This window comes from Asaia lannensis NBRC 102526, assembly GCF_024054035.1.
GTDB classification, from domain to species: domain Bacteria; phylum Pseudomonadota; class Alphaproteobacteria; order Acetobacterales; family Acetobacteraceae; genus Asaia; species Asaia lannensis.
This window is the reverse complement of the sequence record NZ_JAMXQU010000015.1, coordinates 1-54230: the sequence shown is the minus strand read 5'-3', so window position 1 is coordinate 54230 and position 54230 is coordinate 1. Positions and strand designations below refer to the sequence as shown.

52 protein-coding genes, 1 tRNA gene, 1 other RNA gene and 1 pseudogene are annotated in these 54230 nt (G+C 60.0%); 28 read left to right on the top strand and 27 right to left on the bottom strand.

Features of this window, described 5'->3' with window-relative positions; translation table 11 throughout:
- The 6 genes and pseudogenes from NF685_RS14050 to NF685_RS14025 form a co-directional block, all read right to left on the bottom strand.
- Positions 1 to 385: pseudogene (locus tag NF685_RS14050) on the bottom strand (hypothetical protein); the annotation flags it as partial.
- Positions 386 to 542: 157 nt separating this feature from the next.
- Positions 543 to 2081 (bottom strand): tyrosine-type recombinase/integrase, encoded by a 1539-nt coding sequence (locus NF685_RS14045; protein ID WP_252850107.1) that lies wholly within the window; start codon positions 2079 to 2081, stop codon positions 543 to 545.
- Between the two features lie 90 nt (positions 2082 to 2171).
- Positions 2172 to 2262, bottom strand: a tRNA-Ser gene (locus NF685_RS14040).
- A gap of 17 nt (positions 2263 to 2279) precedes the next feature.
- The gene (locus tag NF685_RS14035) at positions 2280 to 2975 is read right to left on the bottom strand and encodes a phosphoribosylanthranilate isomerase (RefSeq protein WP_252850112.1); all 696 of its coding nucleotides are present in this window, start codon (positions 2973 to 2975) and stop codon (positions 2280 to 2282) included.
- The gene (pyrF, locus tag NF685_RS14030) at positions 2975 to 3682 is read right to left on the bottom strand and encodes an orotidine-5'-phosphate decarboxylase (RefSeq protein ID WP_252850106.1); all 708 of its coding nucleotides are present in this window, start codon (positions 3680 to 3682) and stop codon (positions 2975 to 2977) included. Before pyrF ends, NF685_RS14035 begins: the two co-directional genes overlap by 1 nt.
- A gap of 46 nt (positions 3683 to 3728) precedes the next feature.
- Positions 3729 to 4073, bottom strand: coding sequence for a LapA family protein (locus tag NF685_RS14025; protein WP_222546121.1), 345 nt, complete (start codon positions 4071 to 4073; stop codon positions 3729 to 3731).
- 179 nt (positions 4074 to 4252) lie between these two features.
- Here NF685_RS14025 and NF685_RS14020 point away from each other — a divergent pair, with 179 nt between their 5' ends.
- From NF685_RS14020 to NF685_RS13995, 6 genes are all read left to right on the top strand, one after another.
- The gene (locus NF685_RS14020) at positions 4253 to 4543 is read left to right on the top strand and encodes a hypothetical protein (RefSeq protein ID WP_252850105.1); all 291 of its coding nucleotides are present in this window, start codon (positions 4253 to 4255) and stop codon (positions 4541 to 4543) included.
- 154 nt (positions 4544 to 4697) lie between these two features.
- Positions 4698 to 5198, top strand: a complete 501-nt coding sequence (locus NF685_RS14015; RefSeq protein WP_222546119.1) for a protein-export chaperone SecB — start codon at positions 4698 to 4700, stop codon at positions 5196 to 5198.
- Between the two features lie 78 nt (positions 5199 to 5276).
- Entirely contained in the window at positions 5277 to 8288 is a 3012-nt protein-coding gene (locus NF685_RS14010) for a glycosyltransferase (protein ID WP_252850104.1), read from the top strand.
- Complete coding sequence (locus NF685_RS14005; RefSeq protein ID WP_252850103.1) at positions 8281 to 9672, top strand: dipeptidase; 1392 nt, start codon at positions 8281 to 8283, stop codon at positions 9670 to 9672. The genes NF685_RS14010 and NF685_RS14005 overlap by 8 nt, the downstream gene beginning before the upstream one ends.
- Before the next feature lie 18 nt (positions 9673 to 9690).
- The gene (gene pdxA / locus NF685_RS14000) at positions 9691 to 10674 is read left to right on the top strand and encodes a 4-hydroxythreonine-4-phosphate dehydrogenase PdxA (protein ID WP_252850102.1); all 984 of its coding nucleotides are present in this window, start codon (positions 9691 to 9693) and stop codon (positions 10672 to 10674) included.
- The gene (locus tag NF685_RS13995; RefSeq protein WP_252850101.1) at positions 10671 to 11402 is read left to right on the top strand and encodes a pyridoxine 5'-phosphate synthase; all 732 of its coding nucleotides are present in this window, start codon (positions 10671 to 10673) and stop codon (positions 11400 to 11402) included. Before pdxA ends, NF685_RS13995 begins: the two co-directional genes overlap by 4 nt.
- On the opposite strand, the gene NF685_RS13990 is transcribed toward NF685_RS13995, so the two are convergent.
- Together NF685_RS13990 and NF685_RS13985 are read right to left on the bottom strand one after the other, a co-directional pair.
- Positions 11383 to 11973 carry a hypothetical protein gene (locus NF685_RS13990; RefSeq protein WP_222546114.1) on the bottom strand — a complete coding sequence of 197 codons (591 nt, stop codon included), beginning with the start codon at positions 11971 to 11973 and terminating at the stop codon, positions 11383 to 11385. The genes NF685_RS13995 and NF685_RS13990 overlap by 20 nt on opposite strands.
- A gap of 104 nt (positions 11974 to 12077) precedes the next feature.
- Positions 12078 to 12563 carry a hypothetical protein gene (locus NF685_RS13985; protein WP_252850100.1) on the bottom strand — a complete coding sequence of 162 codons (486 nt, stop codon included), beginning with the start codon at positions 12561 to 12563 and terminating at the stop codon, positions 12078 to 12080.
- A 154-nt stretch (positions 12564 to 12717) separates the two neighbouring features.
- Between NF685_RS13985 and NF685_RS13980 the strand changes: the two genes are divergently transcribed.
- Positions 12718 to 12942 (top strand): DUF3126 family protein, encoded by a 225-nt coding sequence (locus NF685_RS13980; RefSeq protein WP_222546112.1) that lies wholly within the window; start codon positions 12718 to 12720, stop codon positions 12940 to 12942.
- A 356-nt stretch (positions 12943 to 13298) separates the two neighbouring features.
- Positions 13299 to 14360, top strand: coding sequence for a glycosyltransferase family 2 protein (locus NF685_RS13975; protein WP_252850099.1), 1062 nt, complete (start codon positions 13299 to 13301; stop codon positions 14358 to 14360).
- A 19-nt stretch (positions 14361 to 14379) separates the two neighbouring features.
- Here the strand turns inward: NF685_RS13975 and NF685_RS13970 are convergent, their stop codons facing one another.
- Positions 14380 to 14955, bottom strand: coding sequence for a DUF2939 domain-containing protein (locus NF685_RS13970; protein WP_252850098.1), 576 nt, complete (start codon positions 14953 to 14955; stop codon positions 14380 to 14382).
- Positions 14956 to 15163: 208 nt separating this feature from the next.
- On the opposite strand from NF685_RS13970, the gene NF685_RS13965 reads away from it, so the two are divergent.
- From NF685_RS13965 to pyk, 4 genes are read left to right on the top strand one after another with little or no spacing between them, the layout of a single operon-like run.
- On the top strand, positions 15164 to 15955 hold the full coding sequence (locus NF685_RS13965; RefSeq protein ID WP_252850097.1) for a HesA/MoeB/ThiF family protein: 792 nt from the start codon (positions 15164 to 15166) through the stop codon (positions 15953 to 15955).
- Positions 15952 to 16329 (top strand): DsrE family protein, encoded by a 378-nt coding sequence (locus NF685_RS13960; RefSeq protein WP_252850096.1) that lies wholly within the window; start codon positions 15952 to 15954, stop codon positions 16327 to 16329. Before NF685_RS13965 ends, NF685_RS13960 begins: the two co-directional genes overlap by 4 nt.
- 49 nt (positions 16330 to 16378) lie before the next feature.
- Positions 16379 to 17419, top strand: coding sequence for an SH3 domain-containing protein (locus tag NF685_RS13955; RefSeq protein ID WP_252850095.1), 1041 nt, complete (start codon positions 16379 to 16381; stop codon positions 17417 to 17419).
- A gap of 42 nt (positions 17420 to 17461) precedes the next feature.
- Positions 17462 to 18949, top strand: a complete 1488-nt coding sequence (pyk, locus tag NF685_RS13950; protein ID WP_222546106.1) for a pyruvate kinase — start codon at positions 17462 to 17464, stop codon at positions 18947 to 18949.
- 340 nt (positions 18950 to 19289) lie between these two features.
- Here the strand turns inward: pyk and NF685_RS13945 are convergent, their stop codons facing one another.
- Positions 19290 to 20177 carry a prephenate dehydrogenase/arogenate dehydrogenase family protein gene (locus NF685_RS13945; protein ID WP_252850094.1) on the bottom strand — a complete coding sequence of 296 codons (888 nt, stop codon included), beginning with the start codon at positions 20175 to 20177 and terminating at the stop codon, positions 19290 to 19292.
- Entirely contained in the window at positions 20174 to 21232 is a 1059-nt protein-coding gene (locus tag NF685_RS13940) for a lysylphosphatidylglycerol synthase domain-containing protein (RefSeq protein ID WP_252850093.1), read from the bottom strand. The genes NF685_RS13945 and NF685_RS13940 overlap by 4 nt, the downstream gene beginning before the upstream one ends.
- Before the next feature lie 271 nt (positions 21233 to 21503).
- On the opposite strand from NF685_RS13940, the gene hpnA reads away from it, so the two are divergent.
- Genes hpnA through hpnC form a run of 3 tightly spaced genes read left to right on the top strand, consistent with a single transcriptional unit; the run spans position 21504 to position 24546 of the window.
- Positions 21504 to 22505, top strand: a complete 1002-nt coding sequence (hpnA, locus tag NF685_RS13935) for a hopanoid-associated sugar epimerase (protein ID WP_252850092.1) — start codon at positions 21504 to 21506, stop codon at positions 22503 to 22505.
- A gap of 11 nt (positions 22506 to 22516) precedes the next feature.
- Positions 22517 to 23668 carry a glycosyltransferase gene (locus tag NF685_RS13930; protein ID WP_373317841.1) on the top strand — a complete coding sequence of 384 codons (1152 nt, stop codon included), beginning with the start codon at positions 22517 to 22519 and terminating at the stop codon, positions 23666 to 23668.
- A 17-nt stretch (positions 23669 to 23685) separates the two neighbouring features.
- Positions 23686 to 24546: a squalene synthase HpnC gene (gene hpnC / locus NF685_RS13925; protein ID WP_252850111.1), complete on the top strand. Its 861-nt coding sequence runs from the start codon at positions 23686 to 23688 to the stop codon at positions 24544 to 24546.
- Between the two features lie 66 nt (positions 24547 to 24612).
- Here the strand turns inward: hpnC and NF685_RS13920 are convergent, their stop codons facing one another.
- Both NF685_RS13920 and NF685_RS13915 read right to left on the bottom strand, forming a co-directional pair.
- Complete coding sequence (locus tag NF685_RS13920; RefSeq protein WP_252850090.1) at positions 24613 to 25794, bottom strand: pyridoxal phosphate-dependent aminotransferase; 1182 nt, start codon at positions 25792 to 25794, stop codon at positions 24613 to 24615.
- A 91-nt stretch (positions 25795 to 25885) separates the two neighbouring features.
- Entirely contained in the window at positions 25886 to 26338 is a 453-nt protein-coding gene (locus NF685_RS13915; protein WP_373317840.1) for a cupin domain-containing protein, read from the bottom strand.
- A gap of 145 nt (positions 26339 to 26483) precedes the next feature.
- On the opposite strand from NF685_RS13915, the gene hpnD reads away from it, so the two are divergent.
- The 4 genes from hpnD (at position 26484) to NF685_RS13895 (ending at position 31288) form a co-directional block, all read left to right on the top strand.
- Positions 26484 to 27353, top strand: a complete 870-nt coding sequence (gene hpnD, locus NF685_RS13910) for a presqualene diphosphate synthase HpnD (protein ID WP_252850089.1) — start codon at positions 26484 to 26486, stop codon at positions 27351 to 27353.
- 3 nt (positions 27354 to 27356) lie between these two features.
- Positions 27357 to 28643 carry a hydroxysqualene dehydroxylase HpnE gene (hpnE, locus tag NF685_RS13905; RefSeq protein ID WP_222548440.1) on the top strand — a complete coding sequence of 429 codons (1287 nt, stop codon included), beginning with the start codon at positions 27357 to 27359 and terminating at the stop codon, positions 28641 to 28643.
- A gap of 91 nt (positions 28644 to 28734) precedes the next feature.
- Entirely contained in the window at positions 28735 to 30657 is a 1923-nt protein-coding gene (shc, locus tag NF685_RS13900) for a squalene--hopene cyclase (protein WP_252850109.1), read from the top strand.
- 1 nt (position 30658) lies between these two features.
- Positions 30659 to 31288: a nucleoside phosphorylase-I family protein gene (locus NF685_RS13895; protein WP_222548438.1), complete on the top strand. Its 630-nt coding sequence runs from the start codon at positions 30659 to 30661 to the stop codon at positions 31286 to 31288.
- Between the two features lie 349 nt (positions 31289 to 31637).
- Here NF685_RS13895 and NF685_RS13890 read toward each other — a convergent pair whose 3' ends face one another.
- The 11 genes from NF685_RS13890 to efp form a co-directional block, all read right to left on the bottom strand.
- A complete protein-coding gene (locus tag NF685_RS13890) occupies positions 31638 to 32822 on the bottom strand; it encodes a M20 aminoacylase family protein (protein ID WP_222548437.1) in 1185 nt (394 codons plus the stop codon).
- Positions 32823 to 33056: 234 nt separating this feature from the next.
- The gene (locus NF685_RS13885; protein WP_252850088.1) at positions 33057 to 34415 is read right to left on the bottom strand and encodes an NCS2 family permease; all 1359 of its coding nucleotides are present in this window, start codon (positions 34413 to 34415) and stop codon (positions 33057 to 33059) included.
- 135 nt (positions 34416 to 34550) lie between these two features.
- Positions 34551 to 35792: an alkaline phosphatase family protein gene (locus NF685_RS13880; RefSeq protein WP_252850087.1), complete on the bottom strand. Its 1242-nt coding sequence runs from the start codon at positions 35790 to 35792 to the stop codon at positions 34551 to 34553.
- Between the two features lie 60 nt (positions 35793 to 35852).
- Positions 35853 to 37949: an AsmA family protein gene (locus NF685_RS13875; protein ID WP_252850086.1), complete on the bottom strand. Its 2097-nt coding sequence runs from the start codon at positions 37947 to 37949 to the stop codon at positions 35853 to 35855.
- A 192-nt stretch (positions 37950 to 38141) separates the two neighbouring features.
- The gene (locus NF685_RS13870; RefSeq protein WP_252850085.1) at positions 38142 to 39662 is read right to left on the bottom strand and encodes a glycosyltransferase family 2 protein; all 1521 of its coding nucleotides are present in this window, start codon (positions 39660 to 39662) and stop codon (positions 38142 to 38144) included.
- Between the two features lie 44 nt (positions 39663 to 39706).
- Positions 39707 to 41509, bottom strand: a complete 1803-nt coding sequence (lepA, locus tag NF685_RS13865; RefSeq protein ID WP_222548600.1) for a translation elongation factor 4 — start codon at positions 41507 to 41509, stop codon at positions 39707 to 39709.
- Between the two features lie 105 nt (positions 41510 to 41614).
- The gene (locus NF685_RS13860; RefSeq protein WP_222548432.1) at positions 41615 to 42622 is read right to left on the bottom strand and encodes a peptidoglycan -binding protein; all 1008 of its coding nucleotides are present in this window, start codon (positions 42620 to 42622) and stop codon (positions 41615 to 41617) included.
- A 15-nt stretch (positions 42623 to 42637) separates the two neighbouring features.
- The gene (locus tag NF685_RS13855) at positions 42638 to 43810 is read right to left on the bottom strand and encodes a flagellar motor protein MotA (protein ID WP_252850084.1); all 1173 of its coding nucleotides are present in this window, start codon (positions 43808 to 43810) and stop codon (positions 42638 to 42640) included.
- Positions 43807 to 44634, bottom strand: a complete 828-nt coding sequence (locus NF685_RS13850; protein WP_252850083.1) for an OmpA family protein — start codon at positions 44632 to 44634, stop codon at positions 43807 to 43809. Before NF685_RS13850 ends, NF685_RS13855 begins: the two co-directional genes overlap by 4 nt.
- A gap of 292 nt (positions 44635 to 44926) precedes the next feature.
- A complete protein-coding gene (locus tag NF685_RS13845) occupies positions 44927 to 45757 on the bottom strand; it encodes an inositol monophosphatase family protein (protein ID WP_252850082.1) in 831 nt (276 codons plus the stop codon).
- 128 nt (positions 45758 to 45885) lie between these two features.
- Positions 45886 to 46452 (bottom strand): elongation factor P, encoded by a 567-nt coding sequence (efp, locus tag NF685_RS13840; protein WP_252850081.1) that lies wholly within the window; start codon positions 46450 to 46452, stop codon positions 45886 to 45888.
- A 197-nt stretch (positions 46453 to 46649) separates the two neighbouring features.
- On the opposite strand from efp, the gene NF685_RS13835 reads away from it, so the two are divergent.
- On the top strand, positions 46650 to 47597 hold the full coding sequence (locus NF685_RS13835) for a DNA/RNA non-specific endonuclease (protein WP_252850080.1): 948 nt from the start codon (positions 46650 to 46652) through the stop codon (positions 47595 to 47597).
- Here the strand turns inward: NF685_RS13835 and NF685_RS13830 are convergent.
- The gene (locus NF685_RS13830) at positions 47586 to 48731 is read right to left on the bottom strand and encodes a lysine-2,3-aminomutase-like protein (protein ID WP_373317843.1); all 1146 of its coding nucleotides are present in this window, start codon (positions 48729 to 48731) and stop codon (positions 47586 to 47588) included. The two genes, NF685_RS13835 and NF685_RS13830, sit on opposite strands and share 12 nt — an antisense overlap.
- A gap of 52 nt (positions 48732 to 48783) precedes the next feature.
- On the opposite strand from NF685_RS13830, the gene epmA reads away from it, so the two are divergent.
- From epmA to NF685_RS13815, 3 genes are all read left to right on the top strand, one after another.
- Positions 48784 to 49767, top strand: coding sequence for an EF-P lysine aminoacylase EpmA (epmA, locus tag NF685_RS13825; protein WP_252850078.1), 984 nt, complete (start codon positions 48784 to 48786; stop codon positions 49765 to 49767).
- 113 nt (positions 49768 to 49880) lie between these two features.
- Complete coding sequence (locus NF685_RS13820) at positions 49881 to 50306, top strand: hypothetical protein (RefSeq protein ID WP_373317842.1); 426 nt, start codon at positions 49881 to 49883, stop codon at positions 50304 to 50306.
- A 5-nt stretch (positions 50307 to 50311) separates the two neighbouring features.
- Complete coding sequence (locus tag NF685_RS13815) at positions 50312 to 51004, top strand: fasciclin domain-containing protein (RefSeq protein WP_252850077.1); 693 nt, start codon at positions 50312 to 50314, stop codon at positions 51002 to 51004.
- Here NF685_RS13815 and NF685_RS13810 read toward each other — a convergent pair.
- The gene (locus NF685_RS13810; protein WP_222548424.1) at positions 50973 to 51563 is read right to left on the bottom strand and encodes a thiamine phosphate synthase; all 591 of its coding nucleotides are present in this window, start codon (positions 51561 to 51563) and stop codon (positions 50973 to 50975) included. The genes NF685_RS13815 and NF685_RS13810 overlap by 32 nt on opposite strands.
- Before the next feature lie 25 nt (positions 51564 to 51588).
- Entirely contained in the window at positions 51589 to 51999 is a 411-nt protein-coding gene (locus NF685_RS13805; protein ID WP_252850076.1) for a hypothetical protein, read from the bottom strand.
- 70 nt (positions 52000 to 52069) lie between these two features.
- Here NF685_RS13805 and NF685_RS13800 point away from each other — a divergent pair, with 70 nt between their 5' ends.
- The 5 genes from NF685_RS13800 (at position 52070) to NF685_RS13780 (ending at position 54182) form a co-directional block, all read left to right on the top strand.
- Positions 52070 to 52282 (top strand): hypothetical protein, encoded by a 213-nt coding sequence (locus tag NF685_RS13800; protein WP_222548422.1) that lies wholly within the window; start codon positions 52070 to 52072, stop codon positions 52280 to 52282.
- 2 nt (positions 52283 to 52284) lie between these two features.
- Positions 52285 to 52626 (top strand): cell division protein ZapA, encoded by a 342-nt coding sequence (locus NF685_RS13795; protein ID WP_222548421.1) that lies wholly within the window; start codon positions 52285 to 52287, stop codon positions 52624 to 52626.
- 10 nt (positions 52627 to 52636) lie between these two features.
- A non-coding RNA gene (gene ssrS, locus NF685_RS13790) (6S RNA) lies at positions 52637 to 52793 on the top strand.
- Positions 52780 to 53370, top strand: coding sequence for a 5-formyltetrahydrofolate cyclo-ligase (locus tag NF685_RS13785; protein WP_252850075.1), 591 nt, complete (start codon positions 52780 to 52782; stop codon positions 53368 to 53370). The genes ssrS and NF685_RS13785 overlap by 14 nt, the downstream gene beginning before the upstream one ends.
- On the top strand, positions 53367 to 54182 hold the full coding sequence (locus NF685_RS13780; RefSeq protein WP_222548419.1) for a TIGR00282 family metallophosphoesterase: 816 nt from the start codon (positions 53367 to 53369) through the stop codon (positions 54180 to 54182). Before NF685_RS13785 ends, NF685_RS13780 begins: the two co-directional genes overlap by 4 nt.
- Positions 54183 to 54230 lie beyond the last annotated feature (48 nt).

The following is a 54230-nucleotide window of genomic DNA, read 5'->3' as shown; positions in this document are numbered from 1 at the left end:
TGGCGCTTGCGGTTCTGGCGTAATCGAAGTCCTGTTGAACCTCGTCGTCTTCTGGATGTAGACCAATGACCCTGCGGAGATTGCGCCGTAACCTGTTGGCCTTGCGTGTAAAGACACGCCCGGTGATTCGTCTGAGTTCTTTCAGCTCGGCGTGAGATTGGGAGAGAAGGTCGAAGCCTGAAACCAGGTCGTCTGGTTGTGTCTCAACCCATGCGATGACCTCACGGGCGACCTGTTCAGCCTCTTCGTAACAGGCAAGAAAGACGCAGTTTTCTGCGGTTATTTGTGTGATTTGGTCTTTGTAGAACCCATGCAGGGGATACAGCCTGCGCCAGATATCTGGCCTGTCGGTTTTTATATAACTCTCTATCTCTTCATATTGCACATCATCCTACGCATTCCCCACGCAAAGCCCGGAGATGCGATAAATGATGTATACTGTCTGTCAGTGGTGCAAATCATCCTGATACTCCTTCCTACAGCCGGTCTGGGTCAATTTCTGGCTGTAAGAGGGAGTATATCACCCGGACAGGCATGTTTGTTTATATGGTGAATATTTCCATCGGGTACCGGATGTTTTCCACGACCTCGTGGAGATTCTCGATGTCGATGCCTGAAAGGTAGTTCAATGTACCCATGGATTTATGGGAGGCTTCATGCCCCAGCAGAGCATCAATCCACACCTCTCGGATGTCTGCTCTGACATTTCGTAAACGTGTCGAGACTGTATGGCGGAAGCCGTGAAACGTTACGGCTAGAGGCAGGCCAAGACTGGTTTTGTGTTTCGAAAACTCATTGGCAAATGTTTGGCCACGAGAGCGAACATCTGACCCTCTCAGTTCGGAGAAGAGATATTTCTCACCCTTCTTCATGTAATCCATTATGCCGAATCTCATCAGCTCTGAATGAACCGGGACGACCCGTATGCCTGCCGGAGTCTTGGGCTTCCATCCATCGTCATGCGGGCCAATCACAAAGCAGAGGGTGCCATCTTTTTCGATAATATCCTCGTTGCGGAGGTTGGCGATTTCTCCGAGTCGCATGCCGGTGTATAGAGCCATCGTCACCATGCCCCGAAACGTTCTTTCGCTGATGGCGGTTCGTTCCCATCGCGTTGTTATGAGGGTCGTCAGTTCCTGCTCTGTCCAGGCGCGCCGGATAACCTTCTGGGTTGTATCGAAGTCCCAACCTTGCCACGGGTTGCGTGAAACAACCTCACGACGAACCAAATCTGCCCATGCCGGAGAGATACGGGAGAAGTGATTTTTCACTGTTTTGGGAGCAATGGTTTCCAGCTCTTCGCTTAGAACCCTGTCAATCTCCTCCTGAATGGAGAGACCTTTGCGCCCTCTGCCATGAACGGTGGGGAGGGAGAGAAGCGCATCCCTGAAATCACCCACGGTGCTTCCGTTGATGTCTCTGACATCCATATCACCAAAGCAGGATATGAAGAGTTGCAGGGTCTTCTTCGCGTTTTTGATGGTATGACTGCTGACTTTCTTACCCTCAAGATGTTTGGTCACGACCGTTGAGATGGGAAGCTTGGCTTTGCGAATCCCTTTGGGACGCGTTTCTGGCTTTTCCTCGGGTAAGGCGGAAGGCAGAGGCTGTGCGGTTGGTCTGGCAATCTCGGAGATGATACTCTTGAGGTCATCAATCCGCTCTTGAAGCATGTTTTCACGAAGGCTCACACGGATAGCGTGAAGGTCCAGTATCTTCGATAGCTCCTCATAGGCAGAGACCATCTTGTCTATCTGGCTTTTGGATCTCGTGTGGTCCTGAAGTCTTTGAAGCAGATGCTCGGCGCGAGCAAGTTCGGCTTCCTTACGCTCTGCGAGAAGTATGGCCTCATAGGCTTCTGCCTGTTCTTTCAGGAGCTGAGCGACTTCAGCGGGAGTCATAAAGAGGGCTCTCTGGAACAGGATTGATGTCTGCCCATAAAGGTAAGACGCACGTCCTTTGGCTGTAAACCTCTCGGCGGTATGAAGGCTGAACCAAAGCTCACGCTTGCCCACCACGTCGCGTATTGCGACCGGGACCACCCTGCGAAAATGGTAGTGGCTTTTCACAAGACGAAGCAAACACGCTTCTCCAGAATGGAGAAGAGTTTTGGAGAAAACCCGCTCTCGCATATGCGAGTGGTATAATTTTCTTGTTTTTCAAGGGGTTGGTGGCGGAGAGAGTGGGATTCGAACCCACGGTACGCTATTAACGTACACACGCTTTCCAAGCGTGCGCCTTAAGCCGCTCGGCCATCTCTCCAGCGCGGGCGGACCATATCATCTTTTATTCGCGGCGCAATAGCCCCTGACGTTTTTGATGAAGTTTCGCACCAGTTCCGGTGATTTCTCTCCGGGCGCGGTTTCCACACCGGATGATACATCGACCGCAGGTGCGTGGCTCATTGCCAGTGCCCGAGCGACATTGTCAGGCGTCAGCCCGCCTGCCAGCATCCAGGGGCTCGGGGCCTGCCAGTGTCGCAGAAGGCTCCAGTCCAGTGTGATGCCGTTCCCACCGGGCAGCGCCGCATCTGCCGGGGCACGCGGCTCGATGACATATCCATCGAGCATTGTATTTTCGGGCAGATCGATCGGGGTCGTCACGGCACAGGAGAGCCAGACGGGACGTTTGAACTTCTGCCTGATTTCAAGGGCGCGGGCAGGTGTATCGTAAATCTGCAGGATATCGAGATCGGCAACGGATAATGTCCGCTCGATCGTGCTGTCATCGGCTTTGACGAAAAGACCTACAGTTTGCGGACGCGCCTTTTTCTCACTTCGGAGAAGCGTCGCCACGGTCTGAGGCGTTACGCAGCGGGGCGATCTGGCGAAGAAAACGAAGCCGATCCAATCGGCACCCGCTTCGCAGGCCGCGTCGAAAGCAGAACGTTCCCTGATGCCGCAGATCTTGACCCCTATGGGCGATCCGGCAGGTCGGCGATGCGCTCCTTCGGATCGATCTGCGTTGGTGGGCATCATGCCGAAGCGAGTTCGATCTGAATCGCTTTTGCGGCTTCTGCCGGATCGGCGGCCTGGGTAATCGGACGCCCGACGACGATCCAGTCTGCGCCAGCCTGTGCAGCCTGTCTCGGCGTCATGATGCGCTTCTGGTCGTTTGCTTCGGATCCCGCAGGACGTATACCCGGTACGACCAGAACAGGTGCACTGCCCAACGCATCGCGCAACGGTGCGATTTCTTCAGCGGAGCAGACAAGACCGTCTGCGCCCGAAGTCATGGCCAGCCGACCCAGACGCACGACCTGTTCCCTTGGCGTGGCATTGACACCGATCTCGTGCAGGGCGTTTTCGTCCAGACTGGTGAGCACTGTGACCGCCAGCAGAATGGGGCGATGCAGAGGCGGATAGGCTGCATCGATCGCCTGACGTGCCGCAGCAATCATGGCCGCGCCACCGCTGGCGTGAATTGTCAGCAGGGAAGCGCCAACCGGTGCAAGGCTGGCAAGCCCCTTTGCAACCGTGTTCGGAATGTCGTGCAGTTTGAGGTCGAGGAAAAGCGTCCGTTGCCCCGCGACATCGCGCAGCGCTTTGAGACCCTGAGCGTAAGTGAATTCCATGCCCAGCTTGATTGCATCGACATGGCCGTCGAGCGTCTCGGCCCAGTCACGCGCCTGATCGAGGCTTTGCGTGTCGAGGGCGGCAATCAGGCGGGTCCGTTTCATCATGGGGTCTCGGTACAGATTTTGAAAGACAGGGCTGACGGGCGTGGAGTCAGGGAGCGGAGGGCGTGGTAGCCGGCTGGGTTTCGTAAGGCGCGCGGCTGGGGTCTGTTGCCAGTGTCAGGCGATCGATGCGCTGATGCAGGTCGAGCACCTGGGTTTCGAGGGCACGAACCTGCTGCTCGGCCTTGCGTGCACGCGAACGCTGCTTGATTTCGCCAATGAATGCGACGAATGCACCGATCAGGAAGCTGGCTACGCCGACGCCTAGAACGAGCATACCGACAGAGAACTGCCAGCCATAGGACACGATCCACAGAGGCTGGGCATCCGGGTTGCTCAAAGCAAAGGTAATGAGGACGACAAGAAAAACGACGATAACGAGCAAGCGAACCATGGGAAAGACCACCTTCTTAACGGGTTATCGGCGCAGGATATCATGCCGGGTATTGATCGTATCGCCTTACCTCGGGTTCCACCCAGCGGCAAGGTTTGTTGCTTTTTCTTGACCGGCCCGTCGGGAACATGGTCGCGTGACGGTATGGCTGCCATGGATCGTAAGGAGATGCCGCAAGAATGTCACAGCTTCTGGTGTTCCAGCCCCCTTTGCCAAAGGCCGACCGGTTATGGGCGGTTATTGCATGGAAGGGGCAACGTAGCCGTATCGCAAATGTCCACCTGACCCAGGAGGCGGCACGGGCTGATTGTGACTGGCGCAGTCGCCAGGTACGCGAATACAGGCATTTTCTCGCGGCCGAACAAAAAGCGTCGCTGCGCTACGATATACGCCAGATCGGCCGCGCAGAGCTGCCCCGGCGCTGGGTGCCTATGCCTGCTCTGGGATTTCTGCGCGGACAGGATTTCTGAACGCAGGATTGCCATTCTGTTTAAAAGCATGACGAAAGGACTGTTTTCGCGGCTTCGTCTGGCTTTGGTCGTCAAGTCATGACAGAAGCACAGGCGTTGAATGCTTGTTGTCAACAAGCATAGCTATGGAAAGTTATCAGAGGAACGGCACGCCATGTCGCAAAACGAAGGTACGGAGAAGTCTGTGCGCCACGATCAGGTCGCACCCGAGACATTGCTCGTTTCCGGTATCCAGTACCTGAAATCCTCATCCATTGCTTCGGTCGGCGCGCCAGAAGTCTTTTTCAATCTTCCGCCTCGTCCGCATATCGGGTTGCGTATCGACGTAAATGCCCGGCAACTCTCCGAAGACCAGCCGAATTTCGAGGTAAGTCTCTCGCTGCAGGGGATCGGCTATCGCACACCTCCGACGCCGGATATGCCGGAGCCTGAGGCACTTTACCGGATCGAGATGGTCTATTCGGGCATCTTCACGGTGCAGAATGCACGGGCCGACATGCTGGAGCCCCTGCTTCTGGTCGAGGCACCGCGTCAGCTTTTCCCTTCCGCGCGCCATGTCCTGCTCAGTCTCATCCGTGAATCCGGTTTTCCGGTCGCGAATATCCAGCCGGTGGATTTTCATGCGCTCATGCTCAGCCGGCGTGCCCAGGCATGATCGTTCCCCTCTGAGCGCGTCGAGCTGAACGCCTTTCCCTGTGCCCATGAATTGCCCTGACAAGCCCGGACCGGAACGATGACACTGACACCTGAAATACTGACTGCGTTTGGTCCCGGCGATGCCCCGAGACCCAATACGCCGCTCTGGGCCATTTTCGACCCGGACTGGTATCGCGAGCGGTATCGTCAGGCTGTGATCGAGATGACCGGCAGTTTGCCCGATGACCGGGGATTGTATGAGTTCTGGCTGAGGGATGGGGCACGTTATGCGCATTCTCCCAATCGATATTTCGACGAGATATGGTACCGGCGTGCGCATTTCGATGTCGAAAACGGGATACGGATGGGGGTATTCGATTCCGGATTCCAGCATTACTGCGAGACGGGTCATCGCGGTCGCTCGTGCCACTGGATGTTCTCGGAGAGCAATTATTTTGCCCTGAACACCGATCTCACGCCGTCTCAGGTGCGTGAACTGGGTTATGCCAACGGCTATGACCATTATCTGGCCGTAGGGCAGGTGGAACGCCGTGTCAGCACGGCTTTTCTCGTTCCGGATATGTTGCGTGCAGAGCTGTTGCAGCATCGCTTGCCTTACGATCCGCAGATCGGCGAGTTTTCCCGTTTCGTGCTGAATGCGGATTGCGCCGCGATGCGGACCTCGTGGTATTTCGACCCGGAATGGTATCTCGACCGGTACAGGGATGTTGCGCCGCAGATTGCTTCAGGGGTGTATGACTCCCCCCTTCATCATTATCTGTCGAACGAAAATCCCGCCGCCTATAATCCGAATGCGTTTTTCGACGAAGCCTATTATCTTGCGACTTACGAAGATGTGGGCGGCCAGGTAACGGCGCGTGTTCTCAGGAACGGTTACGATCATTTCGTGCGGTTCGGGCTGTTCGAAGGACGTAGTCCGGCAGAGGGCGTGGAATTGCCTCCGACAGTCTATGACGGGGACGTGCCGGGCTGGGCTGCGATCTGCGATAACCCGTTCATCGCGCATATCAGGCGCGACGGAGCCCTCGAGACGAAAGAGCCGGTTGATTCACCATCCCTGCGTCAGCTCGACACTCTTCAGGCCCTGCGAACGGAGAGTCTGATCCCGCTCCTGGCGCGCTATCCGCTCGATTTCCGTTATGTGGGGCAACCGGCACTTGGTGTTGTCATCGCGACGCCAGAGCTTTTTACCGATCTGATCCAGACGCTTGTCTCGCTCCATGACGCGAACAAGGGGGACATGCAGATCGTCCTGCTCACTGGCGCGCATAAGGACGATACCGCCAGTATCGCCCGCTACGCCTATGGGATCGAGTCGGTTGAGGCTACGGGGCTGAGTGTTCAGGAGGGCCTGCAGCGTGCCGTCGCGCAGGTCGCGGCGCCTCGGGTGCTGGTTGTCCAGTCGGGTGTTACGCTGTTCTCGGGTGCGCTTGAAGCGGCGAAAGCCTGCCTGGAAGGTCCCGGCGTGGTTGCGGTGGCGCCGCAGAGTCTCGGGTTCGATCTGACCGTCGTTGAAGCAGGGCTTTGCGTTGCGCGTGACGGGAGTTGCACGTCTTACGGAGCAGGTGAGGACGCCTTTGCGGCCGGACTGGATTTCGTGCGTGCCTGCGACGGGTGCAGCAGGGGAGCCCTGCTATGCGACACAGACGCATTGCGAGCGGTCACCGTGCCTGATGAGGCCGGAGCCCTGCTGCGTGTCGAGGCGCATATCTGGGCCTCTCTTGCCCTGGCTCTTCGACAGTCCTCGGATGACGGGCGTGTTTTGTATGCCCCTGATTTCGTCATCCGCGTTCCTGAGCGCGAACGCGCTCAGGACGGGCTGATCATGCGCGAGCAGCGCATTCTGCGTCAGGTGTTCGCCCAGACATTGCGTGGCAACCCGCCGGGCAGGGGCGGGCAGGGCGGCGCCATGTACAGGCCAGCCCGTTGGGGGCGGCGTGTCCTTCTGCTGGCCAGCCAGGACGTATCGCTTCCTGTTGCCCAGGACATGCGTCTGCATGCTCTGGCGCGGTCCATGGTCGGGCTTGGCCTGCAGGTGACGCAGTTCGTACTGGATGAGGGCAGACCCGGTGACACGGGCAGGGATGCAGCAGATGCAAACCTGTACGACAGAGCACGCTCTTGCCGGAATCTGTCGGGCGAAGTGGAGTCCCGGTCCGGCACGCTCGACGCGCTTGCGCGGCTTATCGAGCAGAGACGGCGCGGGTTCGACCAGATCTGGGTTATGGGTGGACGCACGCTCAATCGCGTAATCGAGTTGTTCAGCGAGAAGGCCGAGTGTCTGCCGGATGAAGGGTTCATTCTCGACCTTCGCATCCTGGAGTCTCTGGAGAGGGACTGGGAGAATGTCTCATCCGATCAGATGCCGCGTCCCGTGGAAACGCCTGCAATCAGGCAGGCCCTGCTGGATGAAACGGCGAATGCCTGGTTCTGTCAGGATATCGTGGTCCAGAACGCCCAGCAGGCCGAAAGGCTGGAAGAGGCGGGTTTGCGTGGACTGACAATACTTGGCGACGATCTTCCCGCGCATGAGGGCGAGGATTTCGACAGGCGTCACGATCTGGTTTTTGCGGTGCCGTCACAAAAGGATGGTTACGACCTGTCTTTCCTCAAATGGTTTGCCCGGTCGGTTCTGGTGCGTCTTGATGGACATCTGCCCGAGACGGCGAGATTGATCCTGGCCTATGAGGGCGCGCCGACACGCGATCTGATGATGATCGTCCATTATGCACATGTGGCCTCGCTGGATGAGGGCAAGGTTCCCTTAGCCGAGCTTGCAGCGCGTTGCCGCCTGATGATTGCCCCGGAAGAGAGAGACGGAAACGTATCGCTTCAGCGTCTCGTTGCAGGGGCGTCGGGATTGCCAGCCGTTATAGGCGGCGACGTGTCATCGCCCGGTGCCATGTGCACGAGTTCCAGCGCTGCCCGGTTTGCAGAGGCGATCATCACCCTATATCAGGATCGGGAGACATGGCAGCGTCTGTCCGATGAAGCAAAAGAGCAGGCGGGCGCGATGACAGGACGCTATCGCGAGACGCTTGCAGGCTTGCTGGGACAGAGCTTGGTAAAGGAAGAATTCTGTGACTGACAGCACGGCAGCGATATTGCAGCAGGTCGACCGGGATCTGGAGAAAAGTCTGGAGCGCCTGTTCGATTTTCTGCGCATACCCAGCGTTTCGGCCCAGCCGAAACACGCTGCCGATTGCAGGCGGGCTGCCGAGTGGTTGCGTGACGAGCTATCAAGCCTTGGTTTCGATGCCAGCGTGCGTGAGACGGCCGGGCACCCCATGGTGGTCGGACATGACGCTGTCGCAGAAGCCGGCCCGCATGTGCTCTTCTATGGTCATTACGACGTTCAGCCCACGGATCCGCTCGATCTGTGGAAGAGCGATCCGTTTGCACCGGCAATCGTATCGGAACCCGATGGGCGCAAGATAATCGTTGCGCGCGGTGCATCGGACGACAAGGGTCAGCTGATGACCTTTATCGAGGCCTGTCGCGCCTGGAAGGCGATCAAGGGGACTCTGCCGCTCAAGGTGTCTATCCTGATCGAAGGGGAGGAAGAGAGTGGCGGAGCCAATCTCATGCCGTTCCTCAAGGCCAATGCTGATGAGCTCAAGGCCGACGTGGCCCTGATCTGCGATACCGGCATGCCGGATCGCCGGACGCCGGCCATTACGACAGGACTGCGTGGTCTGGTAGGCGATGAAGTGGTGATCGATTGCGCAACGCACGATCTGCATTCAGGCATGTTCGGCAATGCAGCGCGCAACCCGATCGAGCTGCTGTGCAAGGCGCTGGGCAGCGTGCGTGACGACAAGGGACGCGTGACGCTTCCGGGTTTCTACGATGGCGTGGCTGTGCCTTCCGATACGGTCAGGGCACAGTGGCAGGCGATCTTCCCCGATGACGCCGTTACCCTCAAGCCGGTCGGTCTTTCGAAAGCTGCGGGTGAAGACGGGTTTACCGCCATCGAGCAGATCTGGGCACGCCCGAGCTATGAGATCAATGGCATTTCCGGCGGCTATGAGGGCGACGGTTTCAAGACCGTTCTGCCTGCGCGGGCGATGGCCAAGGTATCGTTCCGTCTGGTGCCGGGGCAGAATCCCGATGCCGTACGGGACGCTTTTCGCGCCCATATACGCTCGGTTCTGCCGGAAGACGCTAAAGTCAGCTTCACCGAACATGGCGCCTCCAGTGGTTTTGCTGTGCCGGAGGACGGCCCCTATCTGAAAACGGCCCTGAACGCGCTGGGCGAGGAATGGGGTGTGCCTGCCGTATCTATCGGATGCGGTGGCTCGATTCCGGTTGTGGCCGAGGTGAAGGAGGCGCTGGATATGGACTCGCTCCTGGTCGGTTTTGCGCAGGACGATGACCGCATTCATTCCCCCAATGAACAATATGGCGTGGAGTCCTTTCACAAGGGCATACGTTCATGGGTTCGTATCCTGGATGCATTCTCGGTTCACTGATCCCTCAAGAGGCACCTCATGCTGCCTGCACTGACAATGGGCGATCCTGCAGGGATCGGGCCTGAACTGACTATCGATGCCTGGAAGCATCTACGCGAGCACGATGAGGGGTTCGTGTGGATTGGCGATCCGCGTCTGATTGCAGGTATTCCGGTGCAGGTTGTGGCGGGTCCCGAAGAGGCAGGATCGGTTTTTGCGCAGGCCTTGCCTGTGATGCCGGTCCATCTCCCTGCAAAAGTGACGCCGGGTCAGCCCGATCCAGCACTGGCATCCGGCGTGATCGAGTCCATAGAGCGGGCAACCGCGCTGGCGCTCGAAGGCCGCGTGAGTGCGGTCGTGACCAACCCGATCAGCAAGGCTGTGCTCAAGGCAGCTGGTTTCGGCTTTCCGGGGCATACCGAATTTCTCGCTTCGCTCTGCGGTGTGCCGGGTGAAGAGATCATGATGCTCGCCTCTCCAAGGCTGCGTGTGGTGCCTGTTACAGTGCATGTCAGTCTGCGAGAGGCACTCGACACGCTGACTGCACGACGGATCGTGCAGGTAGGCAAGACCCTTGCCGAGGCCCTGCGTCGCGATTTCGGTCTGGAAGCGCCTCGTATTGCAGTAGCGGGGCTGAACCCTCATGCCGGTGAGGGGGGCGTGATGGGTGTTGAAGAACGGACCATGATCGAGCCGGCCATTGCCGCCCTGCGCGATGCCGGGATCGATGCGAGCGGCCCTTATCCGCCCGATACGCTTTTCACCGATATTGCGCGTCCGCTCTACGATGCCGCGCTCTGCATGTATCATGATCAGGCGCTGATACCGCTCAAGACACTGGATATGGCGAATGGGGTCAATGTGACGCTGGGCCTGCCCATTGTCAGGACATCGCCCGATCATGGCACCGCATTTTCGATTGCAGGCACGGGCACGGCCGATCCGGCAAGTCTGCTCGCTGCCCTGCGCATGGCACGCGATCTTGGCGCGAGACGCGCTACAGTCAGGGGAACAGGATCATGATCAGACTTGGCGTCAATATCGATCATGTGGCGACCGTACGTAATGCGCGCGGTGGCAGTCATCCCGACCCAGTGGGCGCAGCGCTTCTGGCTGCGATGCATGGGGCTGATGGCATTACGGCCCATCTGCGCGAAGACCGCCGTCATATACGCGATGAGGATATGGTCAGACTACGACGCGAACTGACCGTGCCACTCAATTTCGAGATGGGTGCGACGGAAGAAATGGTCGGTATGGCCTGCGCCCTTCGCCCTCATGCATGCTGTCTCGTACCGGAGCGGCGTGAAGAGGTGACCACCGAAGGTGGGCTCGATGTGGCGGGACAGCAGGACGATCTACGCGCGAAAGTCGCACGTCTGAGAGACGCCGGGATACGCGTTTCGCTGTTCGTCGATCCGGATCCAAGGCAGATCGAGGCTGCCGCTGCGATAGGCGGCCAGGTGGTCGAATTGCACACAGGCGCCTATGCCCATCACCCGGATGATGGGGAATTCATGCGTTTGTATCATGGTGCGCAGGCCGCGGAAGCTCAGGGGCTGGAGCTCCATGCAGGCCATGGACTTACCTATGCCAATGTCGGGCGTGTGGCCGGTCTGCCCGGATTGAAAGAACTCAATATCGGGCATTTCCTGATAGGCGAGGCCATCCTTGTCGGTCTGCCGGCGGCAATCGCCCGCATGAGGCAGGAGATTGCGACCGGAGCCCTGTTCAGGGCCGTGGGACGATAACCGGTTTCGATGGGTCGGTGAAATTGGGGACGGTCTCGCCAGACTGCTTGTTGTAGGTCGCTGTCGTGCTTTGGTTCGGGGCTGGGGGCGAGTGGAACGCGGAAACAGGTCCGAACGGGCCGGCATTGACTTTGCGCATGCTGGCTTCCGGCTGTCTTGCGCAGCCTCGGGTAATGATAGAGCATATGCCGTCCGAGCCGATGATCTCGTCGTCATCGCCGGCATAGTGCACTTCCGACACGCGATCATGATCGAGGCGGATAATGGCCTTGCAGGTCGTACCGGCGCCTCCGAGCGTGATCTGTGTCATATTCAAGATTTGTTGAACCGGGATGATCGTTGAGTCGCTTGCCGTGGGCACGTTCATCGTCGCAGTATACTGATAGATCTGCGTAGTGTCGTTCAGCGTCTTGGTCGAGGCCGGGAGACCGGCACAGGCCTGAAGATCGTTCGAGGTCATGCCGATCATGGCAAGCTGTGCCCTGTGGGCCTCGCGTGAATCGAAATAGCCGCAGCCAGACAGACCCAGCAGCGGCAACGCGCTGAGGGCAATGCGCAGGGTGGAAGTCAAAGATTTTCCTCGATGCGAAAAGGGGCAGGGAGCCCTTGCGGGCGTCGTTATGACAACAGAACTTACTGGAAGTAAGTTCTGTGTGCCCTCTCGCGTCGGTTAATTCAACGTCTCGAATGTAACCTTAACGCATTTAAACATGCCTCACGTTGCAAGGCGTAGACGATGTCATGCGTGGCGGCGATCATGGGACGTATCTGGTGTTTCCATCGTGCCTCGCCTGCGCCGCATATGGCGCGGCCGGAATAGGGGCTGTGGGACACCGGGGAGAGAACGGCCAGCCCCGCCAGGGGATCGCGCTGGAGTCGTATGCGCAAGGCATGTTGCATCGCTGCTTTTTCGAAACGGGGCGTATAGTCGAGCAGCGCGCGTAACGTGGCTGAACTCAGGGCCGGGTCGTTATTGGCGACATTCTGCGTCACTTTCGTCCAGTCGTGGTTGAGCGTCAGACTCCAGGCGGCGGCGCGTGGACCGTCGCTGGAAATCTGACGTGACAGAGACGACGCGAAATGCGGCGGCAATCCTGCGGCTTTTGCCATCCCGACCGGCGCGATCGCAAGGATCGTGAGGATGAAGAGGCTGCGAAGCATGGCTCTCCCTTGATGAGTGGCGTATTGCGCAAATCTGCCGGGGAATCATGGCAGCACCATGACCGTATCGGGCAGTCAGCAGGTTTAAAGACGGTTTCGCAGGGGGGCAGGATGCTCTACAGAACGCACAACGCATCAAACCCCAGGAGTTATCATGGCTGCTATTTCCGCATCCGAGCTGTCCCGCCTGCAAACCACCCTGCGTCGTCTGCTTGGCTCCTCGCAACTCACGGTTAATCCGCCCGCCCGTGCTGGCCATACGGTCGAGCTGGCCGTTAACGGCGAGCTTATCGGCACGGTTCATCGTGACGAAGACGAAGGCGAGATCTCATACGCAATCCACATCACGGTTCTTGAAGAAGATCTTCCCCCGGCCTGATCGTCCGGCCAGGCATTTGGCACCCTGACGAGATCATCGCCGCAAACCCTGGAGTTTGCGGCGTCCGGTTTCTGATCACACCGGGCATCGTCCCACCGGTGTTTTGTCGACGGGTACCGGTCTGCTTCTCGAATGAGCAGTTTCGTCCCTCGGTTTTCGGAGCGCGTCGGTAGGGTTGTTGCCTCACTTTCGCCTTCCGGCACCTTGATATCTGCACATCGTCTAAATCTGTTGGAGGCTTCGCCTCCATCGTGGGCAATCCGGTTGGGCGCAGGTGCTCCCGGCATGCGAGGCCTCGTGCGGTACTGGTCATGGCATAGAGCTTCGGCGGTGTAATTAGAGAGGAACGTGCCTTCATGGTCGCACCCATGGTCGAGCCGATAAAGAAAACGGTCGCTGTCATTATCCCGTTCTATAATGGGTCGCGCTATATCGAGCGCGCCATTCGGAGCGTTCTGGAACAGACCGTTCCTGCAGATGAATTCCTGATTGTCGACGATGGATCGTCAGAGACGGAAAGCGCTACGCTTGCGCTTATCGCATCGGAGACCGGCGTCACGGTCCTGAGAAAGGAGAATGGTGGACAGGGAAGTGCACGCAATCTTGGCGTAGCGTCGACCGCAGCGGACTACATCTGTTTTCTCGATCAGGACGATTTCTACCTCAGGAACCATATCGAGCTTCTGCTGGAGCAGGTCAGGGACAAGGATCCTCATTTCGGCTGGGCTTATGGCGAGCTGATGGAGGCCGATGAGGATGGACATATCGTGGCCACCTCGATTGCTTCGCGTTACAGCAAGCATCCAAAGGTCTCGGTCGAGGACCTGCTTGAGCGCGATATGCATATCCTGCCGTCGGCCTCGATTATCAGCCGAAAGGCTTTTGAGGCGATCGGGGGATTCGATACCCAGTTCATGGGCTACGAGGACGACGATCTTTTTCTGAGACTGTTCCGTGCCGGATACACCAACTACTTCTTTCCGCAGGCCGTGACGGTCTGGTGTATCAACAAGAACAGCACGTCATACAGCATACGTATGAGCCGAAGCCGCATGCGTTATATCCATAAGCTGTGTGTTCTGTTCGCTTCCGACCCGGAGCGTTTGAGTGTCTATGTCCGCGATCTGATCTTTCCTCGATTCAGCATCGTGATTGCTGCGGAAGCGTTCAAATCGATCTATTTTGCTCGATACGACCACGAGAAACGCATGGCGCAATATAGTGACGAACTGGTCGGCATGCTGGAAGAGTTTGCGACCCTCGTCGCCACCCATACCCGCCTGCGTCTTGAGGACCGGATAAAACTCAAATTCTATCTTGCCTGTCTGAGGCCGCGCTCAAAACGTCTGCTGGTTTTGCCTTATTTCGTCGCGCGCGTCCTTCGTCGTTTGCGCCTTGGCTTCCGCCCTGCCCGTTAAGGGCAGCCGTTTTCAGCTCTCACGCGGCTTTGGGAAGATCCAGACGCGTGATTTTCCAGTGCCACTGTTCGAACTTCATATGGACTATGGTCGGCTTCTGACCGGGCGCCATGACCAGCCCGGCCTCGAACTCGGCCGGAGCGACGAAATGTGCGGAAAGGCGATTATAAAGCTCGGATACACTGGGGACCGGTGACGTTTTCTGCCCGTCGATCAGCTGGCCTGCAAAGCCCATAAGCAGCTCGGGTGTCAGACGGGTGTCTATGGCATGGGAGACAGCACCCGTTGCAAAAGACGAACCGAAATCGGGAAGGTCGTCTGCTGCGGGCGGGGGACCGACGATTGCATCGACAGCCTCGGCCTTGAGGCTGCTGGTCAGCGCGCTCCAGTCGACATGCTGCGCGAGTGTATTGGTGTCATGCGTGCGCAGGGCTGCGGAAAGAGACCAGAGCGCGAGATACGGCGACAGGGCATAGATGCATACCAGTGCGACGGTAAACGCGCCCAGTGCATGCGGGGCTCTTCTGAAAGAAGGCCATGTCAGTCGAGCCGGAATGGAAAAAAGCTCGGCGGGCAATCCTGCTGGGTCTCTCATTTTTTTCTCTGTAACTGGCAAAAGGGACATGAACGCACGACGATCGTGCATTGTTATCGATCAAGCCGGTAACAAGCCTGGTTCCGAATGGCCGAAGCCTCTGTTTTCTTCGTTGAACAGGGCTATGCTATGGGAAAGATCGGCCACTTGTCATTAAAATCCTGAGCGCCGCACGAGTTTTCTTCTGGACAGGGATCCGACCCGAATAATGTCGTCCGAATTTTCCGATCTCACCTTTTCCGAAGACGAACTACACCGGTATTCGCGACATATTCTCCTTCCTGAAGTCGGTGCCACAGGGCAGGCCAGACTGCGCGACTCGTCGGTGCTGGTCATCGGTGCGGGCGGCCTCGGTAGCCCTCTGGCCCTGTACCTTGCCGCGGCAGGCGTCGGGCGGATCGGGATTGTGGACGATGACCATGTCGAACTGAGCAATCTGCAACGGCAGATCCTGTTTGCGAGGCAGGATGTGGGTCAGGAAAAGGCGCTGAGGGCCGCTGCACGTCTGAACGAACTCAATGCCGATATCGAGGTCGTGCCGCATGTCATGCGGGTCAAAAGCGATTCGCTTCCGACCCTTATGGAAGGGTACGATGTCGTTTGCGATGGAAGCGACAATTTCACGACCCGCTATGCCGTGGCCGATTGCTGTCAGGCTATGAAGAAGACGCTCGTTTCCGGCGCCGTACAGCGTTTTGAGGGCACGCTCTCGACCTTCGCGCCGCACCGTGGCGGCCCATGCTATCGCTGCCTCTACCCCGATGCGGATGAAAGCGCAGCCCTGAGCTGCGGACAGGCGGGCATTTTCGGGGCAGTGACCGGCGTGATCGGCACGCTCATGGCAACAGAGGCCCTCAAGGAGCTTCTGTCTCTGGGGCGCAGTCTCAGCGGGCATGTCCTGCTCTGGAATGCGCTCGATGCCTCGTTTCGCAGTCTCGCCCTGCCTGTCGATCCCGAATGTCCAGGCTGCGGTCACCCCTCCGAAAGGGAGACGCCATGATGCGTGTCATGGGTATCATTCTCGCCGATCGCTCGTTTGAACGCGCTCATCACGCTTTTGTGCTCGCGGCCGGAGCGCTGGCTCTCGGGCGTGAAGTCGTGCTGTTCGCGGGAGGGTTGAGCGTTCATGCACTCTGCCGGAACTGGTCCGGCATGGACGGCGTCGCGCTCGATCAGCTGTTTCAGGAGCGGGGTGTTGCGGGGTTCGAAACCCTTCGTTCCGCCGTTCTCGAGCTGGGGGGCGAGATCATGGCATGCGAAGCCGGGATGAGGGCCGCTGGTCTTGTCCAGAGCGATCTGTGCGAGGATGTGCGTATCTGCGGTGTCACGTCTTTCCTCGAGCGGACGGCGGATGCCCAGATTCTGAGTTTGTGACGCAGTCGCCCTCTTGCCCAGAACCTCACAACTTGGCACCCATGCACCCATGAAGACATTCCGCATCGTCTATGGCATCGGGCTGACGATTCTGCTGCCGTTCGGCGCGCTGGCAGAGGCTGCGCCCCAGACGACCCAAGACAAGACGACCCAACACCAGACGACCGGACATACGGCGCATCATCACAAGCATGGTGCGAAGGCGGCTGCTGCCACTGGCAAGGCGAAAGCCGCGAGTCAGGAGTCCGGCGCGCATCGCAGGAAAGCGAAGGCAGCGGGCAAGGCTGCATCGGCAAAGGGCACGAAAAGGCACAAGGCGGCCCCTGTCGCAGGTGAAGCCCACGGGGATGACGCCCATACGGCGCATGGTCGCCATACAGCCAGACATCACGTACGCGGTGCAGCGGCGGTTGCCGCAGGTGCCGCTGCTACGGGCGCTGCTGCCTCTGCAGCGCAGTCTGCGGCGCCTCCCACCCCGGACGATGCCGCTGCGGCCGCTGCTGCACCCGATGCGCCGCCTCAGGACAAGGGAACCAATACGGGTCTTCCCCTGCCGCGTTTTGCGGCGATGCGCGCCGACAAGGTGTTCATGCGCAAGGGGCCCGGTCAGCGTTACCCGATCGAATGGGTCTATCATCGCCGTGGTCTGCCCGTTGAGGTCGAGCGCGAATTCGATGTCTGGCGCCTGATCGAGGATTCTGACGGGATGAAGGGCTGGGTGCACCAGGCAACGCTGGTCGGACAGCGCACCTTCGTGATTCCCGGTCAGCCGCCCGAAGGACATGCGGCGGCAGTGGGCGAGGCTTCGGCCAAGTCCGGCGATGTGATCGGCAAGGCCGATGCCCGCGTGCTGGGCTATGTGCCGAGTGAGAGCGAGGCGCGACAGCGTCAGGGCGATACCCTGCTCTATAGCCAGTCGGACGAAAACAGCAGTGTCGTCGCCGTGTTGCAACCCGGAACCGTGGGTACGCTGAAGCTGTGCCCGCAGGGATCGACATGGTGCAAGGTCGTGGTCAAGGGCTATACGGGATGGCTTCCCAGACGTGTGTTCTGGGGGCTGTTGCCAGGAGAGACGCTTCAGCCTAGCTGAAGCTATGATATGCAACGTGCAGCAAATGGATCGGAGATCAGTATGACGTCCTCACCTCAAGCAGCTTCGGCCCATAGTACGGGAGCCCAGGGTACGGGAGTGAAGAAAGAAGCCGAGCAGCGCCGCACGAAGATCGTAGCGACCCTCGGCCCGGCCTCCTCCACGCATGAGATGATCCGCACACTGGCTCTGGCCGGCGCTGACGTGTTCCGTCTGAACTTCTCGCATGGCTCGCATGAAGATCATGCCAAGCGTCATGCCACCATTCGCGATGTCGAAGCCGAGCTGGGCCGTCCGCTCGCCATTCTGGCCGATATGCAGGGTCCGAAGCTGCGCGTAGGGACTTTTGCCGATGGCAAGGTCGAGCTGATCGAGGGCGCACGTTTCCGCCTCGACCTGGATCGCACGCCCGGTGATGCCCGTCGCGCCTGTCTGCCGCACCCCGAGATCATGCGTGCCGCCGAACCCGGCAGCCGTCTGCTGCTCGATGACGGCAAGATGCGTCTGCGCGTCGTGTCCTGCGATGACACGCATATGGAAACCGAAGTCGAAGTCGGTGGCTGGCTGTCCGAGCGCAAGGGCGTGAACGTGCCTGACGTTGTGCTGCCCATTCCGGCCCTGACCGAAAAGGACCACAAGGATTTCGCGTTCGCCCTCGATCTGGGTGTCGAATACGTGGCCCTTTCCTTCGTGCAGCGCCCCGAGGACGTGCAGGAAGCCAAGGATATCGCCAAGGGTCGTGCATGGATCATGACCAAGCTCGAAAAGCCGCAGGCGATGGAGCGTCTGAGCGATATCATTGCGCTTTCCGATGCCGTGATGGTGGCTCGTGGCGATCTAGGTGTCGAGCTCCCCGCCGAGGAAGTGCCGATCGAACAGAAACGCGCCATCCGTGAAGCCCGTTTTCAGGGCAAGCCGGTGATCGTCGCAACGCAGATGCTGGAAAGCATGATCACGTCGCCCACGCCGACGCGCGCCGAGGTGTCCGACGTCTCGAACGCCGTATTCGATGGCACCGATGCCGTGATGCTCTCCGCCGAGAGCGCCGCCGGCAAGTACCCGCGTGAGGCCGTCGAGGTGATGGCCCGTGTGACGCGTCGCGTCGAAAACGACCTCGAATGGCGCATGCAGGAAGAAGCGCTGCGTCCTGACAGTGACGGCACGACCGGCGGCGCTATTGCAGAAGCCGCATGGCATGTGGCCCAGTCGGTCTCGGCTGCTGTGATCGTTGTCTATACGCAGAGCGGTCGTGGCGCCCTGCAGATCGCACGCGAGCGTGCCGATTGCCCGGTTCTGGCCCTGACGCCGGACGACGAAACGGCTCGCCGCCTGAACATGGTCTGGGGCGTGCGCGCCATGTCCGTGGGTCAGGAAACGCCGGTTTATGGCGTTGAAGGCGTGGTGGATCAGGCAGTCGGTCTGGCTGTTTCCGAAGGCTATGCCGAAAAGGGTGACAAGCTGGTTCTGCTCGTCGGTCTGCCGTTCGGTCAGCAGGGATCGACCAACACATTGCGTGTTGTCACGATCTGATTGAAGGAAGGTGCGGGGTCACGGCCCCGCCCTTAACCTCCGGGGAAGGGGGTTCGCCCCGCTTATTCCGATTTACCAAGACGATGTTCCTGTATGTTGGTAGAGCATGGGCAGGGCTCTATGCAGGCCAACCGTGATCGCAAGCCGACGCTGCCTTGCCCCCCTGAAAAGGGGCGGTATTTCTGTCCTGATTTAATCGAGCAGGTTTCCAGAGAACGACTGTCCTTTGGTAGGGTATGGGGCAAAGCCCCATGACCGTCCCGACAGATTTCGAACTATTTCCGTTAAAACAGGCTCTCGTCTTGACGTCGTAATACCAGGCGACGCTGGGGATGTGAGGTCAGGCCTGACGGTTTTCCAGCAAGCTGCGGCGAATGCGTCGGCCACGGGAAATCGTTTCGACGATCGTTTTTTCATCGCCCTCGCGGATGGCCTTGGCCATTGACGCGGCGTCCTGGCTGAAGCGATCGAGAACGCTGAGCAGGGCGTCGCTGTTGTTCAGGAAAATGTCGCGCCACATGGTGGGGTCTGAGGCAGCAATACGGGTGAAATCCCGAAAGCCGGATGCGGCGAAGTCCAGAACCTCGGAGCGCATATCCTCTGCCAGAGTGTCGGCGGTGCCGCAGATGGTAAAGGCGATCAGATGCGGCAGATGGCTGACCATGGCACAGATCGTGTCGTGATGGTCGATATCCATGATCCGGATGCGTGCCCCCATGGCGCGCCAGAAAGCACTCATGCGGTCGATGGCATCCTGAGGTACGTTCGCATCGGGTGTGAGCAGGCACCAGCGATCCTCGAACAGATCGGCGAGACCGGCATCGGGGCCTGAATGTTCGGTGCCTGCCATAGGATGGGCGGGAACATAGGCGATATCGTCGCGCAGGGCGGGAAGCAGGGCATCGACCACGCTGCGACGGGTCGATCCGACATCGGTCAGGATCGCACCGGATTTGAGATGGGGCATGATGGCGCGTGCCACGGGGGCAATCGCACCGACCGGCACGCAGAGCATGACACAATCCGCGCCGGAAACGGCCTTGGCAAGATCGTCGGTAATCTCGTCGCCGAGGTCGAGACAGCGAACCCGGTCGAGCACGGCAGGATCGCGATCGGCGACGACGAGCCTGCTAACCAGACCGGGCTGGGCGCGAAGGCGGCGCAGAACGGATGAGCCGATCAGTCCGGGGCCGATGACGCAAAGCGTGTTGAACAGGGGGGCGGTCACGACGCTTCGCTCCGGGGAGAGGTCTCGGCGTAATCCATTGAGGGCGTGGAGGTCTGAAGCGACTTGGGCTGACGCAGGCGACGCATTTCGGAAAGCTGCCAGAGTGCCATGACCGGAATGCCGATGGCGATGTCGCGGCCGCGCCTCAGAAGAGAAAGACCGAGGGAAATTCCGGCATCGATTCCGAAGAAGTAGCCAAGTGCGACATAGGCGGCTTCCTGCACGCCGAGAGCCGCAGGAACAAGGAACGAGGCGGACATAAGCCCGCAGACGACGCCTTCGATCGCGATGGCCCCTATGAGGCTGATATGGGCACCGAGCAGTTCCAGAGAAAGCCAGGTGATCCCTGCGCCACCGATCCAGCACAGGAGGTGGATCGTAGCCCCCAGGGCGATGCGGCCAGGACGCGCCCAGAGCTGATCGAGTTCGGACTGGAAAACGTCCATGTTGTCGATCAGCGATGCGCGCCACCCATCGGCGATATGATCCCCCAGAAAACGCGCCACATGGCGGATGGCTGCTCCGCCGCGCTGCTGTGTCCAGATGAAGCCGGCAATGCCCACAGCCAGCAGGGCCATTCCGCCCAGTACGGGCCAGGTAAACTTGTTGGCACCTGTATGATCGAACAGGCAGGCAATCGCGATAATCACGAAAACGATCTGGCCCAGAACTTCGGTGGTGATGTCTACGATATTGGTGGCGACGGCGGCGGGCCATTGCAACGGGCCGAGCCTGCGGGTGAGGGTCGGAATGCTGCATGTGGCACGAATGCCGATCACCATGCCGCCAAGCTGGGAGAACGGCAGGCAATTTCCAGCGGCATCGCGCACCGCGCGCGAGGCAATGGCGCGAAAGAGTCCCAGTTCGGGACAGGCGCAGAACCAGGCAAGGCCGAGACCGACATCGACAAGTGCCTGGCTGCCGACGATGGCGGCAAAGCCTCCGATACCGACACGCTGCATCGCACTGAACACATGCCCGATGCCGAGCCAGGCCATGATTCCCGTGAGAAGGGCAAGGCCCAGAAGGGCAAGGATGAGAGTGAGAGTCTTCAAGGCCAGTCAGTTCCGAACGACGCAGGGTTTCGGTGGCGCACCATCCGGCCGGAGAAGGGTCGGGTAATGCTGGAGGTCGGGCAATGCTTCTGTGGCAATCTGAAAATATGTCGCGCTGTCGAGTGCTCGCGGCTGTCTACACCAGACAGTCAGCTTCCGCTACTCCGGGGCGGAATATGACGAAAAAGCCATCACGGGCCAGTTGCTTGTCCTTGCACGGACGGTATGGTGCGGGAACGATTTGCAATAAATGAGAGCATCAGGGCCTGGCATGGGTGAATACACACTGATTACCGGCGCGACCGGTTTCGTTGGCTCTGCAGTGGCGCGTATTCTCAGGCAGCGCGGGCACAAGATCAGATTACTGGTGCGTGCGGGGGCCGATCTCTCGAATCTCGAAGGGCTCGATGCCGATCTGGTGACGGGCGATCTGACTGCGCCGGAGAGTTTTGCGCCTGCTCTTGAGAACTGCCGTTATCTGTTTCATGTCGCCGCCGATTATCGTCTCTGGGTGCCCGATCCGGCTGTCATGATGCGGGCCAATGTCGAGGGGACGAGGCGGCTCATGATGGCGGCACTCGATGCCGGTGTGGAGCGTGTGGTGTATTGCTCCTCCGTGGCAGCTCTTGGGCTCACCAAGGACGGCAGTCCGGCCAATGAGCTGACGCCAGTCACTGAACACGATGTGATCGGCGTCTACAAACTCTCCAAATACCGTGCGGAACAGGAAGTGCTCCGGCTGGTACGCGAGCGCGGTCTGCCTGCCGTGATCGTCAACCCCTCCACGCCGGTCGGACCGCGCGACATCAAACCGACCCCGACAGGGCAGATGATCGTGGATGTCGCTTCGGGCAACATGCCTGCCTATGTGGATAGCGGCCTGAACATCGTGCATGTGGACGATGTGGCCGAGGGTCATGCGCTGGCACTCGAGAAAGGAACGATCGGGGAGAAATATATCCTCGGTGGCGAGAATTACATGCTCGGCGATTTCTTCTCGCTGATCAGCGAAGTGGCCTGCGTCAAGCCGCCACGCATCAAGCTGAAGCAGTCCTGGCTGCAGCCTGTGGCTGTCGTGTCGGAATGGATGGCACGCGGTTTCGGGATCGAACCGCGCGTGACGCGCGAGACCCTGGCGATGTCGAAGAAAATGATGTTCTTCACCTCATTGAAGGCGCAGGAACAGCTGGGCTATGCCCCGCGCCCTGCGCGTGAGGCTGTGGCCGATGCCGTGACATGGTTTCGAGAGCACGGGCGGATTGCGACCAGATGATTGGTAATGTGATGGCAGCCTCCGCGCTGGTTGCGTGGGGAAAGCTGCTTTTTGCGCATGGGCGCTTCTGGCAGACAGGTGAGCGTCTCGCACCCGGCACGGTGCCGGCGTCTCAGGGGAAAATGGCCGGATGGCCCGATGTGGCCATTGTCGTACCGGCCCGTGACGAAGCGGAGTCCATCCAGTCCTGTCTCGCGACCCTCGTGCAGCAGGATTACAGGGGCCGGTTGAGTGTCATACTTGTCGATGATGGCAGCACGGACGGCACGGGGGCGCTGGCGCGACAGGTGGCCGATCCGCAGGGGCGTCTGACGGTCCTGACAGGTAAGCCGCGACCGGAAGGCTGGAGCGGAAAGCTCTGGGCGGTGCATCAGGGCGAGTGTCTGGCGCGCGAAAAGATCGATGCGGATGGCTTCGTGTTGCTGACTGATGCCGATATCCTGCATTCGGCCCTGCATCTGGAAACGCTGGTGGAAAAGGCGCAGCGCGACGGGCTGGACATGGTGTCCGAAATGGTTGTGCTGAACTGCGAAAGTGCTGCCGAACGTATGCTGGTTCCTGCCTTCGTCTATTTCTTCGCCATGCTCTACCCGTTCGAGAAGGTGAACGATCCGGCCTCGCCGGTCGCCGGTGCCGCAGGCGGGACGATCCTTGTGCGCCGTGCGATGCTCGATCGTATCGGAGGCGTCGAATCGGTCCGGGGCGCGCTGATCGACGATTGCTCTCTGGCCAGCGATATCAAGAAGGCAGGCGGCAAGCTCTATCTTGGGCATAGCATGCTGGCGTGGTCGATCAGGCCGTATCAGGGGGCGGGAGATATCTGGCGCATGATCGCCCGCACCGCCTATGTGCAGCTGCGCTATTCGCCCCTTATTCTCTTATGTACCGTGCTGGGTATGGGGCTTGTCTGGCTGGCGCCGGTCTATTTCGCCCTGTTCGGGCGTGGGCGTGCCAGAGCGATGGGTGGGGCGTCGCTCTTTCTCGCGGTGATCTCGTTCCTGCCCACGCTGTCGCGTTTCAGGCTCTCGCCTGTACGGGCGCTGTTTCTTCCCGTGATTGCGGCTTTTTACATGGCAGCGACTCTGGGGTCGGCATTCGATCATCATCGTGGCCGTGGGGTCCAGTGGAAGAGCCGCTTTTATACCGAGGAGACCCACGCCTGATGCATGCCGCAGCCAGAATGCCCGACCCTGTCTGGGGTGAGGCCGATGTGACATCGGCCAAAGGGGCGGATAACGAGAATTTTCCCGTGGGCTCGCTGCTTTTTGCGAAGGCCAACAGGGAGCATATTGTCGCCTACTATAATTTCGCGCGTGTCATCGATGACATGGTCGATAACGCGACGCTCACGCCCGAAGCCAAAATTGCCCGGCTGCGCGGGATGGAGGAGGTTTTGCGTGGCGAACGTGAAGCCCCCCAGCGTGCAGATGCCCAGACGGCTGCGATCTTGCGTCGACATCTTGTCGAGACCGGTGTTCCGTTCGAGACGGCTTCGGATCTGATCACGGCGTTCTGTCAGGATGCCGTCAAGAACCGCTACGAGACCTGGGATGCGCTGCTGGATTATTGCCGCTTCTCGGCCAATCCCGTCGGGCGTTTCCTGCTGCTGCTTCACGGTGAGGATGCCAGGACCCTGCCTTTGTCCGACGCGCTGTGCAGTGCCCTGCAGGTCATCAACCATCTGCAGGATGTGACCTCGGATCTCAGGACGCTCGATCGGTCCTATCTTCCTCAGGATATGCTGGATGCGGAAAACGCGCAGGTAGAGGATGTTCTGCTTGCGCGCAGCAAGCCCGGCCTGCGTCGCGTTTTCGATCGCCTGCTTGATGAGGTCGATCGTCTGAACAGACAGGCGGCAGATCTACCGGCTATGGTCAGGGATCGCCGTATGCGCGCCTACTGCGCGGTCGTGGTTGCGCTTTCGCACCGGTTGGCAGCCCGTTTGCGCCGTGAAGACCCGGTTGCAGATCGTGTAAAACTCGGACGTGTCGATGCTGTGTTTGCCTTGTGCAAGGGGCTGATCGCACTGGTCAGACGCTAGAATAAAAAAGGGGGCGCCATCCGGGAATGGCGCCCCCTTTCTGCGGATCGGGTTGATGCCGACCGATCAGGCCAGGATCTGATCTAGGGCCGCGCAGAATGCTTCCATATCCTTCATCGAGCCGACGCTGACCCGCGACATTGTGGGCCAGATATCCCAGTTACGGCCGATCTCGACCTTTTTGGCAGCAAACGCCGTTTTCATCTGGCTTGCAGGTTTTTTCCAGTCGACCAGGAACATATTGGCCTGGCTGCCGGGTACGATGCGGATGTTGCGCTTGGCAAGATGATCGAAGGTCATGCTGCGTGCGGCGATCATCTCGTCGCGTCGGGCCTTGATGGCATCGGCCTGGGTCAGGCTGACGGCACCGGCGGCAAGCGCCACGATATTGAGCATCGAGATCATGTTCGGGCCGTCATAGCGCATCATGCGCTTGTGCAGGTCCGGACGGGCAAAGGACAGGCCAAGGCGCAGACCGGCCATGGCGAACATCTTGGAGAAGGTGCGCAGGACGATCACATCCTTGCCCTGCTTGACCAGAGAGATGGCACTGGGAGCGCCCGAGAAATGGATATAGGCCTCATCGACGATAATGACCGAGCCAGCGGGCTTGTTGTCGGCCAGCCAGGCGATGTCTTCCAGCGGGGTGACGGTGCCTGTCGGGTTGTTGGGCGAGCAGATGTAATAGGCGCCCGCATTCGGGTCGGCCTTGAGCATGGCGCGTACATCGGTCGCATAGCCGTTATGGGCCGAGAGCGGCACACGGGTCAGCTTGATTTTCATCCAGTCTGCGGTGCGCCAGGCGGCTTCATAGGTCGGGTTGGCCGTGACCAGTCCGCGTCCGGGTGAGCAGAAGGTCACGACCGATCGACAGAGCGGGTCGCTTGAGCCGGGCCAGGGCAGGATATGCTCTTCAGAGATGTTCTCGACGGAAGAGGCCGTGCGCAGCAATGTGGAACGCAGATGGTCGGGCTCGTAGCGGTTGCCGAAAGGCACCTGGGCCTGGCCGGCCGTCACTGCGGTCGGGAAAGGGCCGGTCCAGCATTCGTTGCTACCGATGCGCACCATATCCGGATGACCCACGAACGGATCGTCGCCCGGTGCCTTGATTGCAGCGAAAGCGGAAGAACCGAACTGGGTCAGGGCGGCGCTCATACCGAGCAGGCTGGTCAGGCGGCCGAAATGGCGACGTGAATAGCCACGTTCGAGCAAATCTTCCTTGGCTTCCTGGGTAAGGGGCGCGGTCATGAGCGTTTCTCCGGTGATCAGATGACGTCAAGGAGAGAGGGATTCGTTACGGTTGTCAAATCATTTTCGTAACGGAATTGCGCCCTTTTCGTCAGTATTCGTTCTTCTGACCCTTGAGGGGGATCGATGTCGGAAGATTATTGCCGCCGGCATAGGTCAGGAGCAACACCGTTCTCGTATCGCCTGAGACTCCGCGATGGGCGTCGTTCACGCTCTCGGCGAAGGCCTCTCCCTGATGAAATACGTGGCTCGCGCCGCTTTCCTTGTCCTGGATGGTCAGCTGACCCTCAAGCACATAGCCTGCATTGGGTACGGGGTGGGTATGCCAGGGCAGGGCTGTGCGAGGTGGAATGGTCAGGCGGATTGTGGTCAGCATGGGCGGTCCGGGAGGATAGGCCGTATAGGGCTTGCCGTTCCAGGAATGGTCGGCCTTGAGCAGGTGATCGGCATGAGCGGAAGCGGTGTTCTGCGCTCTGGCCGGAGACGCCGGGAAACTGACGAATGTCAGGGCAAGAGCCATGAGGGGGAGCGGAAAGAGGCGCATGAGGAGTCTCCTTGAAAAAGGAACGGGAAAAAGGAACGGAATGACGGATGACGATGGTTGAACGCAGACAGGCCAAGGAGGATTTTGCTGTTTGATCCTTTTGCGGGTAAAAGGCGCGGCTCTTGGATGATACAGGGATGAAGCGGTGAGCGGGTTTCAACAGGAAGCGGTGCTGGGCTGTTCCACGGCCGATCTCGATCATGTCCGAACGATCGTGACCCGCGCCGGAACGTCTTTTGCCAAGGGCATGAAGATCCTGCCTGCCGAACGCCGTTACGGCATGTTTGCCGTCTATGCTTTCTGCCGTGAAGTTGACGATATTGCCGATGGCGATGTGCAGGTGGCCGATTGCAACAGCGCGCTGCAGGACTGGCACGCACGGATAGAGCGCCTTTACGAAGGTGAGACACGCGATGCGCTGGACAGGGTGCTTGTCGCGACAATCTCCCGTTTCGGCCTGCGCAAGCAGGATTTCGCAGCGGTGATCGACGGGATGGCGATGGATGCCAACGGTCCGGTCATCGCGCCTGACGAGGCGACACTCGATCTGTATTGCGACCGCGTGGCTTCAGCAGTCGGCCGTCTTTCGGTACGTGTTTTCGGCGATTCCTCACCCGCTGCCGACAAGGTGGCCTTTCATCTGGGCAGAGCGCTGCAGCTGACCAATATTCTGCGCGACATACAGGAAGATGCCGACAAGGGACGTCTCTATCTGCCGCGTGAACTGCTTGTGCGCTACGATGTGCCGCTCGATCCACAGGAAGCGGTCTATGCACGAGGGCTTGATCCGCTGGCGCGCATTGTGGCGGTGCGTGCTGCGGATCATTTCCGTGAAGCCCGTCGTGCCATGAAGCAATGCGATACTGTGGCCATGCGTCCTGCCCGGATCATGGCGGCTTCTTACCGTCCGATTCTGACAGCGCTGCTGCGTCGGGGCTGGCAGCATCCGGAACGCCCGGTAAAGGTGAGCAAGCCGGGCCGCATCCTGCGCTCGCTTCTCGCTTATTATCGCTGACCCATGACACATGTGCATATCATAGGTGGTGGGCTGGCCGGTCTTTCCGCTGCGGTCGACGTCATCGGACGTGCAGGAGTCACCGTTTATGAAGCTGGGCCGGCCTGTGGCGGTCGGGCGCGTTCCTATTACGACAAGGCGCTCGATGCGCGTATCGATAACGGGAATCATCTGCTTCTCTCGGCCAACAAGGCCAGTTTCCGGTATCTTGGACTGATTGGCGCCGAGAAGACCCTGACAGGTCCGGGCGAGCCGGTTTTTCCCTGGTTCGATCTCTCTGCCAATCTGGGCTGGACGCTGAAACTGTCCAGAGGGCGCGTGCCGTTCTGGGCATTCTCCAAGGGGCGGCGTGTCCCTGGAATGAAGCTGCGCGAGCTTGGCATGCTGACGCGTCTGCTCAAGGCCGGACCGGACGACACGGTCAGCATGTTTCTGGGCGATGGCATGCTCACGACGCGACTGCTGGAGCCTTTCGCCATCTCGGCGCTCAACACGCCTCTCGATACGGCGAGCGCGACGCTTCTGGCGGCGATCATACGCGAGACGCTGGCACTGGGGGGTACGGCATGCTGCCCCTGGTATCCGTCTGAGGGACTTTCGGAGAGTTTTGTCGATCCGGCTGTTGCGCATCTGAGACGTCTACAGGGTGAGGTCCGCTGCGGCGCCCGTATTTCCGGTCTTGAGGTGCGTGATGGGCGCGTGAGCGCCCTGAAGCTCGGTCAGGAAACGATCGTGCTCGGCCCCGAGGACAGTGTCGTGTTCGCGGCTCCTTCTCCGGTCGCAAGAAACCTCCTTGCAGAGCATCTGCCGGATTTCACGGCCCCCGATGCATATGAGAGCATTATCAACGTTCATTATCGCCTGCCTGCCCCGGTGACGGCGCGTGGCATGCTGGGCAGGACCGGATTTGTCGGTCTCGTGGGCGGGGTGGCGGAATGGGTCTATCTCAAGGGCGAAATTCTTTCCGTGACTGTCAGTGCGGCCAATCGCTATGCTGCGCGGGATAACGATGAACTGATCGCCACGATCTGGTCGGAAATCCGTCAGGCTGTCGGGCCGGTGCTTGTCGAGGCTTTGCCGGAGGCCATTCCGCCTGTGCGTCTGGTCTGTGAGAAGCGTGCGACTTTTGCCGCGACCCCGGCACAGGATCGTCTGCGGCCTCAGGCCTGCACGGCCCTGTCCAATCTGGCTCTGGCCGGAGACTGGACGCAGACGGGATTCCCCTCGACCATCGAAGGGGCGATCGGTTCCGGCACAGAGGCCATCAGGGCTCTGGGTCTCTCACATTGATACTGAACTGAATAAAGGACATGCGCGGGCAATGTTGATCTATTCCGACGTTCTGGAGCGTCACGAGGCCGACATCCCGGCTGAGGCGGATATGGGCCAGGTGCGTCAGGCTATCGATTCTGCTCATGCGGCGCTGTCAGACCGGCAGAACGAAGACGGACATTGGGTGTTCGAGCTTGAAGCCGATGCGACGATCCCCGCGGAATACGTGCTGCTTGAGCACTATCTCGATCGCATCGACGACGCGAAGCAGGCCCGTATCGGTGTGTATCTTCGCCGGACGCAGGGGACGCATGGCGGCTGGGCGCTCTATCACGATGGCGGGTTCGACCTCTCGGCTTCGGTGAAGGCCTATTTCGCGCTCAAGGCGATCGGTGACGATATCGATGCGCCTCACATGAAGCGTGCCCGTGAGGCCATTCTCGATCGTGGTGGGGCAGCGCGTACCAATGTGTTCACGCGCATCCAGATGGCGCTGTTCGGAGAAGTCCCCTGGCGCGCGACGCCGGTCATGCCGGTCGAGCTGATGCTCATGCCCAAGGCTGCCCTGTTCTCGATGTGGAACATGTCATACTGGTCGCGCAGCGTGGTCGCGCCGCTTCTGGTGCTGCGCACGCTGGAGCCGCGTGCGATCAACCCGCGCAATATTCATATCCAGGAACTGTTCGTTACGCCGCCCGAGGAGGTCAAGGACTGGATTCGCGGCCCGTATCGCTCGATCTGGGGTCACGTATTCAAGAAGGTGGATACGGTGCTCCGGCCCATCGAGCCGCGTTTTCCTGCAGCGCTGCGCAAGAAGGCGATCAAGGCGGCGATCGATTTCATCGAGCCGCGACTGGGCGAAGGCGGGCTGGGTGCGATCTATCCCGCCATGGCCAATGTGGTGATGATGTATCGCGGCATGGGTGTGCCCGACACCGACCCTCGTGTGGAACTGGCCTGGAAGGGAATCCAGGACCTTCTGGTCACCAACGGGGATGAAACCTATTGCCAGCCCTGCGTCTCGCCTGTGTGGGATACGGGGCTTTCCGGTCTTGCCATGGCGGAGGCCGCGTCGGGTCCTGATGCGACACGGCCCAAAGAGACGCGCGAGAAACTCAGACGCAGCATGGACTGGCTGCGCAAGCGTCAGATCCTGAATGTGAAGGGCGACTGGGCCATCAACTGCCCTGATGTGCGTCCGGGCGGCTGGGCCTTCCAGTACGAAAACGACTACTACCCCGATGTGGACGATACGGCTGTCGTCGGCATGCTGCTCAATCGCGAGGATCCGGAAGGCAACAAGGAAGCGATTGCCCGTGCCCGCGAGTGGATTATCGGCATGCAGAGCACCAATGGCGGTTGGGGTGCTTTCGATATCGACAATGATCTGGATGCGCTGAACCATATTCCGTTTGCCGATCATGGCGCGCTGCTCGACCCGCCGACTGCCGACGTCTCGGCACGCTGTGTTTCCTTCCTGTGCGAGCTCGGTTTTGCAGAAGACCGCCCGGTGATCGAGCGCGGCCTGGACTATCTGCGTCGAGAGCAGGAGCCTGAAGGATGCTGGTTCGGGCGCTGGGGCACCAACTATATCTATGGCACCTGGTCCGTGCTCTGCGCCTTCAATATCGCAGGTGTTCCGCATGACGATCCTGCGGTCGAGCGTGCCGTGGCATGGCTGGAGAGCGTTCAGCGCGAGGATGGTGGCTGGGGTGAGGATTGTGCCTCGTACGAGGGCGCCACACCCGGGGAATACGATATGAGCCTGCCGACCCAGACGGCCTGGGCTATTCTTGGCCTCATGGCGGTAGGCCGTCGCGAAACCGCAGCTGTCAAGCGCGGCATTTCGTATCTCGTATCGCAGCAGAACAAGAAGGGCGAATGGGAAGAAAAGCCCTATAACGCGGTCGGTTTCCCCAAGGTGTTCTACCTGCGCTACCATGGTTACAAGCAGTTCTTTCCGCTTATGGCCCTGTCGCGTTTCCGCAATCTTGGGCTGAGCAATTCGGGTCGTGTCGAGCACGGGTTCTGAGATGCTCGGTATACTTGTCGGGCTCAAGGCTGAGGCGCGTCTGATAAGGCCTCATGTGCCCGGGCTCCCCATCGCTCTTAGCGGGGCAACGAAAGAGGGCGCGCAACGTGCGGTTGCGCGCCTGCTTGAAAGCGGCGTTACTTCGTTGCTGTCATTCGGTTGTGCAGCCGGCCTTGCGCCCGATCTCGAACCCGGTGCGATTATCGTTCCGCAATGGGTGATTGCAGAGGGGCAGCGCCTGAAGACGGATGCGGGCCTGTCACGACGGTTTGGCGTGGGAGAGGCCGGTGTCCTGCATGGCGGTATGCTTCATAGCGATACCCTTGTGGCAACGGGGGCCGAGAAGGCGATGCTCTATGCCCGTACCGGCTGTCTGGCCGTCGATATGGAGAGTGGTTTCGTGGCGCGGACCGGATTGCCGTTTGCGGTATTGCGCGTCGTCTGTGACGACGCACGCCGCGATCTGCCGCCCGCAGCGCACGACGTTCTGGCCGATGGGGGTATTTCTCCGCTCAAGCTGGCAGCAAGCCTGGTACGCCAGCCAGGACAGATCCCTGCACTGATGGCCTTGGGGCGCGATGCCTCGTTGGCACGCGACGCCATGGGACGTTTTCTCTCCACACTGCCCTGAACATCGTCCAGACAGGTCAGTCCGGTGACGAAAAGACTGAGGCCTGGCGGATGGACGAAAATACCTGACCGATATCAAGGGTCACGTTACCCCATGAAGCTCAACAGGATTATCGGACTATCGGTGGAATGGTGGTGATACCGAGGAAGTTTTGCATCACGCTCCCGGTATCACCAATCTGTTTAACGATATGACTGTGGCCGAAAATGGGCAGAAATGTTTATTTTGTCCTATTTGTATAAGCAAAATTTTTTATCTCGATTGTCACAAGCAAACTTTGTTCAAGTTATCGCAGTGTGGATGCTTGGTTTTTTGCCCCCGCATCTGCTCTCGTCCGTGGGAGACACGGTCACGCATTGTCGGAAGGGGCCAGATATTTCTCGACCAGTCCGACGAACAGCGCTGCACCGGGGACGATGTTGTCATCGTTGAAATCGAAGCCGCCATTATGTAGCGGTGTGCCGTTGCAGCCCTCGGTACCATTGCCAACGAACCAGTAGCAGCCATTCGGATGGGCTTGCAGCATGAACGCGAAATCCTCGCTTCCCATGAAGGGAGGGCTTTCATGGCAGTGATCCGCTCCGACGATCCCGGATGCGACCTCACGGGCGAAATCGATGGCTGTGCTGCTGTTCACCAGAACCGGGCTGCCATTGAGATGATCGACTATGGCCTCGCATTCATGCGCTTTCGCGATGGCCGCGGCGAGGTCGCTTACCCGTTTGAGAACCAGCTGGCGTGTCGCGTCGGTCATCGTGCGTATGCTCAGAAGCAGCTCGGCCTTGTCAGGAATGACATTGGCGGCGCTACCCGAATTGAGTGCGCCTATCGTTACCACTGCCGGAGCGAACGGGTCGATATTGCGTGACACGATGCTTTGAAGGGCCAGGACGAGCTGGGCGGAAGCCACGACAGGATCATGCGATTTCTGCGGAAAGGCGCCGTGGCCGCCCATGCCATTCAGGGTGATGCGCACCGTATCCGACGACGCCATGCTGGCATCTTTGTGAAAGTAGAAATTGCCGCTCGGATAGCCGGGCATGTTGTGCTGGGCGAAGAGAATATCGCAGGGATATCTGTCGAAAAGCCCGTCATCGATCATGCGGCTTCCGCCACAGAGAAGTTCTTCCGCTGGCTGGAAAATCAGATGCAGGGTGCCATCGAAAGGGCGTTTGTCGGCGAGATATCTGGCGGCGCAGAGCAGCATGGTGGTGTGCCCGTCATGACCGCACATATGCGAGACGCCGGTTTGTGCGCTCTGCCAGGGCAGGCCGGTTTTTTCGAGGATAGGAAGCGCATCCATCTCGGCCCGTAACCCGATGGTTTTTTTGCTCCTGCCATTGCGCAAGGTGGCAACTAACCCGGTACCGGCGAACCCGCGCTCGATCTCATACCCCCAGGATTGCAGTTTGTCGGCCACGATATCGCTCGTGCGTTTCTCTTCGAAGCCGAGTTCAGGATGGGTGTGCAGATCGTGCCGAAGGGCGACGAATTCGCTTTTGAGTGGAGCGAGTGCGTCGAGAAGGGAAGACATGACAGATGCCCTTTTTCGTTGATGTGGCCCCTTGGCAGCGGGGCCTACTTGACTCGGTCAACGATCTGGGGAGCTGGTTGGTTGGTGTGGATCCGGGTTCACAAGACGAGGAGCAGCGCGTCGGTATCGGTGTGCAACCGGACCCGATGCTCTCTAAACCGATGCCCCGGAAACCGACGTCCGGAAAAATCGAGGCAACAGGACCGGAAAAGCGAGGTCCGGAGAAGTGCTTCCCTAGCCTTGGCCAAGGCCGGTTCGGCTGATCAGCACCAGATAGAACAGGAAAACGGCATCGAGACCCAGGACCATAGGGGTGAGACGCACGAACTGACGCGTGACCAGCAGCATCAGGGAGTAGAACAGGAGACCGAGCGCCAGACTGATCATGAAATTACCGGTCAGCACGGCAATAAGCAGCATCAGTGCAGGCGTGAGAAGCGCTTCTTTCGACTGGTTGGCCGCCTGTCCGAGAGCTGAGAGCATGGACAGGCCGACCAGAATCAGGATCGGAGCCGTTGCCTCGGAAGGGATCATGACGATCAGAGGCCAGAAAATGGACGAGGCAGCAAAAAGCAGCGCAACGACAAGGGCTGTCAGGCCCGTACGTCCGCCCGCCTCGACCCCGACGAGGCTTTCGACATAGGCAGAGACGGTACTGGTGCCGAGTGCTGCACCGATCATGCTGGCCGATCCGTCTGCGGCAAAGGCAGCGCGACCGAGCAGTGTCGAGCCATCGGGTTTTGTCAGTCCTGCCCGATTGGCCACGCTGTACATCGTGCCCGTGGCATCGAAGAAGTCGCTGATGAGGAAATAGAGCGTAATCGGCAGAAGCAGTTCGAGGTGAGAAAAGAAATCGCCGAAATTGAACGGGAAAAGCAGCTGTGTCGGATAATGGGGCCATTCCATCGGATGCGTCGGGAGGCTTGCCAGCGCATGGCCATTCTTGTGGACGAACAGGCTGGCGACCGTTACGGCGATAATGGTCAGCAGCATGCCGGCGGGAACGCGCAGCACCATGAAGACGCCAGCGATGAAGAGGCCGAACAGCGTGAGCAGGGCCGAAGGGTCGCTGAGCGCGCCGAAATGAAAGCCATCCGGTGCAACGACGGCCAGATTGCCCGTCACCATTCCGAGCCGTGCAATGAAGATACCGATGGCCACCTGAATGCCGAGGACGATCGGTTCGGGGAAGGCCTGTATGATCTTGTGGCGCAGGCGGGTGATCGAGAGAGCGGTGAAGGCCACGCCGCCGAGGAGCACGATGGTAAATGCCGTACGCACATCGACATGCATCTGCTTGACGACGATCTGCGCGAAAATCGCATTGCTGCTCATTGCCGGAGCCAGGGCAATGGGCATGTTGGCGAAGAGCGCCATGAGAAGCGTACCGCAGATGGCCGCCGCGATGGTCGTCATAATCATGTCGTGCTGCGCCAGGCCGGCATTGGCCATGATGGCCGGATTGACGGCCATGATATACGCCATGGCACCGAACGTGGTCAGCCCGGCGAGAATTTCGCGCTGAACGGTCGAGCCTCTTTGTCCGATCCTGAAATGTCGGTCCAGCCAGGAAGAAAGCGGGGATGAGATCACGTGGGGCGGGCTCCTGGCTTGGGGATGGCGTGGCGTCCTTCTAGGTGGGCACAGGGGCCGTCGACAAGAGGAATGAAGCCCCCGGGAGAACACCCGCTCTTGCCCGTGCAGATCGGGCCCTCTTGTCAGGGGGTGTTACTGGATGGCGCGATACGTATCGCGCAGACCGCTCTGGAGCGGCACAAGAGATCCGTCATTGGGTTCGGGAAGAAGGCCCAGAAGCATCATGACCAGCGGATAGACGTCGACATTATCGATTGTCGGCAGAGTGCGATGCGACATGAAGGCGGGCCCCGAGGCAATGAAGGTGGCAGTCATGGCGGGTGACAGATTGTCATAGCCATGTCCGCCTTTGGAAACACGATCATGCGCATCGCGTGTCAGGGTCCAGCCGGTTTCGGCCAGGCAGAGCCATGCAGGAACGCGGGGATTATGGCCGTATTCCAGGCGTGACGGGATCTGGGCCTTGGGCCAGCATGTCACATGCTGATGTGGGGTGCTCAGCGCTTTCGCAAGCTCACGTTCATGACCCGGGACAGGGTTGATCCCGGCATAGGGACCTGAAGTCACGATGGACATGGTCTGTACAGGCGCAAGGTCTGTCAGCGGAATGACGCGCGACGGGCTCAGCTCGGCCATGCCATGATCGGAGACCACGATGAGATTGGCGAGCACGTGACGTTGTCTGAGCCCTGCAATCAGGGTGGCAAGGGCATCGTCAACAGCGTGTGAGGCTGCACGCGTTTCAGGCGAGAAAGGCCCGTCCACATGACCGTGATGATCGACCCCGTCGAAATAGAGCAGTGAGAGAGCTGGACGCTTTTCCGCCGGACGGTCGAACCAAGACAATACAGTGTCGACTCTCTGGGCGGGTGAGCTTTTCGCATCGAAATGCGACCAGATATCGGGACGCGTATTGAGAATGGGGACATCGGATCCGGGCCAGAAAACGGAGGCGCTCATCAGGCCGTGCATCTGTGCCGTAACCCATGCGGGCGTTCCGTTATCCCACCAGCGCGGATCGTCCACCCCCGTATGTCTTGCGACACTGAAAATTTCTCCCGGAATGTCGGGATCGATCATCGTGTTGCCAACGACCCCGTGGTGATCGGGGCGCAGACCGGTCACGAGCGTGTAGTGGTTGGGGAAGGTGATGGACGGAAACGACGGGTGCATCCGGGCGAAAACCCCGTCATCCGCAAGGGCATCGAGTGTCGGCGTGTCACCCTTTTGCAGGTAGTCCGGACGGAAACCGTCGATGGATACCAGAATGACAGGGGGCAGACCGGAGACAGTGTCGGTTCGTCCTGGGGGCGAGGTGCTCTCGCAGCCAGCCAGACATAGGAACAGGGTCAAGATGAGGGGGATGCGCGCCATGACCGCAGACTGGCAGGATGGCGCGCAGGGATCAATCGTCTTGCATGCGATACGAAAGGGCTAGTTCTGCTTGAGACGCTCTTTCCAGACGGAGTGGATCTGTTTGCGTGTGAGCTTCCGGGCAGGCGGTGCAGGCTTGTTCGCCTGAACGCTGGCGGGGCCGCTCCCGGTTGTGGCGCCGGGTTTGACGCCGGCAGCCGGGTCGGCATTGGCCTTGCCCAGCGCGTCTTCACAGGCGCTGCCCTTGCCGACGCCGAACTGGATGGTGGGTAGAAGAGCGGCAGGCGGGAAAGCGATTGCGAGCCCGGCCGTTGCCGCCGCCCGGCCGATGATCTCGGCACCCGGCATGATGGTGGGGCTTTTCAGCGGACCGGAAATATTGACCCGACCGGGGAAGGAAAGAATGTTGAACGAGGTCGAACGCGTCGTGACGTGATAGTCCAGCGTTTCGTTTCGCAGGTTGACGCTGCCACCCCCGAGGGTACGCGTGTTGTTGGTCATCAGCAGCAGCGAATTCGTGCTGAGAATGCCATTGCGCAAAGGCATGTCGGCAATGAAGCATTTGAGATCGGAGCGCTGCGGAATGCCCAGCGCCGAGAGAATGGCGCTACCGACCTTGAGCCCCATCAGATCGGGCAGCAGGGCGGAGACATCGCCACCATGGTCGACGACGAGCGTGATCCCGCCATCGCCGTTGCCCAGCAGGGAGGCAATGGAATTGCCGGTTGCGGCCAGCGTGATATGCCCTCCGAGCGTTCCCTCGCCCTTGAAGGTTTGCGTTGCCTTCATCAGACGCTGAATGGAAAGACGCGATACATCGACCTTGAAATGGGTCTTGAACTGGCCGTTGGCCACCGGGTCCAGCGCACCGGACAGACCAAGCGTGCCATTGCCGACGGCGAAATTCAGCTTGTTGATCTCGATGGCGCCGTCCTGCACGGCAATATCGGCCACGATATTGTCGAGAGGCATATCCTTGTTCTCGATATGATCGCCCTTATAGACCAGATGGGCATTGACCGAGTTGAGCTTCGGCACATTGATCGGGGTGGAGGGCAGGATACGGTCGCTCGTGGCGGCCTTCTTGCTCTCTTCATGTCCGGGCTTGGCCCCGATAAAGCCGCCAAGATCCTTCAGATCCACGTTGCGTGAGTGAAGGTTGGCATCGACCGTAATAGGCTTGGTCTGCGGGTCGACGGAGATCGTGCCGCCGATGTCCGATGAGCCCATTTTCCCGGCGAAGTTCGTGAAACGGATATGGGCTGCCGTGTAATCGAGATTGCCTGCAATGCTGTAGGACGGTGTCTGCGGAATGGGGATTCCCGTGAGGGCATAAAGGAGCGACATGTCGGGGCCGGCGAAATGCAAAACGAGTTTCGTCCCCTTGAAATGCAGGGGATCGTCGACGGTACCGCGCAGTGTGACATAGGTGGGGCCGTTCTCGAGGCGTGCATCGATCGGATAGGGATGGGAGGCATTCGTCAGGGTCAGCAGAGAGCCGCCCACGATATGTCCCGTAATGGGGGCCTGTGCGTAGCGTCCCTTGAGATCGATGACGATCGTACCGTCCTGATCGCCTTTGACCGGGGTGGTGTGCATCAGCACATGCATGTCGGTTTTGAGCTTGGCGAGGGCCACACGGATATCGCCATCGGTGATGGTCAGGGTTCCGATTTTCGGCAACTCGGTCGACTGGTTCTGCGCTGCAGGGGCAGGCTTCGCGTTCGGGTCTGTGAAGCTGTAATTGTTCCTGCCATTGGCAAGTGCGACGATATCGCCCCTGGGCGTATCCAGAGCAATCAGGGGGATCTCCAGCCCCTTATGGGTGAGATAGCGCCATACATTGACTGAAACGGTCGCTTTTTTCGCGCTGGCGAACAGCTCTTTTTCGGACTCGAAGCCTTCTGGTTGCTGGATTTTGAGATCGTCTACCGAAACGGACGTGGTCAGGCCGAGACGGACATGCAGATGGGCGATCGTCACCGGACGATGAAGCGCAGCGCTCGCGCGTCTGTCGATCAGAGGGACGAACCAGTCCCAGTTCCATAACAGGATGAGCAGAACGAGGAGAACGGCAAGAGCCCCTGAGATAATGCCGAGTACCCGGCGTACAGGGCGTCTCCGCGGCGGGGTCGGGGGATTTCCGGTTTCTGCCACGTGCTCTGCCTTTCTGCTGCATCAGGAACAATTTGCATTCAGGGGCGGGGCCCGGGCACGGCGGAAACGCCATGGCCATACCCCGCCCCTGAAGGCTGTCATGTCCTGATTTACGAGATAAGGGGGGCGGGAGTTCCTTGAGAGGGTCTCTCCCGGCCATTCGACCGGATCCGCAGAGCGGTCAGGGGTGTTTTACGCCGCATACATCCAGGGCGGCAGGAAGCCGCTATAGCGGCTTCCCAGCACTGCGCGGGCCTCGTTCGAGAGGCTTGCAAGGGCGCAGGCCATGGCGTCGGGTTGAGGCGCACGCAGCAGGTCGATGCCGGTGCAGAAATCGTGCAGGCTGTTGCCATGGCCGCGCAGGGCAAGATAGGGGCGCAGTCGTGTCTCAAGGGCCGTGTCGGGGGTGAAGGTGCAGGCGTAGAGCGCAAGAGGCGTTCCGCCTATGAATCCGATCTGACCGTTCTCCATCCGTGCCATGACCTGCCCGTCGGCATGCAGGGTGACCCTCTGCTCGTCCTGCTGTGCGAACGCGTCGTCGCGATGGGCGGGAACGCCGGCGGTTATGTCGACCGGTATCCAGCGCGTCAGACAATCGCCCGAATCGAGAGGGGCGGTATCGTTAGGTGGAAGGAGGAGGAAGCCTGTCTGTGATGTGCGCGATGACAGGTCCGACGCTTCTGTCACGAGAACAATCCGGCTTTGTTCGTGCGAAGAGACTGCAGGAGACAGTACGAGCCCATGTGTTTCAGGATCGTAGACGAGAGTTTCGCCTGACTCTGTACTCAGGGTTGCAAAGTGCAACGGGCGTGGCATGGCAAGACTGCGATGCTCTCTGACCGTAAAGGCGGTTTCAGGCAGGAAACTCAGGCTATTCGCTTTGATATCCTTCTGCAGACGCCAGTAGAGCGCCTCCAGGCTGGAACGCCATAGCCGCGACGCGACCTGACGTGTGGCCTGGCGGAAACGCTGCGCTGCCAGATCCTGCACGTCGTTACGGTTGTAGTGCGACCACAGATCGGGCGCGCTTTGACCGGCACCAAGCCGGGCAAGGCGGCGGGTGTAATGGGTCAGGTTGCGCGTCACATAATGCAGGATACGGGCGCCCTGCCAGCTTGCTGCTCGTGCCGGGTCGAAGGCCGTACCATCGGCGTGGACGTGGCGTGACGGATCAAGCGTGAAATGGCAGCCATCGACGAAATGCCCGGTATAGGCGCCAGGGCGCAGGAAGGTCTTGCCCGCGCGGTGATCGGGGAAATCGAGCTCTGCGCGCTTTGTGTAGGCGGCGATCGGACCTTGGGCAGGGCGACCGACATGACCGTTCGAGCCGAAAACGGACCAGTTGAGCATGATGGCGTCGGCATCGGCAAAGCTATCGAGATAACGGCCGATATCGTCATGATCGTCGAAATAGACGTATTCGTCGCTGTCGAGGCAGATTACCCAGTCGAAACGGGTACGACAGGCTTCCAAGGCCTGAGCGAACGCGTTCGAGCGGCGCTGGGCATGGGATGTGCCTGCATGACGATCGGCACGATGCGCTTCGACAGGGTAAAGTCCTGCGGCGTTCTGGATGATGTCCCAAGTGCCATCGGTTGAATGATCGTCATAGATGATCAGGGCGTTGAAGCCGATGGCAAGGTGATAGGCGATCCACCAGCCGATATCGTCAGCATCGTTCTTGACGAAAAGGACGGCTGCGGCAGAGGCCATATCGTGGTGTTCCTTCTTGTTGTTCTTGGGTTGGACTGATCGTGTCAGTCCATTTTCAGGGCGGCGAGGAACGCGCTCTGCGGAATTTCAACCTTGCCGAACTGACGCATGCGCTTTTTGCCTTCCTTCTGCTTTTCCAGAAGCTTGCGCTTGCGCGAGATATCGCCGCCATAGCACTTGGCCGTCACATCCTTGGACAGGGCGCCCAGCGTTTCGCGCGCGATAATGCGCGAACCGATGGATGCCTGGATGGCGATCTTGAAGAGCTGGCGGGGAATCAGATCCTTGAGCTTGCCGCAAATGGCGCGTCCACGTGTCTCTGCGACGGAGCGATGCGCCACGAAGGCGAGGGCATCGACCGGTTCCTGATTGACGAGAATGGAGATGCGCACGAGGTCGCTCTCTTCATAGCCGTCGATCTGGTAGTCGAAGCTGGCATAGCCGCGTGTCAGCGATTTCAGTCGGTCGTAGAAATCGAACACAACCTCGTTGAGCGGCAGGCGGTAGACGGCCATGGCGCGGTTGCCGACATAGGTGAGATCCATCTGGATGCCACGACGCTCGCTGCAGAGCGTGAGCACACTTCCCAGATACTCGTCCTGAACCAGAATGGTCGCCTTGATCCACGGTTCCTCGATCTTTTCGATCTTGCCGGGGTCGGGCATGTCGGCCGGGTTGTGCAGATCTTCCTGCGTGCCGTTGGTCAGATACATCTTGTAGACCACGGACGGTGCCGTCGCGATCAGATCGAGATTGAACTCGCGCGACAGACGCTCCTGGATGATTTCCAGATGCAGCAGGCCGAGGAAGCCGCAGCGGAAGCCGAAGCCAAGCGCTGCCGAGGTTTCTGCCTCGAAATGGAACGAGGCGTCGTTCAGGCGCAGCTTGGCGAGCGAATCGCGCAGCTTTTCGAAGTCATCGGCATCGATGGGGAAAAGGCCGCACCACACCACGGGGATCGATGGTTTGAACCCGGCGAGAGGCTTCTCGGCAGGGCTGCGATCAAGGGTGACGGTATCGCCCACGGCCACATCGGCCACGGTCTTGATGGCGGCATTGATATAGCCCATCTCGCCCGGACCGAGCGATTCGACGGCTGTCATCTTGGGCAGGAACACGCCGACCTGATCGACATGATAGGTCGAGCCCGCCTGCATCATGCGGATCTTGTCGCCGCGCCTGAGTGTGCCCTCCATGACGCGTACGAGAATAATGACGCCCAGATACGGATCGTACCAGCTATCGACCAGCAGGGCCTGGAGCGGCTTGTTCGGGTCGCCCTTCGGTGGCGGCAGGCGTGTGACGAGGGCTTCGAGCACGCCTTCAATGTTGAGGCCGGTCTTGGCCGAAACCTCGACCGCATCATCGGCGGGGATGCCGACCACTTCCTCGATCTGGGCGCGCACGCGCTCGACATCGGCGGCAGGCAGATCGACCTTGTTCAGAACCGGGACGATCTCGTGATTGGCATCAATGGCCTGATAGACATTGGCCAGTGTCTGCGCTTCGACGCCCTGAGAGGCATCGACCACCAGAATGGAGCCCTCGCAGGCGGCAAGGGAGCGGCTGACTTCATAGGCGAAGTCGACATGGCCCGGCGTGTCCATGAGGTTCAGGATATAGGTCTTGCCATCCTTGGCCGGGTAGGTCAGGCGCACGGTCTGCGCCTTGATGGTGATGCCGCGCTCCTGCTCGAGCTCCATGTTGTCGAGCACCTGTTCCTTCATTTCTCGTGCCGTGAGCGCACCGCAGGCCTGGATCAGACGGTCAGCCAGCGTGGACTTGCCGTGATCGATATGCGCGATGATCGAGAAATTGCGGATCTGGGAGAGGGGCGTGCCGGTCATGGCGCGATACATAAGCGATTGCGCTGTTCTTGTCATTGGGGAGAAACCGCCGCCATACGATTTCTCCCTGACGTTTCATTGCCTGTCCGGGGCCGGTTTTGCGCTTCAGCGATCCGTCAGGCGAAACTCGATGCGCCGGTTGCGGGTATAGGCCGCGGCCGTATTGCCCTGATCGAGAGGCTGATAGTCGGAAAAGCCGGTAGCGGCGAGATGATGCGGGTCCACACCTTCGCGAATGAGCACCTTGACCACAGTGATCGCGCGCGCGCTCGACAGCTCCCAGTTGCTTGGAAAGGCGGTATGGATGGGCTGCTTGTCGGCATGGCCATCCACGCGCAGGATCCAGGGGATATCGGCCGGAATCTGGCTCGAGACCTGCTTGAAGGTATGCGCCAGCGCGGCGATTTCCTTCTCGCCCTGGGGTGTCAGATCGGCACTGCCCTGCGGGAAGAGAATGGAGCTCTGGAAGACGAAGCGGTCGCCGACGATCTCGACGCCCTTCTGGTTTTTCAGGATGTCCTGAAGGCGGCCGAAAAATTCGGAGCGATAGCGCTTGAGCTGATTGACCTTGTCGGCCAGCGCCACATTGAGCCTGTTGCCCAGATCCGTGATCTGCTGGTCGCGCGCCGTGACATCTTTCTTCGCGATATCGAGCGCCTGGCCGATAGCGAGCAATTGCTGGTTGAGCTGTTCGAGCTGCGATTTGAGCTCGGCGATGGTGGCCTGATCGGATTGCGTCGCCTGACCGGCTGCGGCGAGGGCCTGTTCCTTTTCGGCAATCGTGCCGTTCAGTGTGGCAAGCTGCTGCGTGAGGACATCGGCCTGACGTTTGGCGCTGTCGCGATCGGTGGTGAGGCTGGCCACCATGGCGTTGAGCTGCGTGTTCTTGGCCTCTGTCATCGACAGTGTCTGCTGCAGGGCAGCAAGCTGCTGGCGCAGGGCATCGAGCGAATGGGTGCGCTTGCTAAGGGCGACGGACAGGAACTGCTGGCCCAGCACAAAGACAAGCAACACGAAAGTGACGACCATGAGCAGCGTGGAGAGCGCATCCACGTAGCCCGGCCAGGCATTGAGTTCTCCGCCGTGGGAGCTGCGTCTTGAGCGTCGTGCCATGAGAGCCGCCTCGCCTTATTGGGCCGAAGGGGGGACGACCGTCGAACCGCCGGGGCTTGTAGCCGCAATGGTGCGGGCAAGAACGCGCAGATCGTTGCGTATTTCGCCCGCCATCTGGGCGCGGCCACTGTGAAGCTCGTCGATCAGGCGCACGATATGGCCCTCGATTCGGCTGAACTGCTCGCGGCTGTCCTTGGCGTCGTTGAAAGCTGCCGTGCCGGGTGTTGCGGCCTCGCCCACGTGCTTGAGGAACGGCCCTAGAAGGGCCTGCCCTTCAGCGACGCGGTTCATCATTTTCTGGTTGGACTGAAGCAGGTCCGTCATGGCCCTGAGGCGCTCCTGCAGTCCGTCCATGACCTGAAGCTGTTGCATGCGGCTCTCCTCGCTGCGCGAGACGACGTTCTGCAGGGTTTCGAGGTTCTCGGCTGTCTGCTCCAGCAGGGCCTGCACATAGGCGGGGACAGAGGCATCGCCCCCTTCGATCAGGGTGCCGCCCTGCTTGGTGATACCGACCAGCCATTCCTCGACTTCATTGAAGAAACGGTTCTGGGCCTGACCTGCGTTGAGATCGAGGAAGCCCAGGATGAGCGCCCCGGCAAGACCGAACATCGAGCCCGAGAAGGCTGTGGACATGCCGCGCAAGGGTTGAGCCAGATTGGTTTTCAGCTGGCCGAACATGGCATCGAGATTGCCATCGCCAACATTCATGCTTCCAATGACATCAACGATGGAGCTGACGGTCAGGAGGAGGCCGTAGAACGTACCGAGCAGACCCAGATAGATGAGCAGGCTGGTCATGTAGCGTGAGATATCGCGTGATTCGTCCAGTCGACCCGAGAGACTGTCGAGCGTGGCCTGGGCCGATTGATGCGACAGGCTGAGGCGACCCGTCGAGGTGCGGGCTGCCAGATTACGCGCCAGCGTGCCGAGCAGGCGGGGCGGCTCGGGCTGTGCAAGACCGGTGCGGTTGACGCGGAGTTGATCGACCCATTTTACCTCGGGCATCAGGCGCAGCACCGTGCGCAGATTCCACAGGATGCCGATGACGAGTACACCCAGAATCAGCCCGTCCAGCGCCGGATTGGCGAAGAACGCGGCATAGAGCGTCTTGCTGAGCAGGGCAGCCACGGCAGCGACAAGGACCAGAAAGATCCCCATGCGCAGGAGGTAAAGGGTCGGGCGGGTCATGGCGTCGGGGTCCTCGATGCGGTTCCGAACTGGGCTTCAGAAATCGGGGCCGGAACGGCACCCTCGGCAATGATGTCGAGACGGTCTGCCGGCGCGGTTCCGGGCTGGGCCAGGCCGGTCGCACGCGGGTAGATACGCGTCGTGGCTACACCTTCACGGATCAGGATGGAGCGCACGACCAGGGCACGGGCCAGGGCCACGCGCCGCGGTGTGGAAAGATCTTCATTCGTGCCGCTGGCCGAGGCCCAGAGCGTGACACGCAGCGTCGGCTTGGCTGCCAGAATTCTGGCTTCATCGCGCACGGCATCGATCATGGCCTGATTCATGCTGCTGCTATTGGCGTCGAACAGAATGCGCAGGCCGTGGGCCTGTTTCTCGACCTTGCCCTTGGCATCGGGGACGGCCTTGACCTCTTCCGGCGGGACGGGAGGATGCGTCGGGACCGTTACGCCGGGGGGAGGAATGACCACGGGGCGAGGGGGCTGGGCAGGAACATCTGGCGGTGCACCGACACGCTGAGCTGCAGGTAGGCGAGGGGCAGCGGGAGGGGCGCTCTTGCCGGGGAGGCTGGCATCGGCGGCCTGCGGCTTCGGCGACGCGACTTTGTCCGATGACGGTTTTTTCGACGTTTCGTGCGATCCGCCATGAGCGGTATTGCCTGCCTTGCCTGAGGCTGCCCTGGATGGGGCTTTTTGCGGCGCAGGCTTTGCGGCGGGGATCGCGTCATCGTTGGAGGTGACCTGCGCCAGTACAGGCGCACAGGTCAGCAGGACAGCCGGAAAACCGGCCGAGAACAGGAGGGAGAGAAGGATCGGCCGATTCATGACCGGGCGATCCTAATCGCGCTCCCCCTGCGCAAGCAATGGGGAATGAGGTGGGACTGGCTATGGTTCCCTCGCGCGACAGATTTTTTTGAGATCTGTCCGATCCCGCTACAGCCTTTTCTCCTGCCGTCTTGTCTTCGCGGGGCAGGAGAGCGGGCAGGATCGGCGTGTCAGGGGAGAACAGGACCAGCCAGCTGCTAGTCAGGACATGGCGCCCGCCATCCGATAGGGGGGCCCTGCCGGATGATGGTTTATTGTCCTGTTCCGGTTTGTCCTGTTCCAGTCGCCTGGTTCAGGCTTTGCGCGTCAGGGCGTCGAGCACGATGGTGCGGATCGGACCGTGCAGGTTGGCGTTGCCCGCCACCAGCGTGACATCGTTGTCCAGATCGGTGATTTCCTGCCCTTCCGGGTCGGTTACGTAACCGCCGGCTTCACGCACGATCAGAAGACCGGCTGCGCAATCCCAGGGCTTGAGGCCGATTTCCCAGAAAGCTTCATAGCGACCGGCAGCGACCCAGGCGAGATCGAGGGCCGCGGCACCGAAGCGGCGGAAGCCTGCAACATGCGGCATCAGGGCAGCGAGGCTGCGCCCGAAAGGCAGGCGACGATCGGCAGGGGTCTTGGCGAAGGGGATCCCGGTGGCAATGAGCGACTCGGAGAGATCACGACGGGCAGAAACACGGATGCGACGTTCGTTGAGGAACGCACCGACGCCCTTTTCGGCCCAGAACATCTCATTGGCTGCGGGATTGTACACCATGGCAGCGGCAATTTCGGTCGAGCCATCGGGATGACGGCGCTGCAGGGCAATCGAGATGGCCCATTGCGGAATGCCATGCAGGAAGTTTGATGTGCCGTCGAGCGGATCGACGATCCAGCGCCATGTCCAGTTCTCGCCGCCGGATGTGCCGCTCTCTTCCATCAGGAAGGCGTAGCCGGGACGGGCGCGGGCAAGCTCATCACGGATTGTCTGCTCGGCACGCAGATCGGCCTGCGAGACGAAATCGCCCGGCCCCTTGATGCTGACCTGAAGCTGCTCGACTTCGGCAAAATCACGAAGGAGGCGTTTGGCTGCCTTTTGCGCAGCATTCTGCATGACGGTCATATGCGGCGAGAGGCGCATGGCAATAATCCTGATGAGAAACTGTGAAAGAGCAGGGTAGTCTGGTCAAGATAACAGGCTGCGACCCCGGATAGGAAACGGTCGCAAGAGCGGGGGTACGCCTTGCACACCCCCTGTGTCCGGCGGGATCAGCCTTTGGCGCGTTCGACGTAGGATGCGTCATCCGTGCGGACAACCACGCGCTCGCCGGCTTCGATGAAGGGCGGCACCATGGTCTTGACGCCATTGGAGAGCATGGCGGGCTTGTAGGACGAGCTGGCCGTCTGGCCCTTCACCACCGGATCGGCTTCGGTGATTTCGAGCGTGACGTGCGGCGGCAGGGACACGCCGACCGGGTCGCTTTCGACAAGCTTCACGTTCAGTTCCATGTTGTCCTGCAGGAAGGGCAGCTGGTCGCCGAAGATATCCTTGTGCAGCATGACCTGCTCGAAGGTTTCCGGGTCCATCAGGACGATGTTGTCACCATCCGTGTAGGAATAGGTGTAGTCCTTGTCTTCCGTCATCAGGCGCTCGACCGTATCGGCGGTGCGCCAGCGTTCGTTGGTCTTGTTGCCCGTGTTCAGGTCGCGCATTTCGACCTGGATGAAGGCACCACCCTTGCCCGGCGTGATGATCTGCTGCTTGAGAACCGTCCAGCGACGACCGTCATGCTCAATAACCTGTCCGGCGCGAATCAGGTTTGCCTGCTGCTTCATGGAAGAAAGATCCCGGGAATCGTGATGTGGATACGACGGGTCTGTGCCGCCGTGAAAGGCGGGTTTCTAACGAAGCGGGCGCGCAAGAGCAAGCAAGATGCGCCATTGGATACGGTGGGCAGGAACGCGACAGGCGTCGAGCCTGTCATGACGTGCTGCATGTTGTGCATTTGCCAAGTGATGGTTAGAGCGCAGTCATGACTGCACCTGTAACCCGTATTTCTGCCCTGCTTACCTTTGGCCTTGGGCTCATCTGCGGGATTATCGGCCCTGTATCGGTCACACAGGCAGCATTTGCGCAAGCGGTTTTCGACGGATCTGCTCCGGCTGCATCGTCGCAGGGTACGGCGGTAATAGCGTGCGCGCAGGATTTTCCCGAGGCACGCCCACCGGAGCTGAGCGTGCCTGCCCCGATGCAGCACAATCTGTTTTTATGTAATACGGATTTCGCCGTGCTGGTCTCTGGCGTGACTCATGAGCCCGTATGGGTGGCAGAGCATCTGACCCGCGACGAAATCCGTCACGCACAGCATCAGCTCCGTCAGGGCAAGTTTCATGAGGAAACGCGCCAGCCCGAGGATGAAAGAGCGCATCTGGCCGATTATCAGAAATCGGGTTTCGACCGGGGGCATATGATGCCCAGTGGCGATGCGCCGAGCCGGGCCTCGCAGCAGGAAACATTTTCGCTGGCCAATATGGTGCCGCAGACGCCCGACCTCAATCGCGGCTTATGGGCGGGGGTCGAGAAGCGCGTGCGCGAACTGGCCCTGTCGGACGGCGAGGCTTATGTGGTGACGGGGCCGGCCTATCGCACGGCCTCGCCTGCGCGTATCGGTGCAAGCGGTCTGCCTGTGCCGACATCGACATGGAAGGCGGTCTATCTGCCCTCCCGACAGACTGTCTCGGTTTACGTATGCAAGAATACACTGTCGCCCAGCTGCACCCAGGTGCCAGTAGCGACCCTTATCAGGGTCACCGGGGTCGATCCCTTTCCGGCCTTGCCCGCCGCGATGCGTGAGAGCATGACGCATCTGCCCGATCCGCAGGCTGAGCCCTATCATGTCTCGCCGCAGCTGCGTCGCCTGACGCTGCGCGTATTGAAGCATTTTCTGAACGAAATGCTGTCGGGATCTTCACCCCTCTGAGGGCGCCCTGTCCGGTTGCACGTCCCGTGAGGGTGCGTTGTGCAGAGAATGCAGGGTGCCTGCCGGATCCTGCACGGTACCGGGATGGGTATCGGGGCGGTAATAATCGGGGCCCAGAGGGACCTTCCCGGCGCCGCCCGGAATGTCCAGAACATAGGTAGGCCAGGCGAGACCGGTCACACGACCGCGCAGTTTCGCGAGAAGCGCGCGCCCCTCATCGATTGGCACGTGAAAATGTGCGGTGCCGGGAGCGGGGTCAAGCTGGTGCAGGTAATAGGGTTTGATGCGCGCCGTAACGAAGGCACGCAGAAGAGCCTCCAAGGCTTCTTCAGTATCGTTCACGCCGCGCAGCAGCACGGACTGGCTGAGCACGGGGATGGCGCGGCTCTGGATCTGCCGTATGGCGTTGCGTGCGTGCGCGGTTAGCTCACTGGCATGGTTGGCATGCAGAACGACCCACAAGGCGCGGTCGGTTTCCAGCGCATCCAGCAAAGCAGGCGTGATCCGGGCAGGGTCAGCGACCGGTACGCGGCTGTGGATGCGTATGGTCTGTATATGGGGCATGGCAGAAAGCGAGGCGATGATATGGCTCATGCGTCTTGGGCTGAGCATGAGGGGATCGCCACCGGTCAGGATGATCTCGCTTATGGCGGGGTGAGCGGCGATCCAGTCGAGAGCTCTGGTCAGGGCCTCGTCGGAGAGGAGACCGCCATCGGGCCCAACATGCTCGCGACGGAAACAGAAGCGGCAATAAAGCGGGCAGACCAGCAGTGGCTTGAGCAGGGCACGATCGGCATAGCGATGAACGATCCCCGGTACGGGAGACAGGGCATCGTCACCGATCGGGTCGTGAAGTTCCCAGGGGGCCGTGTGCAGTTCGGCGGGGCTGGGCACCACCTGTTTGCCGATCGGGTCATCGGGGTGGGCGATCAGATCGAGAAAGGCTGTGGGAATGGCTGTGGCGAATTGCCCGGCGAGGGTTTCCAGCGCTTCCTGCTGCTCGGGTGGGACAAGACCCCGGTCGATCAGCTGCGACACGGTACGCAGGACTGAGGGGCGTTCGGCAGGAGGTGCCCCTTCGCAAGCAGGCTTGCCGGTGCTGGGCGCTGAGAGGGGATTGACCTTTTCTGGCATCAGGGGGCTGTACTGCAGGCGCATCAGTTTTCGCAACCGGAGAGCGCAGATCATGGCAGGACGAAACGCAATTTCAGACAGGCTGCCGCTTTTGCAGCGTCGTGCCCTGCTCCAGCGTGGCGTACGCGCGTTCTTCGAAGCCCGCGATTATCTTGAAGTCGATACGCCCTGTGCGGTGCCCGTGCCGGGAGAGGAAGTGCATCTGCGCTGCTTTCGCACAGAACTCGAGCATCCGGATGGTACGAGAGAGGCGCGCTTTCTGCATACCAGCCCGGAATTTGCGATGAAGCGCATTGTGGCGGCGACCGGCTTGCCTGTGTTTCAGCTGGCGCGTGTCTGGCGCAACGGTGAGCGCAGCGCCCTTCATGCACCGGAATTCACAATGCTCGAATGGTACAGGCCGGGGGCGGGACTGGACTCCCTGATGGATGAGACCGAGGCATTGCTGCGCCATCTTCTTCCCCCAACGCTGGCTTTGGCGGATACGACGTTGCGCCTGGATGTTCCTTTCGAGCGTCTGACGATGGCGGAGGCTTTTGCGCGTTATGTCGGGGTCGATCTTCTCGGTATCGGCGACGATGCGCAAAGGCTGGCCCGGGAGGCAGGAACCGTATTGCGCGCAGGGGAAAGCTGGGAGGATCTGTTTTTCCGCCTTCTGCTGGAGCGCGTGGAGCCGAGGATCGGCCGCGATCGCCCCACGTTTCTCACGCACTGGCCAGCCGCGCAGGCGGCCCTCTCGCGTCGCGATCCGCTTGACCCGCGCGTCGCGCTGCGTTTCGAGCTCTATGCTGCGGGAATTGAACTGGCCAACGCCTTCGAGGAACTTACCGACCCTGAAGAACAGCGGTCACGTTTCGAGCAGGACCGCGCGAGACGGATGGCTCTGTCTCCGGATCAGGACTGGCCGCTCGATGAGGCATTTCTGCACGATCTGAAGGATCTGCCGCCCTGCAGCGGCATTGCCCTGGGTTTTGACCGTCTTGTGATGCTGGCCACCGGCGCGCCGCGCTTGTGTGACATTATGTGGTTTTCTTAAACCTTCGGATAGCCATGAACCTTTTCTGGGGGCAAACTCGTTCTCATGACCTAAAGTGGCGCCAGCTTCGAACTGATCCGGCAGGCGGCTTCAGCTTCGGAAAGGGTATCAGGATGATGAAGAAAACAGTTTTTCTGTCGTTTGCCGCTTTGCTGACCCTGTCAGCCTGCGACGTGCCGACTGTCCAGCAGCGCAAGGTGCTGGATTCAATGATCGGCAAGACCGATGTGGACGTGCTGCGTACCTTCGGCGTGCCGACACGGACCTATCAGGCCAGTGGGCATGATTTCCTCGCCTATATCGATAACGAAACCAACTACTCCCCCGGCAGCGGTGGCTGGGGCTGGGGCTGGGGCGGCGGCCCCTGGGGTGGTTATGGCGGTTACGGTGGCTGGGGTGGCGGCTGGGGCGGTTACGGCGGCTGGGGTGGTGGTTTTGGCGGTTTCCCGCCGAGCTATTACAATACGACCTGTCAGACGACTTTCGAGCTGACCAATAGTCGTGTGGTCGGCTGGACCATGCGTGGAGATGGATGCTGAACCTGATGGTACCGTTTACGACAAGAATAATAAAAAAACGTCTGATCGGTGGGGCGTTTGTCGCTCTTGCACTGGCCGGTTGCGAGAGCGGTGCGCGACAGGATCCGCTTCCACGTCCGAATTCCCTGACGGCCGTGCAGATGCCTGCCGTCAGCAGCAAGCATATGTATCATGAATCGACCAAGACGGAGACGTCGAGCCCGGTCGCTTATGACCAGCCGCCGACATTTTCGATGAATGATCGCCCTCTGCTGGAGAACATCACGACGTCGCTTGAGCTGGCCGATTACCGTCAGGCGCTCAGACAGGCGGGGATCTTCCCCCTGCTTGGCCGCAACGGACCGTTCACTGTCTTCGCCATTCCGAATGAGCCGTTCGAACGCTATGCAAGACAGGTGCCTGGCGGTTTGATGAATGCAGCCAATGCGCCGGCGCTGAAGCAGTTGCTGAGCTACACGATCGTCCGTGGCAACTGGTCGCCCCGGAAGATCGCCAGAACGATGGCGCATTTCAAGACCGATCGTATTGCGCTCAAGACGCTTGGCGGCGATGTGCTGACCGTGCAGCAGGATGCTTCGGCCGGACAGTTCGTGCTTGCCAATACGACAGGACATGTTGCGAAGATCTGGCTGAACGGTGCGCCGCAGTCCAACGGTACGCTTTACATCATCCAGGATATTCTTCCGCCGCGCGGCTGACGATTGCCGTCAGTCTGGCTCCGGCTTCGTCTGCATCGACGAAGCTGAGCGGCACTGCCAGAAAATCGACATTGGCCTTGAACATGGCCAGAGCCTGTTCTCTGGTTTCGATATCCTCGGCAATGACGGGCAGTTCCATCATCTGCGACCACCATGCAGCCAGATCGGGTGCATTGGGCGCAATGGCGATGTAATCGGCGCCCAGTTCGCCAGCGCTCATCGCATCGTCACGGCTCGTTCCACAATACACGCCAAGTTGCAGGTCGCGCCCCAGCTCTTCGCGGGCTGTCGGACATTGTGTGGGGCTGCCGGTAAGATGAACGCCATCGCATCCGAGTTCGCGTGCCAAAGCGGGGAGGTCGGTCAGGATCAGCGCCGTACCGTGGGCCTGAACGGTGTCACGAATGGCTTCGACGCAGCTTCTTGCGCGCTTCTCATCGGTTGTGCTCAGGCGAAGGGCGGCCGGTGTCCAGCGTTCCAGAACCTTTGCCAGATCGGCCAACTCACGGGAGGGGTCGAAATCCGGCATTGTAACCAGATAGAGTTCGCAAGGCAGCATGAGGGGAATCCGTCCGATGGGGCGCTCAGGTGTCGGGCGCAAGATACTGGTGAAGCTGGGCTATCCGGTAAGCGTTATAGGGCGGTCTGCCAAGAGTGAGCGCCTGTGGGCGACTTGTCAAAATATGGCCGCCGCAAAGGCGTGCCATGTCCTTTACGGTTTCGAGGCAGGGGCCCGTTGCCGTGCAGATCACCCATGTTTCGCCAGCGCGCAGCGCAGATGCCGCCAGAGCGGGAGCATCGTCGGCATCGAAAATAACAGGCATCTTCAGCCCCAGGGTGAGGGCTTGCCACCAAGGCACGCCCATGATCCTGCCGAGACCGGGAGCCGGAACAAGGGCATAGGGTGAAAACGCCTCTCCTGACGGGAGGTGGGCGATCAGAGAGTTATCGTATAGCGCGACAGCCTTGTGCGGGAGTATGGACGACGGCTTCATGCTTGACCTCCTGACAGGATAAGGGCTTCCTTAGCAACACAGCAAAACGGGCGCGTATGATGAGGGTGCTTTGACGGATCAGATCGAGATTGCCAATGAGGCGACCAGACCCGAAGAGCGGATCGAGCAGGCTCTCGATCGTATTGCCTATGCCCTTCATCATCCGAAGGTGACGACACAGCCGGACCCTGTCGACCTGCAGCCTCTGGCAGCGAACATAGAGGCGCTTCGCCTGCGCGTGCGTGACCTGATTGCAGGTCTCGACGATGAGGAGGGCCTATAACCATGGCTCAGGTTACCCTACGTCTGAATGGCTACTCCTATACGATCGGCTGCAAGGATGGCGAAGAACGTTACCTGCAGGACCTTGCCCGTCAGGTGGAGCGCCGTATCGAGCGCGTGCGCGGACTGGGAACGCAGGGTGGAGAGGCCTGGACACTGGTCATGGCCTCGCTCCTGATGGCGGACGAACTTCATGATCTTGCCAAGGAAATCCTGCCGAGCACGACCAGTGAGCGGGTCCAGCGTGCCGAACGCCTCATTGCCGAGAACGAATCGCGCGAGCAGAAGCTTAATTTGCTCGCAGAACGGGCTGAGGGCATTGCAGCCGAGCTGGAGAGTGCCTAGTTAGTGTCGGGTGGAACTGCCCGGTACGTCAGGCAACTCAACCCCTGGGCCGATAAGCACTTCCTTAGGGAGCTGGCTCTGTCGTGATCGTGGTCATGATATCTGGCGCCCACCTGCGTGAGCAGGTCCGGGAGGGCTGAAAGACCGACGGCCATGGTGGTTCCACACATCGATATCGACCGGCAAAAGCAGGCTCTGCGTCGCGTTATGCGGCAACGCCGTATCGATCATCCCGATTCCCCCCTTGTCATATCCGTCTTGAACGAGCGTCTTGCTGCCGAGGTGCTGGCTGAGACGCAGGCGTTGAAAATAGGCTGTGTCTGGCCCTTGCCGGGTGAAGCCGATCTGCGTCCGCTCTGTCATGCGCTGCACGTTGCAGGGCGTGAGGTATTTCTGCCGGAGACGACGCCCAAAGGCGACGCTCTGGTTTTCAGGCAATGGACCCCGCAGGCGGCGATGATTGCCGGAAGATACGGCACGACGCATCCCGATGGGGTGTGCGATAGGCCCGATCTGGTGCTTGTGCCGTTGCTTGCATTCGATCGGACGCTCAATCGTCTGGGCTATGGGGGGGGATATTATGACCGCACCCTGGCGCAGCTTGGCTGTCGTGCCTTTGGCTTTGCGCTGTCATGGCAGGAAGTCGGGCAAGTGCCGACCGGTATTCACGACCATGCGCTGGAGCGGATCGTGACCGAAAAAGAAACCATCAGGAAACAGGCCGGGGAAGGCAAAGCAGAGTGAGACTACTTTTTCTTGGAGATATCGTCGGACGTTCAGGGCGTGAGGCTGTCATGGCGCGTCTGCCGGAGTGGCGTGAGACTCTGAAACTCGATGTCGTTGTGGTGAACGGTGAGAATGCCTCTCACGGTTTCGGTCTGTCATCGGCGATCGCGACCGATCTGTTCAAGGCGGGGGTGGATGTCATCACGCTGGGCAACCACGCCTGGGACAAGAAAGAGCTGCTGCGCGATATCAATTCGGAGCCGCGCATTATTCGCCCTCTGAACTTTCCGCAGGGTACGCCCGGGCAGGGATCCTATGTGATTGTGCTTCCCAACGGGCGCAAGGTGCTGGTGATCAACGTCATGGGACGTCTGTTTATGGACCCGCTCGACGATCCGTTCCGTTCTGTCAGCGAGCTTCTGTCACGTCACAAGCTGGGAATGACGGCTCACGCCATCATCGTGGACCTGCATGCAGAGACCGGCAGCGAGAAAATGGCTTTCGGGCATTATCTGGATGGCAAGGTGTCGCTGGTGGTGGGCACGCATACGCATGTGCCGACGGCCGATTACCGTATTCTCTCGAAGGGGACGGCCTATCAGACCGATGCCGGGATGTGCGGCGACTATGACAGCGTGATCGGCATGGGCAAGGAGGCCTCGCTTTACCGTTTCGTACGCAAGTTGCCCGGCGAGCGTCTGCAACCGGCTGAGGGCGATGCGACGGTGTGCGGGGTGTTTGTCGAGACAGATGACCGCACGGGTCTAGCGACACGTATCGACGCTGTTCGCTCTGGTGGTCATTTGAGTGTGTCGTTTCCTGTGGTTTGAGATTGTTGGTTGGGATTTTTGCTTTTTTTTGGACTTTTTTGGTTTGGA

What these genes read in the sequence shown, in the direction of transcription:
- NF685_RS14035 (WP_252850112.1), bottom strand. Translation starts at nt 2,975, where the DNA reads ATGCCCACCAACGCAGATCGATCCGAAGGAGCGCATCGCCGACCTGCC.
- pyrF (WP_252850106.1), bottom strand. Translation starts at nt 3,682, where the DNA reads ATGATGAAACGGACCCGCCTGATTGCCGCCCTCGACACGCAAAGCCTC.
- NF685_RS14025 (WP_222546121.1), bottom strand. Translation starts at nt 4,073, where the DNA reads ATGGTTCGCTTGCTCGTTATCGTCGTTTTTCTTGTCGTCCTCATTACC.
- NF685_RS14020 (WP_252850105.1), top strand. Translation starts at nt 4,253, where the DNA reads ATGTCACAGCTTCTGGTGTTCCAGCCCCCTTTGCCAAAGGCCGACCGG.
- NF685_RS14015 (WP_222546119.1), top strand. Translation starts at nt 4,698, where the DNA reads ATGTCGCAAAACGAAGGTACGGAGAAGTCTGTGCGCCACGATCAGGTC.
- NF685_RS14010 (WP_252850104.1), top strand. Translation starts at nt 5,277, where the DNA reads ATGACACTGACACCTGAAATACTGACTGCGTTTGGTCCCGGCGATGCC.
- pdxA (WP_252850102.1), top strand. Translation starts at nt 9,691, where the DNA reads ATGCTGCCTGCACTGACAATGGGCGATCCTGCAGGGATCGGGCCTGAA.
- NF685_RS13995 (WP_252850101.1), top strand. Translation starts at nt 10,671, where the DNA reads ATGATCAGACTTGGCGTCAATATCGATCATGTGGCGACCGTACGTAAT.
- NF685_RS13985 (WP_252850100.1), bottom strand. Translation starts at nt 12,563, where the DNA reads ATGCTTCGCAGCCTCTTCATCCTCACGATCCTTGCGATCGCGCCGGTC.
- NF685_RS13980 (WP_222546112.1), top strand. Translation starts at nt 12,718, where the DNA reads ATGGCTGCTATTTCCGCATCCGAGCTGTCCCGCCTGCAAACCACCCTG.
- NF685_RS13975 (WP_252850099.1), top strand. Translation starts at nt 13,299, where the DNA reads ATGGTCGCACCCATGGTCGAGCCGATAAAGAAAACGGTCGCTGTCATT.
- NF685_RS13970 (WP_252850098.1), bottom strand. Translation starts at nt 14,955, where the DNA reads ATGAGAGACCCAGCAGGATTGCCCGCCGAGCTTTTTTCCATTCCGGCT.
- NF685_RS13965 (WP_252850097.1), top strand. Translation starts at nt 15,164, where the DNA reads ATGTCGTCCGAATTTTCCGATCTCACCTTTTCCGAAGACGAACTACAC.
- NF685_RS13960 (WP_252850096.1), top strand. Translation starts at nt 15,952, where the DNA reads ATGATGCGTGTCATGGGTATCATTCTCGCCGATCGCTCGTTTGAACGC.
- NF685_RS13955 (WP_252850095.1), top strand. Translation starts at nt 16,379, where the DNA reads ATGAAGACATTCCGCATCGTCTATGGCATCGGGCTGACGATTCTGCTG.
- pyk (WP_222546106.1), top strand. Translation starts at nt 17,462, where the DNA reads ATGACGTCCTCACCTCAAGCAGCTTCGGCCCATAGTACGGGAGCCCAG.
- hpnA (WP_252850092.1), top strand. Translation starts at nt 21,504, where the DNA reads ATGGGTGAATACACACTGATTACCGGCGCGACCGGTTTCGTTGGCTCT.
- NF685_RS13930 (WP_373317841.1), top strand. Translation starts at nt 22,517, where the DNA reads ATGGCAGCCTCCGCGCTGGTTGCGTGGGGAAAGCTGCTTTTTGCGCAT.
- hpnC (WP_252850111.1), top strand. Translation starts at nt 23,686, where the DNA reads ATGCCCGACCCTGTCTGGGGTGAGGCCGATGTGACATCGGCCAAAGGG.
- NF685_RS13920 (WP_252850090.1), bottom strand. Translation starts at nt 25,794, where the DNA reads ATGACCGCGCCCCTTACCCAGGAAGCCAAGGAAGATTTGCTCGAACGT.
- NF685_RS13915 (WP_373317840.1), bottom strand. Translation starts at nt 26,338, where the DNA reads ATGCGCCTCTTTCCGCTCCCCCTCATGGCTCTTGCCCTGACATTCGTC.
- hpnE (WP_222548440.1), top strand. Translation starts at nt 27,357, where the DNA reads ATGACACATGTGCATATCATAGGTGGTGGGCTGGCCGGTCTTTCCGCT.
- shc (WP_252850109.1), top strand. Translation starts at nt 28,735, where the DNA reads ATGGGCCAGGTGCGTCAGGCTATCGATTCTGCTCATGCGGCGCTGTCA.
- NF685_RS13895 (WP_222548438.1), top strand. Translation starts at nt 30,659, where the DNA reads ATGCTCGGTATACTTGTCGGGCTCAAGGCTGAGGCGCGTCTGATAAGG.
- NF685_RS13890 (WP_222548437.1), bottom strand. Translation starts at nt 32,822, where the DNA reads ATGTCTTCCCTTCTCGACGCACTCGCTCCACTCAAAAGCGAATTCGTC.
- NF685_RS13880 (WP_252850087.1), bottom strand. Translation starts at nt 35,792, where the DNA reads ATGGCGCGCATCCCCCTCATCTTGACCCTGTTCCTATGTCTGGCTGGC.
- NF685_RS13870 (WP_252850085.1), bottom strand. Translation starts at nt 39,662, where the DNA reads ATGGCCTCTGCCGCAGCCGTCCTTTTCGTCAAGAACGATGCTGACGAT.
- lepA (WP_222548600.1), bottom strand. Translation starts at nt 41,509, where the DNA reads ATGACCGGCACGCCCCTCTCCCAGATCCGCAATTTCTCGATCATCGCG.
- NF685_RS13860 (WP_222548432.1), bottom strand. Translation starts at nt 42,622, where the DNA reads ATGGCACGACGCTCAAGACGCAGCTCCCACGGCGGAGAACTCAATGCC.
- NF685_RS13855 (WP_252850084.1), bottom strand. Translation starts at nt 43,810, where the DNA reads ATGACCCGCCCGACCCTTTACCTCCTGCGCATGGGGATCTTTCTGGTC.
- NF685_RS13850 (WP_252850083.1), bottom strand. Translation starts at nt 44,634, where the DNA reads ATGAATCGGCCGATCCTTCTCTCCCTCCTGTTCTCGGCCGGTTTTCCG.
- NF685_RS13845 (WP_252850082.1), bottom strand. Translation starts at nt 45,757, where the DNA reads ATGCGCCTCTCGCCGCATATGACCGTCATGCAGAATGCTGCGCAAAAG.
- efp (WP_252850081.1), bottom strand. Translation starts at nt 46,452, where the DNA reads ATGAAGCAGCAGGCAAACCTGATTCGCGCCGGACAGGTTATTGAGCAT.
- NF685_RS13835 (WP_252850080.1), top strand. Translation starts at nt 46,650, where the DNA reads ATGACTGCACCTGTAACCCGTATTTCTGCCCTGCTTACCTTTGGCCTT.
- NF685_RS13830 (WP_373317843.1), bottom strand. Translation starts at nt 48,731, where the DNA reads ATGCCAGAAAAGGTCAATCCCCTCTCAGCGCCCAGCACCGGCAAGCCT.
- epmA (WP_252850078.1), top strand. Translation starts at nt 48,784, where the DNA reads ATGGCAGGACGAAACGCAATTTCAGACAGGCTGCCGCTTTTGCAGCGT.
- NF685_RS13820 (WP_373317842.1), top strand. Translation starts at nt 49,881, where the DNA reads ATGATGAAGAAAACAGTTTTTCTGTCGTTTGCCGCTTTGCTGACCCTG.
- NF685_RS13815 (WP_252850077.1), top strand. Translation starts at nt 50,312, where the DNA reads ATGGTACCGTTTACGACAAGAATAATAAAAAAACGTCTGATCGGTGGG.
- NF685_RS13810 (WP_222548424.1), bottom strand. Translation starts at nt 51,563, where the DNA reads ATGCTGCCTTGCGAACTCTATCTGGTTACAATGCCGGATTTCGACCCC.
- NF685_RS13805 (WP_252850076.1), bottom strand. Translation starts at nt 51,999, where the DNA reads ATGAAGCCGTCGTCCATACTCCCGCACAAGGCTGTCGCGCTATACGAT.
- NF685_RS13795 (WP_222548421.1), top strand. Translation starts at nt 52,285, where the DNA reads ATGGCTCAGGTTACCCTACGTCTGAATGGCTACTCCTATACGATCGGC.
- NF685_RS13785 (WP_252850075.1), top strand. Translation starts at nt 52,780, where the DNA reads ATGGTGGTTCCACACATCGATATCGACCGGCAAAAGCAGGCTCTGCGT.